This window comes from Micromonospora acroterricola, assembly GCF_003172955.1.
GTDB classification, from domain to species: domain Bacteria; phylum Actinomycetota; class Actinomycetes; order Mycobacteriales; family Micromonosporaceae; genus Micromonospora; species Micromonospora acroterricola.
Genome location: NZ_QGKR01000280.1, coordinates 1 through 40,795, shown reverse-complemented (window position 1 = coordinate 40,795; position 40,795 = coordinate 1). Strand labels below are relative to the sequence as shown.

General features: G+C 73.1%; 37 protein-coding genes, 1 pseudogene and 2 riboswitches. Of the genes and pseudogenes, 16 read left to right on the top strand and 22 right to left on the bottom strand.

Translation table 11 applies throughout. The annotated features are described in order from the left end of the window. Both pstA and pstB read left to right on the top strand, forming a co-directional pair. A partial coding sequence (pstA, locus tag DKT68_RS24680; RefSeq protein WP_236647057.1) for a phosphate ABC transporter permease PstA occupies positions 1 to 1,059 on the top strand: 1,059 nt, incomplete at its 5' end. 17 nt (positions 1,060 to 1,076) lie between these two features. Continuing rightward, positions 1,077 to 1,853 (top strand): phosphate ABC transporter ATP-binding protein PstB, encoded by a 777-nt coding sequence (gene pstB, locus DKT68_RS24675; RefSeq protein ID WP_109819768.1) that lies wholly within the window; start codon positions 1,077 to 1,079, stop codon positions 1,851 to 1,853. A 68-nt stretch (positions 1,854 to 1,921) separates the two neighbouring features. Here the strand turns inward: pstB and DKT68_RS24670 are convergent, their stop codons facing one another. Beyond that, positions 1,922 to 2,755: an NUDIX hydrolase gene (locus DKT68_RS24670; protein ID WP_109819767.1), complete on the bottom strand. Its 834-nt coding sequence runs from the start codon at positions 2,753 to 2,755 to the stop codon at positions 1,922 to 1,924. A gap of 262 nt (positions 2,756 to 3,017) precedes the next feature. On the opposite strand from DKT68_RS24670, the gene DKT68_RS24665 reads away from it, so the two are divergent. Beyond that, a complete protein-coding gene (locus DKT68_RS24665) occupies positions 3,018 to 3,986 on the top strand; it encodes a Gfo/Idh/MocA family protein (protein ID WP_109819766.1) in 969 nt (322 codons plus the stop codon). A gap of 62 nt (positions 3,987 to 4,048) precedes the next feature. Here DKT68_RS24665 and DKT68_RS24660 read toward each other — a convergent pair whose 3' ends face one another. The 3 genes from DKT68_RS24660 to DKT68_RS24650 all read right to left on the bottom strand — a co-directional run bounded on the left by DKT68_RS24660 (position 4,049) and on the right by DKT68_RS24650 (position 6,765). After that, positions 4,049 to 5,056 (bottom strand): inorganic phosphate transporter, encoded by a 1,008-nt coding sequence (locus DKT68_RS24660; RefSeq protein WP_109819765.1) that lies wholly within the window; start codon positions 5,054 to 5,056, stop codon positions 4,049 to 4,051. 10 nt (positions 5,057 to 5,066) lie between these two features. After that, a complete protein-coding gene (locus DKT68_RS24655) occupies positions 5,067 to 5,693 on the bottom strand; it encodes a DUF47 domain-containing protein (protein ID WP_030327784.1) in 627 nt (208 codons plus the stop codon). A 130-nt stretch (positions 5,694 to 5,823) separates the two neighbouring features. Next, a complete protein-coding gene (locus DKT68_RS24650) occupies positions 5,824 to 6,765 on the bottom strand; it encodes a PPK2 family polyphosphate kinase (RefSeq protein ID WP_109819764.1) in 942 nt (313 codons plus the stop codon). A 144-nt stretch (positions 6,766 to 6,909) separates the two neighbouring features. Here DKT68_RS24650 and sigJ point away from each other — a divergent pair, with 144 nt between their 5' ends. Next, positions 6,910 to 7,875 (top strand): RNA polymerase sigma factor SigJ, encoded by a 966-nt coding sequence (gene sigJ / locus DKT68_RS24645; RefSeq protein WP_109819772.1) that lies wholly within the window; start codon positions 6,910 to 6,912, stop codon positions 7,873 to 7,875. Between the two features lie 27 nt (positions 7,876 to 7,902). Here sigJ and DKT68_RS24640 read toward each other — a convergent pair whose 3' ends face one another. Next, positions 7,903 to 8,409, bottom strand: a complete 507-nt coding sequence (locus DKT68_RS24640; protein WP_109819763.1) for a DUF402 domain-containing protein — start codon at positions 8,407 to 8,409, stop codon at positions 7,903 to 7,905. A 100-nt stretch (positions 8,410 to 8,509) separates the two neighbouring features. Here DKT68_RS24640 and DKT68_RS24635 point away from each other — a divergent pair. Continuing rightward, positions 8,510 to 10,397: pseudogene (locus DKT68_RS24635) on the top strand (ATP-dependent DNA helicase). A 108-nt stretch (positions 10,398 to 10,505) separates the two neighbouring features. Here DKT68_RS24635 and DKT68_RS24630 read toward each other — a convergent pair. After that, positions 10,506 to 11,879, bottom strand: a complete 1,374-nt coding sequence (locus DKT68_RS24630; RefSeq protein WP_236647056.1) for an AI-2E family transporter — start codon at positions 11,877 to 11,879, stop codon at positions 10,506 to 10,508. Positions 11,880 to 11,985: 106 nt separating this feature from the next. Between DKT68_RS24630 and DKT68_RS24625 the strand changes: the two genes are divergently transcribed. Then, positions 11,986 to 12,324, top strand: a complete 339-nt coding sequence (locus tag DKT68_RS24625) for a GroES family chaperonin (RefSeq protein ID WP_109819762.1) — start codon at positions 11,986 to 11,988, stop codon at positions 12,322 to 12,324. Between the two features lie 93 nt (positions 12,325 to 12,417). Then, the gene (locus DKT68_RS31590) at positions 12,418 to 12,585 is read left to right on the top strand and encodes a hypothetical protein (protein WP_201749173.1); all 168 of its coding nucleotides are present in this window, start codon (positions 12,418 to 12,420) and stop codon (positions 12,583 to 12,585) included. Positions 12,586 to 12,603: 18 nt separating this feature from the next. Here the strand turns inward: DKT68_RS31590 and DKT68_RS24620 are convergent, their stop codons facing one another. Further along, the gene (locus DKT68_RS24620; protein ID WP_109819761.1) at positions 12,604 to 14,079 is read right to left on the bottom strand and encodes a PrsW family intramembrane metalloprotease; all 1,476 of its coding nucleotides are present in this window, start codon (positions 14,077 to 14,079) and stop codon (positions 12,604 to 12,606) included. Between the two features lie 23 nt (positions 14,080 to 14,102). Beyond that, positions 14,103 to 14,223, top strand: a riboswitch (SAM riboswitch). A gap of 70 nt (positions 14,224 to 14,293) precedes the next feature. Between DKT68_RS24620 and DKT68_RS24615 the strand changes: the two genes are divergently transcribed. Further along, complete coding sequence (locus DKT68_RS24615; protein WP_407940787.1) at positions 14,294 to 15,538, top strand: aminotransferase class V-fold PLP-dependent enzyme; 1,245 nt, start codon at positions 14,294 to 14,296, stop codon at positions 15,536 to 15,538. 27 nt (positions 15,539 to 15,565) lie between these two features. On the opposite strand, the gene DKT68_RS24610 is transcribed toward DKT68_RS24615, so the two are convergent. Next, positions 15,566 to 16,768 (bottom strand): FUSC family protein, encoded by a 1,203-nt coding sequence (locus DKT68_RS24610; protein ID WP_236647059.1) that lies wholly within the window; start codon positions 16,766 to 16,768, stop codon positions 15,566 to 15,568. Positions 16,769 to 16,904: 136 nt separating this feature from the next. Between DKT68_RS24610 and DKT68_RS24605 the strand changes: the two genes are divergently transcribed. After that, positions 16,905 to 17,555, top strand: a complete 651-nt coding sequence (locus DKT68_RS24605) for an HD domain-containing protein (RefSeq protein ID WP_236647055.1) — start codon at positions 16,905 to 16,907, stop codon at positions 17,553 to 17,555. Here DKT68_RS24605 and DKT68_RS24600 read toward each other — a convergent pair. After that, the gene (locus tag DKT68_RS24600; RefSeq protein WP_109819758.1) at positions 17,527 to 17,811 is read right to left on the bottom strand and encodes a DUF4031 domain-containing protein; all 285 of its coding nucleotides are present in this window, start codon (positions 17,809 to 17,811) and stop codon (positions 17,527 to 17,529) included. The genes DKT68_RS24605 and DKT68_RS24600 overlap by 29 nt on opposite strands. A 68-nt stretch (positions 17,812 to 17,879) precedes the next feature. Here DKT68_RS24600 and DKT68_RS24595 point away from each other — a divergent pair, with 68 nt between their 5' ends. Further along, on the top strand, positions 17,880 to 19,280 hold the full coding sequence (locus tag DKT68_RS24595; protein WP_109819757.1) for an FAD-binding oxidoreductase: 1,401 nt from the start codon (positions 17,880 to 17,882) through the stop codon (positions 19,278 to 19,280). 36 nt (positions 19,281 to 19,316) lie between these two features. Here the strand turns inward: DKT68_RS24595 and DKT68_RS24590 are convergent, their stop codons facing one another. Both DKT68_RS24590 and DKT68_RS24585 read right to left on the bottom strand, forming a co-directional pair. Then, the gene (locus DKT68_RS24590; RefSeq protein WP_109819756.1) at positions 19,317 to 19,853 is read right to left on the bottom strand and encodes a hypothetical protein; all 537 of its coding nucleotides are present in this window, start codon (positions 19,851 to 19,853) and stop codon (positions 19,317 to 19,319) included. An 88-nt stretch (positions 19,854 to 19,941) separates the two neighbouring features. Then, positions 19,942 to 21,759, bottom strand: a complete 1,818-nt coding sequence (locus DKT68_RS24585) for a glycerol-3-phosphate dehydrogenase/oxidase (protein WP_109819769.1) — start codon at positions 21,757 to 21,759, stop codon at positions 19,942 to 19,944. Between the two features lie 79 nt (positions 21,760 to 21,838). Between DKT68_RS24585 and DKT68_RS24580 the strand changes: the two genes are divergently transcribed. The 3 genes from DKT68_RS24580 to DKT68_RS24570 all read left to right on the top strand — a co-directional run bounded on the left by DKT68_RS24580 (position 21,839) and on the right by DKT68_RS24570 (position 25,692). Next, on the top strand, positions 21,839 to 24,358 hold the full coding sequence (locus DKT68_RS24580; protein ID WP_109819755.1) for a S8 family serine peptidase: 2,520 nt from the start codon (positions 21,839 to 21,841) through the stop codon (positions 24,356 to 24,358). 67 nt (positions 24,359 to 24,425) lie between these two features. Next, a complete protein-coding gene (locus DKT68_RS24575; RefSeq protein WP_109819754.1) occupies positions 24,426 to 25,361 on the top strand; it encodes a GNAT family N-acetyltransferase in 936 nt (311 codons plus the stop codon). Between the two features lie 85 nt (positions 25,362 to 25,446). Then, on the top strand, positions 25,447 to 25,692 hold the full coding sequence (locus DKT68_RS24570; protein ID WP_109819753.1) for a hypothetical protein: 246 nt from the start codon (positions 25,447 to 25,449) through the stop codon (positions 25,690 to 25,692). Positions 25,693 to 25,748: 56 nt separating this feature from the next. Here the strand turns inward: DKT68_RS24570 and groL are convergent, their stop codons facing one another. The 3 genes from groL to DKT68_RS24555 form a co-directional block, all read right to left on the bottom strand. Next, on the bottom strand, positions 25,749 to 27,371 hold the full coding sequence (groL, locus tag DKT68_RS24565) for a chaperonin GroEL (RefSeq protein WP_109819752.1): 1,623 nt from the start codon (positions 27,369 to 27,371) through the stop codon (positions 25,749 to 25,751). Positions 27,372 to 27,644: 273 nt separating this feature from the next. Continuing rightward, positions 27,645 to 28,745, bottom strand: coding sequence for a hypothetical protein (locus DKT68_RS24560; protein WP_109819751.1), 1,101 nt, complete (start codon positions 28,743 to 28,745; stop codon positions 27,645 to 27,647). Positions 28,746 to 28,839: 94 nt separating this feature from the next. Beyond that, on the bottom strand, positions 28,840 to 29,043 hold the full coding sequence (locus DKT68_RS24555) for a cold-shock protein (RefSeq protein ID WP_013288855.1): 204 nt from the start codon (positions 29,041 to 29,043) through the stop codon (positions 28,840 to 28,842). A gap of 333 nt (positions 29,044 to 29,376) precedes the next feature. Here DKT68_RS24555 and DKT68_RS24550 point away from each other — a divergent pair, with 333 nt between their 5' ends. Further along, positions 29,377 to 29,832: a GNAT family N-acetyltransferase gene (locus DKT68_RS24550; protein WP_236647058.1), complete on the top strand. Its 456-nt coding sequence runs from the start codon at positions 29,377 to 29,379 to the stop codon at positions 29,830 to 29,832. A 163-nt stretch (positions 29,833 to 29,995) separates the two neighbouring features. On the opposite strand, the gene paaN is transcribed toward DKT68_RS24550, so the two are convergent. The 4 genes from paaN to DKT68_RS24530 all read right to left on the bottom strand — a co-directional run bounded on the left by paaN (position 29,996) and on the right by DKT68_RS24530 (position 35,503). Then, on the bottom strand, positions 29,996 to 31,669 hold the full coding sequence (gene paaN, locus DKT68_RS24545; RefSeq protein WP_201749172.1) for a phenylacetic acid degradation protein PaaN: 1,674 nt from the start codon (positions 31,667 to 31,669) through the stop codon (positions 29,996 to 29,998). 72 nt (positions 31,670 to 31,741) lie between these two features. Next, positions 31,742 to 32,761 carry a GNAT family N-acetyltransferase gene (locus tag DKT68_RS24540; protein ID WP_109819748.1) on the bottom strand — a complete coding sequence of 340 codons (1,020 nt, stop codon included), beginning with the start codon at positions 32,759 to 32,761 and terminating at the stop codon, positions 31,742 to 31,744. A gap of 289 nt (positions 32,762 to 33,050) precedes the next feature. Next, positions 33,051 to 34,337 (bottom strand): threonine synthase, encoded by a 1,287-nt coding sequence (thrC, locus tag DKT68_RS24535; RefSeq protein ID WP_109819747.1) that lies wholly within the window; start codon positions 34,335 to 34,337, stop codon positions 33,051 to 33,053. Positions 34,338 to 34,348: 11 nt separating this feature from the next. Continuing rightward, positions 34,349 to 34,484: riboswitch (SAM riboswitch) on the bottom strand. Between the two features lie 20 nt (positions 34,485 to 34,504). Then, entirely contained in the window at positions 34,505 to 35,503 is a 999-nt protein-coding gene (locus tag DKT68_RS24530) for a DMT family transporter (protein ID WP_146218430.1), read from the bottom strand. 91 nt (positions 35,504 to 35,594) lie between these two features. Here DKT68_RS24530 and DKT68_RS24525 point away from each other — a divergent pair, with 91 nt between their 5' ends. Then, positions 35,595 to 35,900 (top strand): ArsR/SmtB family transcription factor, encoded by a 306-nt coding sequence (locus DKT68_RS24525; protein WP_109819745.1) that lies wholly within the window; start codon positions 35,595 to 35,597, stop codon positions 35,898 to 35,900. A gap of 195 nt (positions 35,901 to 36,095) precedes the next feature. On the opposite strand, the gene DKT68_RS24520 is transcribed toward DKT68_RS24525, so the two are convergent. Together DKT68_RS24520 and DKT68_RS30965 are read right to left on the bottom strand one after the other, a co-directional pair. Continuing rightward, positions 36,096 to 36,545: a DoxX family protein gene (locus tag DKT68_RS24520; RefSeq protein WP_109819744.1), complete on the bottom strand. Its 450-nt coding sequence runs from the start codon at positions 36,543 to 36,545 to the stop codon at positions 36,096 to 36,098. A 172-nt stretch (positions 36,546 to 36,717) separates the two neighbouring features. Continuing rightward, positions 36,718 to 36,984: a hypothetical protein gene (locus DKT68_RS30965; RefSeq protein WP_146218429.1), complete on the bottom strand. Its 267-nt coding sequence runs from the start codon at positions 36,982 to 36,984 to the stop codon at positions 36,718 to 36,720. 153 nt (positions 36,985 to 37,137) lie between these two features. Here DKT68_RS30965 and DKT68_RS24515 point away from each other — a divergent pair, with 153 nt between their 5' ends. Beyond that, the gene (locus DKT68_RS24515) at positions 37,138 to 37,818 is read left to right on the top strand and encodes a DUF4232 domain-containing protein (protein ID WP_330848949.1); all 681 of its coding nucleotides are present in this window, start codon (positions 37,138 to 37,140) and stop codon (positions 37,816 to 37,818) included. A 9-nt stretch (positions 37,819 to 37,827) separates the two neighbouring features. Here DKT68_RS24515 and DKT68_RS24510 read toward each other — a convergent pair whose 3' ends face one another. Next, complete coding sequence (locus DKT68_RS24510; RefSeq protein WP_109819742.1) at positions 37,828 to 38,694, bottom strand: ABC transporter permease; 867 nt, start codon at positions 38,692 to 38,694, stop codon at positions 37,828 to 37,830. Continuing rightward, the coding region (locus DKT68_RS24505; protein WP_109819741.1) for an ATP-binding cassette domain-containing protein at positions 38,694 to 40,795 on the bottom strand (2,102 nt) is incomplete at its 5' end. The genes DKT68_RS24510 and DKT68_RS24505, both read right to left, overlap by 1 nt.

Sequence of the window (40,795 nt, the reverse complement as noted above, 5' to 3'; positions counted from 1 at the left end):
GGCCCGCCGGCCGAGCCCGCCTCGCTGCGGGCCCGGCGACTGCCCGGGTACACCGCACCGGCCGTCGCCGTGGCGGCCCTGGCGCTCGCCGCCGCGATCGTCTACGGCACCGGCATCGGCGGCCCTGTCCTCGTGGTCCTCGTCGGCGCGGTGCTCTACCTGATCGGGCTCTTCGCCGCCGCCAACGCGGTCGAGGGGCGGCGGTCGGCCCGCAACCGCACCTGGAGCGCGCTGATCCACTCCGCGTTCGTCCTGGCCGTGCTGCCGCTCGCGTCGGTGGTCTGGACGCTGTTCAGCAAGGGCGCCGAACGGCTGGACGTCAACTTCTTCCAGACCTCGATGAACAACATCGGGGCCCGCGACCCCGAGGGCGGCGCGTACCACGCGATCGTCGGCACGCTGGAGCAGGTCGGCATCGCCACCCTGATCACCGTGCCGCTCGGCATCCTCTGCGCCATCTACATCGTGGAGTACGGCCGGGGCCGGTTCGCCTTCGCGATCCGGTTCTTCGTGGACGTGATGACCGGCATCCCGTCGATCGTCACCGGCCTGTTCGTGCTGGCGTTCTGGGTGCTGATCGTGTCGCCGTGGTTCAACGACGGCCGGCCGAGCTTCTCCGGCTTCGCCGCCGCGCTGGCCCTCGCGGTGCTGATGCTGCCCACCATCGTCCGGTCCACCGAGGAGATGCTGCGCCTCGTCCCGGCGCCGCTGCGCGAGGGCGCGTACGCGCTCGGCGTACCCAAGTGGAAGACCATCCTGCGGGTGGTGCTGCCCACCGCGCTGCCCGGCATCGTCACCGGCGTCATGCTCGCCATCGCCCGCGCGGCCGGCGAGACCGCTCCCGTGCTGCTGGTCGCCGGCGGTGGCGCCGCGATCAACACCAACCCCTTCGAGAACAACCAGTCGTCGCTGGCCCTCTTCGTCTACCAGCAGGCCGGTGACGCGTCGAGGTACGCGCCGGCACGGGCGTGGACCGCGGCACTCACCCTGGTCGCCCTCGTGCTGGTCCTGACGATCGCGGCGAAGCTGCTGGCCCGCCGTAACCGGCTCAGCCGATGAACCCCGGAGGTACCACCATGGCCAAGCGCATCGAAGCCTCGAACGTCACCGCCTACTACGGTGCCTTCAAGGCCATCGAGAACATCAACCTGACCGTCGAGCCGAAGACGGTCACCGCCCTGATCGGCCCGTCCGGCTGCGGCAAGTCCACCTTCCTGCGGTCGATCAACCGGATGCACGAGGTGCTGCCGGGGGCCCGGGTCGAGGGCAGCCTCACGATCGACGACCAGGACATCTACCACCGGGACGTCGACGTCACCGCCGTCCGGCGCACCATCGGCATGGTCTTCCAGCGGCCGAACCCGTTCCCCACCATGAGCATCTTCGAGAACGTGGTGGCCGGGCTGAAGCTCAACGGCGTCCGCCGCAAGTCGATCCTGGAGGAGGCGGCCGAGAAGGCGCTGCGCTCGGCGAACCTGTGGGACGAGGTCAAGGACCGGCTGGGCAAGCCGGGCGCGGGCCTCTCCGGCGGTCAGCAGCAGCGGCTCTGCATCGCCCGGACCATCGCGGTCGAGCCGCAGGTGGTGCTGATGGACGAGCCGTGCTCGGCGCTGGACCCGATCTCCACCCTGGCGATCGAGGACCTGATGTTCCAGCTCAAGGACAAGTTCACGATCGTCATCGTGACGCACAACATGCAGCAGGCCGCCCGCGTGTCGGACCGGACCGCCTTCTTCTCCATCGAGAAGACCGGCGACCCGGGCCGGCTGATCGAGTACGACAACACCCAGAAGATCTTCAGCAACCCGAGCGTGAAGAAGACCGAGGACTACATCACCGGCCGCTTCGGCTGAGCCGCTGGAACCTGGTCCGTGAGGGGCGTCGGTCGAGCTGACCGGCGCCCCTCGGCGTACCCCGGGGGTCAGCCGAGCACGAAGCGGGGCTCGCCGTCGGCCGGGAAGTCCAGGCGTGGGGTGACCGGGGTGGCGGCGTCCCGGTCGGCCGCCGCCCGCGCCACTCCGGCCAGGTCGCCGGCGGCCGCCACCTGGGCCAACGTGACGAGGGTCGGCGGCAGCATGGTCAGCTCGCCCGCCCCGGCCCGGGCCAGCGCGTCCGCCGGGCGGATCCACAGGGTGTGGTCGGCCTCGCCGGAGACGTCGCGGGTCCGCTGCCCCTCAGGCAGCAGGGCGACGAAGAAGTACGTGTCGAAGCGGCGCGGCTCGAACTCCGGGGTGATCCACCGGCTCCACGGCAGCAGCAGGTCCGAGCGCAGCGTCAGGCGCCGGTCGGCGAGCAGCGCGGCGAAGCCCAGCCGGCGCCCCTCCAGGTCCTGCCGGGCCGCCTCCCAGTCGTCGCCGCTGACGTCACCCACCACGGTCGCCGGGTCGGGGCCCGCGAGCAGCACGCCGGCCTCCTCGAAGACCTCCCGGGCGGCGGCGCAGACCACCGCCTGCGCGGCGCTCGGTGCCACCCCCAGGCGGCCCGCCCACTCCCCCGGCGCCGGGCCGGCCCAGTCCAGGTGTGCCTCCGAGTCGGAGCGGTCCACCCCGCCGCCGGGGAAGGCGTACATCCCGCCGAAGGTCATCGCGGCGACCCGGCGGATGACGTACACCTCGAAGTCGACGCCGGTCGGACGCAGCAGCAACACGGTGGCCGCGACCCGGGGCACCGCCGGGGTGCCGCCCTCGGCCCGGAACCGGCGCGCGTGCTCGACCAGGGCGGCCGGGGCGGCGAAGCCGTCACTGTCGATCGTCATGCCGCGAGCCTAGTTCCCCGACCGGCGGCCCCCGCCCGGCTGGTGCGCCGGTCAGTTCCGCCGGGACCGCCCTTTGCTCTGCTTCAACCCACGCAACAGAAACGGTCGCCGACTGTCGCGTCCGTGTAAGCAGAGCAAAGGGGATGGGCAGGGGTCGGCCGGCCGGAGCGGCGGGGCGACCGGGACCACACCGGGCTCCCGACGGATGAGCCGGCGGCAGCCGGGCGGTCGGTCGTTCACCCGGCTCGGCTAGCGTGCCGACATGACTCGTTGGGGCATCCTGGCCACCGGCCACATCGCCAGCCGTTTCGCCGAAGACCTCCGGCTGGTGCCGGACGCCGAACTGGTCGCGGTCGGCTCCCGCGCCGCGGACAGCGCGCAGCGCTTCGCCGACAGGCACGGCGCGCAGCGGGCGTACGGCTCGTGGGTGGAGCTGGCCGCCGACCCGGAGGTCGACGTGATCTACGTGGCGACCCCGCACACCGCCCACTACGAGGCGGCGATGACCTGCCTGACGGCCGGGCGCGCGGTGCTGCTGGAGAAGCCGTTCACCCTCGACCTGGCCAGCAGCACCGAGCTGGTGGACACCGCCCGCGCCGCCGGGGTCTTCCTGATGGAGGCCATGTGGATGCGGACCAACCCGGTGATTCTGCGGGCGGCCGAGCTGATCGCGGAGGGCGCGATCGGCACGGTGAGCGGCGTCCGGGCCGACTTCGGGGTGGCCGGGCCGTTCCCGCCGGAGCACCGGATGCGCGCCCTGGCGCTCGGCGGGGGCGCCCTGCTCGACCTGGGGATCTACCCGATCAGCCTGGCCCACCTGCTGCTCGGCGTGCCGCAGCACATCCGGTCCTGGGCGCAGATCAGCCCCGAGGGCGTGGACGAGAACACGGGCGTCCTGTTCGGCTACGACACCGGCGCGCTGGCCACCCTGAGCTGCGGCATGGTCGGGGCGAGCGGGCTGACGGCCTCGATCACCGGCAGCACCGGGCGGATCGACCTGCCGGAGCCGTTCTTCCGGCCGGGTTCACTGACCCTGCACCGTGCCGACGCCGAGCCGGAGACGATCTCGGGTGACGGGGTCGGGGGCGGCTACCAGTACGAGGCGATCGAGGTGCAGCGGTGCCTGGCCGCCGGGCTGACCGAGAGCCCGCTGGTCCCGCACGCCGCCACCCTCGAGGTGATGGGCCTGCTGGACGCGGTACGCGAGCAGATCGGCGTCCGCTACGTGTGAAGGAAAGGGCCCCTTGCCAACGCCAGCGTCGACAAGGGGCCCTCTCCCGCACGCCCGTTCGGTCAGCCGAAGAGCGGCCGGACCAGCAGGTAGGTGACGCAGGCGATCAGCGCGGCGGCCGGGAACGTGATGATCCAGGCGATCACGATGTTGCCGGCGACGTTCCAGCGGACCGCGGAGAGCCGCTTGGTCGCGCCCACGCCCATGATCGCCGAGGTGATCGTGTGGGTGGTGGAGATCGGCGCCTTGAGCACCAGGGCGTTGAAGTAGAGCACCGCGCTGGCCACCGTCTCGGCGGCGAAGCCCTCCGGCGGCCCCAGGTCGATGATCTTGCGACCGAGGGTTCGGATGATCCGCCAACCGCCGGCGTACGTGCCGAGGGCCAGCATGGTCGCCGAGGTCCAGAACACCCAGCCGGGGATGTGGGTCTTGCTCTCCTGGAAACCGCCGGTGTAGAGCGCCAGCACCACGATGCCCATGGTCTTCGCGGCGTCCTGCATGCCGTGGCCGACCGACATGGCGGCCGCCGAGGCGGTCTGCGCCCAGCGGAAGCCCCGGTTGAGCTTGCCCGGCTGCCCCTTCCGGAACAGCCAGAGGATGGCCAGCATCAGCAGGTAACCGAGGGTGAGGCCGACGATGGGCGACAGCACCATCGGCAACAGCACCTTCACGCCGATGTTGCCCCACTGCACGATGCCGCCAGCGGACAGCAGGGTCGCGCCGACCAGGCCGCCGAAGAGCGCGTGGGAGGACGACGAGGGCAGGCCGAAGTACCAGGTGATCAGGTTCCAGGCGATGGCGCCGAGCACCCCGGCGAAGACCACGCCGAGACTGCTCACGCCGGTGGGCAGGGTGACCAGGCCGTCGCCGACGGTCTTGGCCACTCCGGCGCCGAAGTGGGCGCCGATGAAGTTGCCGACCGCGGCGAGCCCGAGGGCGATCCGGGGTGTCAGCGCCCGGGTGGAGACGCTGGTCGCGATCGCGTTGGCGGCGTCGTGGAAGCCATTGGTGTAGTCGAACGCCAGGGCTACCCCGATCACCGCCAGCACGGCGATGAGTTCGGGTGTCACAGTCACAGGATCAGGACTCCTTGACCGCGATGGTCTCGACCGTGTTCGCCACGTGCTCGAAGGCGTCGCAGGCGGCCTCCAGCTCGTCGGCGACCTCCTTCATCTTCAGCACGGTCAACGCGTCGTACTCGCCGGAGAAGAGGCGGACGAGCAACTGCCGGTTGATCCGGTCGCCCTCGTTCTCCAGCCGGTTGCACTCGATCCAGTAGTCCTCGAGGTCCTTCATCGACTTCAGCCGCGGCATCGCGTCGGCGGTCAGCTTGGCCTGCTGGTCGAGCACGTTCACCATCTCGTGCAGCTCGCGGGGCAGCGCCGGCAGTTCGGTCAGCCCGTACAGGTAGAGCAGGTCGCCGACCGCCTCCAGGTGGTCCATCACGTCGTCGAGCAGCGAGCCGAGCCGGTAGATGTCCTCCCGGTCGAACGGCGTGATGAAGGTCGAGTTGATCTTCTTGTACAGCTCGTGGGTGATCTGGTCGCTGTCGTGCTCGACCTCGGTCAGCCGCTCGCTGACCGACTGCACGTCGACGCCGGGCAGGGCCAGCTCGTTCAGCAGCGCGGTGCCCCGGACCAGGTTCTGCGCGGCCCTGGTGAAGAGCTCGTAGAAGGCGCCCTCGGTGGGGCGGAAGGAAAACTTCACAGCACAGACCTCGTCGCGTCGGTGGAAGGGTGGCGGCGCTCCGTGGAGGTACCCGCCCGGTGAATGCTAGGAAACGGCGGAACAGCGAATTCGGCGGCCCACCCCTGGTCGGGCCTCATTCACCGGTCGTTCACCTGCCGTTCATCTCGGGCGTCCCATCTGCCCCCGCGTCCCCAGCGCAAAGCCGCTCCCGCTCGTGCGCCACGTCGAAATCCGCAGCCGGATACCCCAGATCAAGCGTGTCGAACGTCTCTCGCAGGAGGTGGGCCACCGCCCAGTCCCGGTACCACTTGCGGTCCGCCGGCACCACGAACCAGGGCGCGGCGTCCGTGCCGCACCGGCTCAGCGCCTCGGCGTACGCGGCCTGGTAGTCGTCCCACCGCGCCCGGGAGTCGACGTCCGACGGGTTGTACTTCCAGTGCTTGCGGGGATCGGTGAGCCGCTCCAGCAGCCGCTCGCCCTGCTCGGCGTACGAGATGTGCAGCATCACCTTGACCAGGGTCACGCCGTCCTCGACCAGCTCGCGCTCGAACGAGTTGATCTCGTCATAGCGGGCCCGCCAGGTGGCTTCCGGCACCAGCGAGCCCACCCGGGCGATCAGCACGTCCTCGTAGTGCGAACGGTTGAACATCCCCACGTACCCGGGCGGCGGCAGTTCCCGGCGGACCCGCCACAGGAAGTCGTGCCGCAGCTCCTCGGGCGTGGGCGGGCCGAACGAGCGGATGTGCAGGCCCAGCGGGTTCATCGCGCCGGCCACCCGCTTGATCGTGCCGTCCTTGCCGCCACAGTCCATCGCCTGGAGCACCAGCAGGACCCGGCGCGCGGGCCGGTCGGCGCCGGCCTTGGCCATCGCGAAGAGCATCTCCTGCTGCCGGCCCAGCTCGCCGCCGACCAGCTCCACCTGCTCGCGGGCCCAGGCCTTGCGGTGCTCCCCGGTCACCTCCGCGTCGGGCAGACCGGGCGTGGACCGCGGGCCGATCGCGCCGAGATCCACCGGTGCGGTGACCCGCAGCAACTCCCGCACGGAACCGCCGACCGGCGCCACGATCTGCGCTTGCTCGGGTTCGCTCATCCTCGGATCATCACCCACCCGCGGACCTTCCGCCCGCCGAGCGCCCTCCGCAACGGCCCGGCTGTCACGTTCGGGGCGGCCGGCGCGTCCAGTTGGCAGGAGGATGTACGCCGGGACGGTGCCGGCCGGGAAGGGTGGTGGGTCGTGCGGGACCTGGCGACGGAGTTCGAAGCGGAGCGGGGCCGACTCCTCGCGGTGGCCCACCGGATGCTGGGCAGCCGCAGCGAGGCCGAGGACGCGGTGCAGGAGACCTGGCTGCGCTACGCCGGCGCCCTCGCCGACCCGGCGGCCCGCGCCGAGATCCGCGAGCTGTCCGCCTGGCTGACCACCACCTGCGCCCGGATCTGCCTGGACGTGCTCCGCTCGGCCCGGGTCCGGCGGGAGGCGTACCACGGGCAGTGGCTGCCGGAGCCGGTGGTGAGCCAGGTGGGCGACAGCCTGCCCACCGACGGGTACGCCCCCGACCCGGCGGAACGGGCGGTCCGCACCGACCAGGTGGGCACGGCGCTGCTGGTGGTGCTGGAACGGCTCGCGCCGGAGCAGCGGGTCGCCCTCGTGCTCCACGACGTGTTCGCGGTGCCGTTCGCCCGGGTCGCCGACGTGCTCGGCACCACCGAGGTGGCCGCCCGGCAGCTCGCCTCCCGGGCGCGGCGGGCGGTCACCGCGCCGGACGTGCCCCGGCACACCGCCGACCCGGCCGAGCAGCGGCGGGTGCTCGAAGCGTTCGTCGCCGCCACCGAGTCCGGTGAGCTGGACCCGCTGCTCCGGGTGCTCGCGCCGGACGTGGTCTTCGTCGGCGACTCGGGCGGGCACTTCCCGGCGGCCCGCCGGCCGGTCGTCGGCGCGGACGCGGTGGGCCGCTTCGCGCTTGGCCTGTTCGGCCGGGCCGGCCGGTACACCCAACGGGTCCTGGCCCGGCCGGTGCTGGTCGACGGCGTGCTCGGCCTCCAGTGGGAGACGGTGTACAGCGACGGCCGGCCGATCCGCATGGTCACCGCGTTCGCCGTGCACCAGGGTCGGATCACCGGGCTGTTCAACCAGCTCAACCCGGAGAAGCTGACCGACCTGCCGCCGTTGGGGGACGACGACCGGTGGCCGCCGCGCTGGTGAGCCGCCGGTCGTGACGCCCGTGCGGGCTCAGACCACCAGGGCCAACCACTTGCGGTACGACGTGGCGAACGGTTCGCTGCCGTCGCCGAGCGCGCCGAACAGCCAGCGGGCCGCCGCCTCCGCCTCGACCACGGCGTCCTCGGGGTAGCCGTACCGGACGCGGTGCTCGGCGAACTCGTCCTCGTCGAGCAACTCCACGAGGCCGGTTGCCCGGCGCCGGACCACGTCCAGGTCCAGGTCGATCAGGTGGACGGTGTCGTCGGACTCCCAGTGGGCCGGAGTGGTGATGTCGCAGTAGACCTCGCTGGTCCGCGGCGGCGGGTTGAACATCCCCGTCCACCACGCGTGGTGCGGCACCAGCAGGACGAACGGGATCTTCTCCACCGATGGGCGACCGTGGTAGACCGACTCGGTGCCGGCCGGAACGCCGAGCCAGATGCCGAGGTCGTCCTCGGCGAGACGGCGGGCCGGGTAGTCGCGGTGGGCGCTGCCGTCGTACTTGCGGTAGATCACTCGGACCACGTCGCTCGGCATGATTCGCACCCTAACCGATACTGCCCACGCGTCGTAGCGCGGTCGTAACCGGACGGCGCGGGACGGACGGCGGACCCGCTGCCCCGCGCCACGCGGACGGATGGGCGCGGTCGGTGTCGGCAGCGACGGGTACCGTCGCACGGTGACTCCGCCCCGCACCGCCACCGGTTCCGCCACCCCGTCGGCCCGTGCCGGGAGCCGGCGCCGGGGCGCCCGGCCCAGCGGCGCCGATCTGCTCGCGGCGGCGGTCGGCGCGGTGCCCGGTGGCGCGGCGCGCCCCGGCCAGCAGCAGATGACCACGGCGATCGAGGAGTGCGTGACCAGCGGCGAGCACCTGCTCGTCCAGGCGGGCACCGGCACCGGCAAGTCGCTGGCCTACCTCGCGCCGGCGCTGACCGTGGACGGCCCGGTGGTGGTCTCCACCGCCACCCTGGCGTTGCAGTCCCAGCTCGTCGACCACGATCTGCCCCGGCTGGCCGACGCGGTCGAGCCGCTGCTCGGTCGTCGGCCCACCTTCGCGGTGCTCAAGGGCCGCCACCACTACCTCTGCCTGGCCCGGCTCGACAACTCGACCGCCGACGAGCCGGAGGACACGCTCTTCGACGCTCCGGCGGACCGCCCGGGCGGCGGGACGAAGTGGCTCGGCGAGGCGGGCCGGATGGGCAAGCAGGTCGAGCGGCTGCGCGGCTGGGCCGAGAAGACCGCCACCGGCGACCGGGACGAGCTGGACCCGGGCGTCGACGATCAGGCCTGGAGGCTGGTGTCGATGCCGGCCCGGGAGTGCGTCGGGGCGACCCGCTGCCCGTTCGGGGCGGAGTGCTTCGCCGAGGCGTCCCGGGCGCGGGCCCGCGAGGCCGACATCGTGGTCACCAACCACAGCCTGCTCGCGGTCGACATGCTGGCCGACCGGCACATCGTTCCGCCGCACAAGCTGCTCATCGTCGACGAGGCGCACGAGCTGGCCGACCGGGTCTCCTCCGCGGCGCAGGCGGAGCTGGTGCCGGAGTTGATCGACCGATCCGCTCGGCGGGCCCGCCCGCTGCTGCGACCCGAGGCCGCCGAGGCGCTCACCGCGGCCGGCGACGCCCTCGCGGTCGGCCTGGCCGAGGCGCCCGCCGGGCGTCTCACCGCCGGGCTGCCGGCGCCGCTGCGGGAGGCGTGCACCCTGCTCGACGCGGCCACCCGGGCCGCGCTGGACGCGATCGGCGACGTCAAGTCCGACGATCCCGACCCCGTCCGCAAGCAGCAGGCCAAGGCGGCGCTGGACGAGCTGTCCACCACCGCGCAGCGGCTGCTGGAGGAGGGCGACCGAAGGCCCCGGCTGGCGGTCACTGGACGTGGGGTCGCCGTTCGACTACGCCCGGCAGGGCATCCTGTACGTCGCGGCGCACCTGCCCCGGCCCAGCGTCTCCGGGCTGCCCGACGCGGCCGGGGAGGAGCTGCTCGGGCTGGTCGAGGCGCTCGGTGGTCGTACTCTCGGGCTCTTCTCCTCCCGGCGGGCCGCGCAGCAGGCGGCGGAGCTGCTGCGCGCGCGGACCGACCTGCCGGTGCTGCTCCAGGGCGAGGAGGCGTTGCCGCTGCTGGTGCGCCGGTTCCGGGAGGAGCGTTCCAGCTGCCTGTTCGGGGTGATGTCGCTCTGGCAGGGGGTGGACGTGCCGGGCGACGCCTGTCAGCTCGTGGTCATCGACCGGCTGCCCTTCCCACGGCCGGACGAGCCGCTGGCGGCGGCCCGCGCCGCCGCCGTGGACGCGGGCGGCGGCTCCGGCTTCGCGGCGGTCAGCGTGCCGATCGCGGCGGTCCGGCTCGCGCAGGGGGTGGGCCGGCTGATCCGGGCGACCGGTGACCGGGGGGTGGTCGCGGTGCTCGACTCCCGGCTGGAGACCGCCCGCGGCTACGGGCCCTTCCTGCGCCGCTCGCTGCCGCCGTTCTGGTACACCACCCGCCCCGAGGTGGCCCGCGGCGCGCTGCAACGCCTCGCCGGCTCCTGACCGCCCCGTCGCGCCCTCTCCACGATCGCCCAGGATCATGGAAAGAGTGGCCTCCCCACTCTCGGAGGCCACTCTTTGCTGGAACGTGTGCGGGTGCGGCGCGCCGGGTCAGGGCGCCTGTGCGGCGACGACCACGGCGTCGGGCGGAGTGTCCGGGACCGTCCGGGCGGCCAGCCGGCGGACGGCGGTGTTCAGCACCGCGATCAACGGCACGGAGACCAGCGCGCCGGTGATCCCGGCGAGCACCACCCCGGCGGCGATGCCGATGATCACCGCGAGCGGGTGGAGGGCCACCGCCCGCCCCATGATCAACGGCTGGAGCACGTGCCCCTCCACCTGCTGCACGCCGATCACCGCACCCAGGATGATCAACGCGGTGACCGGGCCGCTGTCGACGAGCGCGACCAGCACCGCCACGCTGCCGGAGAGCGCCGCACCGACGATCGGGATGAACGCGCCGAGGAAGACCAGCGCGGCCAGCGGGAAGGCGAACGGGACGTCGAAGATGACCAGGAAGACGCCGATGCCGACGGCGTCGATGAAGGCGACCAGCACGGTCGCCCGGACGTAGGCGCCCAGCGTGTGCCAGGAGGCCCGGCCTGCGTCGTCGACCTTCCACCGGGCGGCCACCGGCAGCAGCCGGACCAGGAAACGCCAGATCCGGTTGCCATCGCGCAGGAAGAAGAACGTGGCGAAGAGCACCAGCAGCGTCCCGGTCAGCACCTCGGCGAGCGTTGCCGCGGTGCTCAGGGCGCCGCTGGTGAGGTTCGAGGTGTTGGAGTTGATCCAGCCCTGCGCCTCGTCGATGTAGCGGTCGAGCTGGGTGTCGGAGAGGTGCAGCGGACCCGTCTTCAGCCAGTTCTGAATCTGCCGGACGCCCTCCGACGACTTCTCGCTCAGCTCCGGCACCCCCCGGATGAACTCGTTGACCACCAGGGTGAGCGTGCCGATCACCGCCGCCAAGCCGCCGACCAGCACCACCGCCGTGGCCAGCGACCGGGGCAGCCGGGCCCGCAGCAGCCAGCCCACCGCGGGCGCCAGCAGCGCCGAGAGCAGCAGCGCGACGGCCAGCGGGATGATCACGATTTTGATGGTGCCGACGATGCGGAGCAGCGCCCACGCCACCACGCCGATCACGATCAGCCGCCAGCACCAGGCGGCGGCGATCCGCAGCCCGTGCGGGACGTCGGCGTCGTCGCGGCTGGAGGTCGAGGTGTGCAGGTCCACCGGGGCTTCCGCGCCGTAGACCGTGGCCGACGACGGCGCGGCCGGACCCGGGGCTGCCGGCGAGGCCACCCGGGCCGACTCCGGGGGGTCGCTCGACGCGTCCGGGTCGCCGGGTGCCGAGTCCCGTCCCGCGCGTACCGACTCGCGTCCCGACTGGTAGGCGCGGCGGAGCCGCCCTCGTACCCGCTCGAAGCGGCTCAAGCGCACCTCCTGGCAGAAGAACCGGTCCGCCCACAGCGACAGGTCTGACAGCACAAGTCCGTTCCCGACACCATAGGGCAGTTCCGCCACCGATTGCCCCGGCTGCCCCCTGCGTAACCACCGGGCGGCCGGCCGTATGCGGCACGGTAGCGTCTTCGGCGTGACCGCCGACCACGATCTCGACACCGGCCTGCCGATCCGCCTGCTGCACGACCGTGTGCTCGTGCGGATGGAGGGCAGCGAGGGCGAGCGCCGCTCCACCGCCGGGATCGTCATCCCGGCGACCGCCGCCGTCGGCAAGCGCCTCGCCTGGGCCACCGCCGTCGGCGTGGGACCCAACGTCCGCGCCATCGTCACCGGCGACCGGGTGCTCTTCGACCCGGACGACCGCTCCGAGGTCGAGCTGCACGGCCGCGGGTACGTGCTGCTCCGGGAGCGGGACGTGCACGCCGTGGCCGCCGAGCGGATCGAGAACGACTCCACCGGCCTCTACCTCTGACGCACCTCCCCCGGCCACCGAGCCCGGCCGCGCGCCGTTTGTCAGGCCGCTCGCCGGGAAGCCATCCGGCGACCGTGGCCCTGGGGAGGGACGATGCCGGTATTCGTGAAGAAGCTGTTGGCCTGGGGCAGCGTCGCGTTCCTGATCTACTTCATGGCGTTCCGGCCGGACGGGGCCGCGCAGATGTTCAAGGCGATCGGGGCCGCGCTCATCGCGATGGCCCAGGGCCTCGGTGACTTCCTCACGACCCTGATGACCTGAGCCGCCGGCCGCCAGCCGTCAGTGGTGACCCGGCGGCCAGGGCGCCGGCGGCCGGGGGCCGTACCAGCCGGGCGGGGCGTAGCCCGGAGGCGGCGGCGCGCCCAGCACCACCGGGATCGGCACCACCGGCTCCTCCGGCGCGCTCACCGGGCGCTGGGAACCGTCCGGGAAGCGCAGGTGGTAGCGGCTGCCGTCCCAGACGCCCGCCGGGGCCTGCGGGTCCCGGCCCACGAAGAACGACCGGTACGACGTGATCGCCTCCAGCAGCTCCCGCTCCTCGCGGGCCGTCCGCTCCCGGTCGGCGGGCTTGCGGTCCAGGCCGCGCAGCGACCCGTCGCGCAGCAGGGCCAGCCGGGTGGCGGCGAACTGGTACCCGCGCATCGCCCGCGCCCCGGCGTCCCCGGCGACCCGGCGTGCCCAGCTGCGGGCCGCGTGCCGGCGACCGAGGCTGCTCAGCGCGGCCACCTCGGGCGGGCTCAGCCAGCCGGCGCGCACGTAGTCCGGCAGCGTCCGCTCGGTGAGCCGCCCCTCCCAGGCGCGCAGCCACACCGCCAGACCCACCATGCCGAAAAAGATCGGCACCATCAGGCCCAGGAAGCCGTACAACATGATCACGGCCTCGCCGGTGGCCTGGGTGAGCGTCGGCAGCAGGTTCCACGTGCCGTGCAACATCATCGCCAGCAGCAGGCCCGCGACCGGGGCGAGCACCCGGACCCGCCGGTCGGCCGTCCGGGCCGCGACACCCAGCCCCACACCGGTCATCGAGGTGAAGAGCGGATGGGCGAACCCGAACAGCAGGATCCGCACGATGAAGATGGCGATGACCTGCTGGGTGCCGGTCGCCGGGCCGTACCGGTCGGCGCCGGTGGCGTAGCCGTACCCGCCCAGGTAGAGGATGTTCTCCACCATGGCGAAGCCGACCGCGGAGAGCCCGCAGTAGACCAGGCCGTCGGTGATCCCCGACCACTCCCGTCGGCGGAACACCAGCAGCAGGATCGGGCCGAGCGCCTTGGTCAGCTCCTCGATGAACGGCGCCACGAGCACACCGGTGAGCGCGGCCGGCAGGCCCCAGTCGGCGAACCGGGCGGCGGCGAACTCGTTCACGGTGAGCGAGGCGGCCGTGGAGACGAACGCGCCCCAGGCGAAACAGAAGATCAGATACTTCAGTGGCTCCGGCTCGTAACGGTCCAGCCAGAGGAAGCAGGCCACCAGCACCGGCACCGGGAGGACGGCGGCGACCACCCCGATCAGCAGCGCCCGTACGCCGAGCGACTGGCCGAGCGTGAAGACCATGAACACCGCGCACGCGGCGATGAACAGCACCACCCCGGCCAGCACCAGGAACCGCCGCCAGCCCAGTCGGCGCAGCGGCATCCGGGGCACCTCGCCGGCGGACGGGGCTGCGGGCGCGGGCGACGACGGCAGGGGTGCACCGGGCGGGGTGTCGGCCATGCGGTCAGCGTAGCCATCCGCCGCCGGCTGGTCCGGGCGCATCGGCAGCCGCTATGCTGCGGGCAGGTCACGAGCGCCAGCGTCAAGCCCCGGCTTGCTGGCCGGCAACCCTCGTCGAGTTCGCGGTGGGGTGCCCCGGGTGATGACCGGGCCCAGCCCGATCGGCGTGCTGGGCAAGCGCGGACCCCGTCCCGACATCGCACCCGGGGTCCCTGACCCCGGAGGTTCCGGCGTGTCCGTCACCCTCGTACCCTCGCTGCCCACCCGCTCCGGCGCCGCGCCGGCCCCGTCGCGGTCGCTCGACGTCCTCGGCGTACCGGGCGAGATCAACCTGGACTACGCCGCCAGCGCGCCGTGCGCGCGGGCCGCGGCCGACGCGGTGACCGAGCTGTTGCCGTGGTACGCCAGCGTGCACCGCGGCGCGGGAGCGCTGTCGCGGCACTGCACTCTGGCCTACGAGCGGGCCCGGCAGACGGTCGGCGACTTCTTCGGCGCCCGCGCCGAGGACCACGTCGTCTTCACCCGCAACACCACCGACGCGCTCAACCTGTTGGCGCGGGCGCTGCCCGCCGGCACGACGGTGGTGACCTTCGCCGGAGAGCACCACGCCAACCTGCTGCCCTGGCCGCGCGGCTCGGTACGGCTCCCGGTGCCCGCCGACCCGGCCGGGGCGGTACGCGACCTCGCCGCCGCCCTCACCGAGCTGCGCCGGGACAGCAACGCGGCGCTGCCGGTGCTGGTGGCGGTGACCGGGGCGAGCAACGTCACCGGCGAGCGTTGGCCCGTCGCCGAACTGGCCCGGGTGGCCCACCGGCACGGGGCCCGCATCGCCCTCGACGCGGCACAGCTCGCCCCGCACGCCCCGGTCGACCTCCTCGCGCTCGACGTGGACTACCTGGCCGTCTCCGGCCACAAGCTGTACGCGCCCTTCGGCGCGGGCGTCCTGATCGGCAGGGCGGACTGGCTGGACCCCGCACCGCCGTACCTGGCCGGCGGCGGCGCCACCAGTCACGTCGGGCCGGCCACGCACGACGTGACCTGGGCGACCGGCCCGGCACGGCACGAGGGCGGCACCCCGAACCTGGTCGGCGCCGTGGCACTGGCCGCGGTGTGTACGGCGCTGGCGGAGGCGGACCGGGCCGGGCTGGCGGCCGGCGAGCAGGCGTTGCTGGCCCGGCTGCGGACCGGCCTCGCCGCGCTTCCGCATGTGGTGGAGCTGCGCACCTTCGGCCCGGACGCGCCCCGGGTCGGCATCGTCTCGTTCGTGGTCGCCGGGCGGGACTCCGCGGAGGTGGCCGCCCACCTGGCCGCCGAGCACCGGATCGGCGTACGCGACGGGTTGTTCTGCGCCCACCCGCTGGCCCGGCGGCTGCTCACCGAGGCGGCGGGACGCACCGGCCGGCGCGACCTGCCGCCCACCGCGCTGCGCGCCAGCATCGGCCTGGGCAGCACCACCGCCGAGGTGGACCGGCTGCTCGCCGCGCTCGCCGCGTTGGGCTGACGCCCCGGCGGGCGGGTTGCGGCCGGGTCAGCCGACCGGCGGGGCGGTGGGGGGTCTGGGTCCGCCGCCCGGCTCGGCCGGTTCGCTCACCGGCCGCTCCTGGTCCCCGAAGGCGGTGCGGATCCACCGGTTCGCCTCCTCCTGCTCGATGCCGGACGCCACCAGCAGGTCACTTGCCGTGGTCCGGATCTGGGCGATCACCACGCTGCCGGAGAAGCCGACCCCGGCCCCGTACGCCCGACCGGCCTCGCTGACCGCCCGCAAGGACCGCTCGCGGGCCTGCTGCGGTTCCTCGCCCACGGCGAACTCGTGCTTGAGCAGCCGGACCGCCTCGGCGAGGTGGGCGATCCCGTCCGGCATCGGGTCCGGCACCGGTTCCTCGTCCTCGATCAGCGTGACGGACCGGCGGATCAACGTGCCGGTGTTGCGCATCGCCCGGTCGATCGGGTCGGCCGCCTCGGCGTAGTGGGTCAGCTCGTCACGTCGGTGCCAGCGGGCCGGCGAGAGGGTGGCGGTCTCCTTCGCGCCCTCGATCGCCTCGGCCAGCGTGGCCAGTTCCTCCTTGTTGTTACGCAGCCGTTCCAGTGCCCGCTGGACGGTGGCGCGGTCCCTGCTGCGCAACCCGTCGGCGGTGGCGTCGAGCTGGGCGCTGAGCAGGTCCAACGCCGGTCGGGCCGCGCGATTGATCACCCGGAGCGGGTTCAGTGGCAGCAGCACGGCCGTCACCAGCAACGCGATGCCACCGCCGAGGAACGCGTCGACGAAGCGCGGGATCTCCAGGTTCTGGGTGGACGGGCTCAGGGTGACGATCAGCACCGCCGTGGCCGCCGCCTGGATGACGATGGCGACGCTGGCGCCGGCGAAGATGGTGAGCAGGATCGCCACCGTGACCACCAGGCCGAGCTGCCACGCCCCGGTGCCGAGCAGGTAGATCAGGAAGTCGCCGATGGCCACCCCGATCCCCACCCCGACGATCAGCTCCACGGTCCGGCGGAACCGCTGGCCGACCGACGCGGCCAGGGTGCCGACCGCGGAGATCGGCGCGAACACCGGCTGCGGGTTGCCGAGCAGCCGGTGCGAGATGAAGTACGCCAGCCCGGCGGCCAGCCCGGCCTGCAGGGCCAGTCCACCGGCCATCCGTACCCGGTGCAGCCGGTCGTGCAGGGTGGCCCGGCCCCGGTGCCGCAGCTCCTCGGTCACCTCGGCGATCCGCGCGCCGTCGACGTCCACCAGCCCTTCGCGCAGCGCGGTACGCCGCACCATCGGAGGTCGCTTGTCCCGGGCCACGGCCATGGGCGCGTCTACCCGTGGCACGCCCGCTGAATCCTCCCGCCCGGTGCGGCGCGGGATGCGGCAGACTCGGGCGGTGACTGATCTGCTGGACCGGTGGCGAGCGGTGGCCCGGGGCGCCGGGGCGGGGCGGGGCTCGACGCAGGTCGGTGAGCAGCTGCTGGCCCGCCGGCGGGAGCCGCACCGGCACTACCACACGGTGGCCCACCTGACCGCGGTGCTCGACGTGGTGGACCGGCACGCCGGGCTGGCCGACCGGGCCGACCTGGTTCGGTTGGCGGCCTGGTGCCACGACGCGGTCTACGACCCCCGGGCCGCCGGCGACGCCAACGAACGGGACAGCGCCGAGCTGGCCCGGAGCGTGCTCACCGGGCTCGGCGTGCCGGCCCCCGCGGCGGCCGAGGTGCGCCGGCTGGTGCTGCTGACCGCCGGGCACCTGGTGGCCCCGGGCGACCGGGACGGCGCCCTGCTCTGCGACGCGGACCTCGCCGTGCTGGCCGCGCCGCCGGCCGCCTACGACCGTTACGCGGCGGCCATCCGTCGCGAGTACGCGCACGTCCCGGAGCCGGCCTTCCGGGCCGGGCGGGCCGGGGTGCTCACCGGGCTGCTGGCGCTGCCCGCGCTGTACCGGCTGCCGCCGCTGGCGAGCCGGTGGGAGCAGCCGGCCCGGGCCAACCTGCGCCGCGAGCTGGAGACACTCACCGGGCCGCCGGTGAGCGGGGCCTGACCAGGTGCTTCGGGCGGCGCAGACCGGCGTCGCGGAGCAACCGGACGAGCTCCCGGCTCGGCACCACCCGGGCCCCGAGCCACACCGCCGCCGCGAAACGCTCGGCCGGGATGTCGTAGTGGTCCCGGTCGAAGCCGCGCCGGGGCACACCCAGCGCCTCCGCGAAGGCGTGCAGCTCGGCGTACGAGATGTCGCTGATCAGGTGCGACCAGAGGCGACCGCGCCACGGCCAGGCAGGCCGGTCCAGGTAGAGCATGGCGCCTAAGCTAGCCCGCGCAGTCGATCATGTTGATGATCGCCGGTCGGCGACCTAGCCTCAGCTGCATGGCCCCCACCACGCTCCTCGATGACCTGCGCGCCGCGCTCGGCGAGAACGCCGTGCTCACCGACCCGGACCTCCTGCGCATGCACGAGCGGGACGAGGCCGACCTCTGCCCCGCCGGGTCCCCGCTGGTGGTGACCCGTCCCCGCAGCACCGAGCAGGTGGTCGCGGTGGTCCGGGCGGCGGCGCGGCACGGCGTACCCGTGGTGCCGCAGGGCGCGCGGACCGGGCTGGCCGGCGCGGCGAACGCGGTGGACGGCGCGGTGGTGCTGAGCACCGTCGCGATGGACGAGATCCGGGAGATCGACCCCGTGAGCCGGATCGCGGTGGTCCAGCCCGGGGTGGTCAACGCGACGCTGGCGGGGGCGGTTGCCAGGCAGGGGCTGTGGTATCCGCCGGACCCGGGCTCGTGGGAGTCGTCGACCATCGGCGGCAACGTGGCCACCAACGCCGGCGGCATGTGCTGCGTCAAGTACGGGGTGACGACCGAGTACGTGCTCGGCCTGGAGGTGGTGCTCGCCTCCGGTGAGGTGCTGCGCACCGGCCGGCGTACCGCCAAGGGGGTGGCGGGCTACGACCTGACGCGCCTGTTCGTCGGCTCGGAGGGCACCCTCGGGGTGATCACCGAGGTGACCGTGGCGCTGCGGCCCGCCCCGGCCGAGTCGCTGACCCTGGTGGCGGTCTTCCCGTCCACCGCCGCCGCCGGGGCGGCAGTGGCCGAGATCGCCGCCCGGGGGCTCACCCCCAGCCTGCTGGAGCTGCTGGACCAGACCCACCTGCGGGCGATCGAGGCGTACCAGCCGATGGGACTGCGGACGGACGCGCAGGCCCTCCTGCTGGCCGCGGCGGACACCGGCAGCCGGGCCGCCGACGACCTGGCCGGCCTGGCCGAGGTGTGCGAGGCGGCCGGCGCCGACGAGGTCTACGCGGCCACCGACGCGGTGGAGGCGGCGGCGCTGCTGCAGGCGCGGCGGCTGGCCCACCCGGCGATGGAGAAGTTCGCGGCCGACGCGTACCCGGGCGGCAACGGTGGTCTGGTGATCGACGACGTGGCGGTGCCGCGCGGGTCGCTCGCCGCGCTGCTGGACGGCGTGGCACGGATCGCGGCCGAGTGCGACGTGCCGATCGGGGTGGTCGGGCACGCCGGGGACGGCAACCTGCACCCGAACATCGTGGTCGACCGGGCCGACCCGGCGAGCCTGGCACGGGGCCGGCGGGCGTTCGACGAGATCATGCGGCTCGGCCTGGATCTGGGCGGCACCTGCACCGGCGAGCACGGGGTGGGGCTGCTGAAGCGGGACTGGCTGGCGCGGGAGATCGGCCCGGTCGGGGTGCGGGTGCACCAGGCGATCAAGTCGGCGCTGGACCCGGCCGGGCTGCTCAACCCCGGCAAGGTGCTCTGACCCGGCCGCGGGGCGAACGAACGGCCGGGTGCGGGGTCAGCCCTTGACCTCGGCCGGGGTCGCCTGGGTGAGCAGCAGCAGGATCTCCCCGGCCACCGGCGGGCGCTCCTCGCCGGGGCAGTCCTGGGAGGTGACCAGCCCGGACGAGGTGAGCAGGCTGGAGGTCAGCGCGTCGATGCAGGTGACCCGGTACTGCCGGGCCTGGTCGGTCTCCCCCGCCAGCCTGGGGTCGGCGAGCAGCACCTGGAGCCGTTCGGTCTGCTCCGGGGCGAGCGTGCCCCGGGAGGTGACCCCGTCGCCGGCGCAGTCGAGGCACTGCCACGCGCCGTCCCGCTCGACGCTCAGCGTGCGCAGCGGCCCCTCGGCACCGAGGCGCTGAAGGAGGCTGACCTGCCCGGCGGCGACGGTCGTCGGGATCTCCGGCACCGGCCCGCCGGCGGCCGCACCGACCGGCGGTTGCGCCGCTGGCGAGGCCGCGGTGTCGCCATCGAGCAGTGAGCACCCGGTCAGGGTGCCGGCGAGCGCCACGGCGAGTAGAGGGATGAGCAGACGGGAGCGCGCGCGGGAAAGCACGCGCGGAAACGTACCCCACCGTAGGTAGCAGCCGAAACCACCAACCGGGCCGGTATCGATGGTTACCCATCGGTAATGTCACATTTGGTCATCTAGCGGACGGGCGCAACTCCGCCTGATCGTCGTCGCCACCCCGGTCGGCCGCGTACCCCCGGACATCCGGGGCGCCCAGCCGGGCCGCGTCCGCCGCGGCGTCGTCCGGCATCCGCTGAGACTGCCGCTCCGCCTCCACCCGGGCGCGGTAGTGCTCGACCTCGCGGGCCCGGGTGGCCGCGTCCCAGCCCAGCACCGCACCCATCAGCTCGGCGGCGTGCTCCGCCGACTCGAGCCCCCGGTGGCTGGTCTCGAAGGAGATCCGGGTCCGCCGGGTCAGCACGTCCTCCAGGTGCAGCGCACCCTCGGCCCGCGCCGCGTACGCGACCTCGGCGGCCAGGTACTCGGGAGCGCCGGCCAGCGGGGAGGCGAGCAGCGGGTCGGCGTCGATCAGCCCCAGCAGGTCCAGAGTGAGGGTGCCGTACCGCTCCAGCAGGTGCTCCACCACGCCCACCGGCACGCCGTGCCGGCGGGCCAGGTCGGCCCGGTCCCTCCACATGGCCGGGTACCCGTCCGCGCCGAGCAGCGGCAGGTCGGCGGTGCGCGACGGGCGGGCGCCACCCAGCCGGCGGGCGGCCCGGTCGACCACGTCGGAGGCCATCACCCGGTACGTCGTGTACTTGCCACCGGCGACCAGCAGCAGCCCGAGCATCGGCTCGAAGACCGCGTGCTCCCGGGAGAGCTTCGAGGTGGAGTCGGCCTCACCGGCCAGCAGTGGCCGCAGCCCGGCGTAGACGCCCTCGATGTCGGCGGTCGTCAGAGGCCGGTCCAGAACGGTGTTGACCTGCTGCAACAGGTAGTCGATGTCGCGGGCCGAGGCCGCCGGGTGGGACCGGTCCAGCCGCCAGTCGGTGTCCGTGGTCCCGATGATCCAGTGCCCGCCCCACGGGATGACGAAGAGCACCGAACTCGCCGTACGCAGGATGAGCCCGGTCTCGCCGGTGATCGCCGAGCGGGGCACCACCAGGTGCACGCCCTTGGAGGCACGCACCCGGACGCCGGGCCGCAGACCCACGTCGTTGAGCATCCGGGACATGTCGTCGCTCCACACGCCCGTGGCGGCGATGACGGTGCGGGCCTGCACCTCGAACTCCGCGTCCGGGGAGCCGGCCGGCGCCTCCAGGTCGCGGACCCGGACGCCGGTCACCTCGCGCGCCTGTCGGATCAGCCCGACCGCGCGGGCGCTGCTCACCACCGTGGCGCCGAGGCTGGCCGCGGTGCGCGCCAGCGTGACCACCAGACGGGCGTCGTCGACCTGGCCGTCGTAGTAGCGGATCGCACCGGCCAGCGCGTCGGCCCGCAGGCTGGGGAAGATCCGCCGGGCCCCCTCCCGGGTCAGGTGCCGGTGCAGCGGCATGCCCCGGCCACCGCCGAAGAGCCCCGCGAAGGCGTCGTACGCGGCCACGCCGGCGCCGTAGTACGAGCGGCGGAAGACCCGGGCGGGCAGGCCCCGCAGGCCCCCACCCGCCGGCAGCGGCACCAGGAACGGCACGGGACGGACCAGGTGCGGCGCGAGCCGGGTCGCCAGCAGGCCGCGCTCGGTGAGCGCCTCGTGGACCAGGTGGAACTCCAACTGCTCCAGGTAGCGCAGGCCACCGTGGATGAGCTTGCTGGACCGGCTGGAGGTGCCGGCGGCGAGATCGCGGGCCTCGACCAGGGCCACCTTCAGACCGCGGGAGGCCGCGTCCAGGGCTGCGCCGGCACCGGTCACCCCACCCCCGATGACCAGCACGTCGAAGCACTCCGCGCGGAGTCGGCGCAGGTCAGCGGCACGGCGGACCGGCGAGAGCTGCCCGGCGACGGAACGGGAGATGTTGGGGTCGCGCACCTGTCCACCGTAGCCGCCGCGCCAGCGTGCCGGCATGCGCCGCCCGCCCCGTACTGTGCGAGTCATGCAGGTCGGCTCTCCGGCATCCGCTGGTCAACCTCCGCCCTACCAGCCTTCGCCACCGGGCCGGGTCAACCCCTGGCCGGTGGTCGCCGCCGTGCTGGCCGGCGGCTGGACGGTCGCGGTGACGGTGGCCACCCAGGCGGGCGGCTGGCTCACCGACCAGGTGCTGCTGGGTTTCGGGCGGGACCGGGTCGGCTGGCTCTGGCCGGTGCTGGGGCTGACGACCGTCGTGCTGGTGGGCACGCCCGCTCTGCTGCTGGCACTGCTGCCCCGGTCGGCCGCGGTCCGGGCCACCGGGCGCGCCTGGCTGGGCGCGACACTCGCACTCGGGGCGCTCACGCTGCTCCGGGTCGTGCCGCCGGTGCACCACGAGGCGTACCTCGCCGCTCTGGCCGCCATGGCGGCACTCGCCACGCTCGTCGTGCGCTGGTCAGCGCGCCGGTCCGCGTCCGGCGGGCCAGCCGGTCCGGCGTCCGGCGGGTTGGCCGGCGCGGTAGCCGGCGTGACGACGGGCCCGGTGCCGCTGCTCGCGGTCGCCGCCGGGCTGGCGCTGCTGCTGCCCTGGGCCTGGCTGGGCGCGCTCGGCGGGTTGCTGGAGACCGTGCTGGCCCTGCTGGCGGCGGCCGCCCTCGGGTTGCTGGCGGCGTCGCTGCTGGACGCCACCTTCTGGTCCCGGTTCGCGGTCGGCCGGCCGCCCCGGCCGGCCCGATTGGTGCTGGTCGGCGGCCTGGTCGCCGGGGTGACGCTGCTGCTGCTCGCCGCCGCAACCGGCCAGTCCGGTGCGCAGCTGCCCGCGCTGCTGACCCTGCCACCGGTGGCTTTCGCGCTCGCCGCCCTCTGGGCCGCGACCTGGCACGCAGCGGGGACGACGGACACGCCCGACCCGGCGACGGACACGCCGGGCCCCGCAGCGGCCGCCGTGCGCGCCGGCCGTGTCGCGACGGCCTGGCTGGTGGGTCTGGCCGCGCTGGGCCCGCTGGCCTTCACCGACCCGGAAGAGATCACCCTGCTGCTGGTCGGCACCCGCGACGTGCCGTTCTGGGTGGCGGCCGCCGCCGGCGCCGGGCTCGCCGTCGCGGTCCTGGTGGCCATCGTGTACGCGGTGCTGCTGGCCCGGTCGACGTCCCGTACCCCGAACCGGCGGGTCGCCGCGCTGACCGCGATGGTGCTGCTGGTGGCGGTGGGGGTGGTCGACCTCGGGCCCGGTCAGCCCGGCCTGTACGGCGAGCGGCTGCTGGTGGTGCTTCGCGAGCAGGCCGACCTGACCGGCCTGCCGGCGGGCACACCGGGCCGGGCCGGGCGGGACGCCCGGGCGGTGGAGGTCTACCGGCGGCTGGTGAGCACCGCCGACCGCAGCCAGGCAGACCTGCGCCGGGACCTGGGCCGGCTGCGGCTCGACCTGGTGCCGTACTACCTGGTGAACGCGGTCGAGGTGGACGGTGGTCCGGCGGTGCGGGCCTGGCTCGCCCGTCGGCCGGAGGTGGCCCGCGTGCTGGTCAGCCAGCGGTTGCGACCACTGCCGGCCCCGGCCGGGCAGAGCCGGGGCACCGCGCCCGCGCCCACCGGGCCCGAGTGGAACATCCGCCAACTCGGCGCCGACCGGGTCTGGTCGCAGCTCGGGGTGACCGGCGCGGGCATCGTGGTGGGCAGCTCGGATTCCGGGGTGGACGGCGCCCACCCGGCGCTACGGTCCGGGTTCCGCGGCGGAGACGACTCCTGGTACGACCCCTGGGACGGCACTCGGACCCCGACCGACCAGGGCGGGCACGGCACCCACACGGTGGGCAGCGCGGTCGGGCGCGGCGGCATCGGGGTGGCGCCCGACGCGCAGTGGGTGGGTTGCGTCAACCTGGACCGCAACCTCGGCAGCCCGGCGCTCTACCTGGAGTGCCTCCAGTTCATACTGGCGCCCTTCCCGGCCGGCGGTGACCCGTTCACCGACGGCAAACCGGAGCGCGCCCCGCAGGTGCTGACCAACTCGTGGGGCTGCCCGGCGATCGAGGGCTGCGACCGGAACGTGTTGCGGCCGGCCACCGCCGCGCTGGACGCCGCCGGGATCTTCGTGGTCGCCGCCGCCGGCAACACCGGCCCGTGGTGCGGGTCGATCGACGACCCGCCCGCGCCGTACGCGGACGTGCTGACCGTGGGCGCGGTGGACGCGCAGCGCCGCGTCGCCGAGTTCTCCTCGCGTGGGCCGGTGGCGGGCGGCCCGGGCAAGCCGGACGTGCTGGCGCCGGGCGTGGGCGTGGTGTCGGCCATGCCGGGCGGAGGGTACGCCGCGCTGGACGGCACCTCGATGGCGACGCCGCAGGTGGCCGGGGTGGTCGCGCTGATGTGGTCGGCGAACCCGGCGCTGGTCGGCGACCTGGCGAGGACTCGGCAGATCCTGCGGGACACCGCCACGCCGGCCGTGCCGACCTACCGCTCCAAGGACCCGACCGACGCCTGTGGCGGCCCGGCGAACGTCACCGGCGCGGGACAGGTGGACGCGTACGCCGCCGTCCGCGCCGCCCGGCCCTGACGAGGGGCACTCGGTCGACAGGATGGCGGGAACCGGAACCGGTAGCCGGTGATCTAGGGTCGCGACCATGGACGCCGAGATCACCGTCACGGAGCTGACCCCCGACCTCACCCCCGCCGTCGTACGCCTCTGCGAGCGGGCACTCGACCTGCCCGAGGACGCCAGCGAGGCGGTGCCGATCGTGGACGCGCTGTGGTCCCGAGCCGCCGCCGACCGGCTGGTCGTCGGGTTGGGCGCGTACCGCGGGACGGACCTGGTCGGTGTGCTGCTCTGTTCGGTGTCGTCGGCCGACCCCGGCCTCGGGCACGTGGACCTCGTCGCGGTGCTTCCGGACCAGCGTCGCCGTGGCGTCGGCCGGGCGCTGCTGGAGCGGGCCGAACAGGTGCTCGCCGGGCGCGGGGTGACCGAGGTGCTGCTCGCCGGGAACCCGCCGTACTACGCCTGGCCGGGCATCGACGTGCGCTACACCCCGGCGGTCTGCGCCGCCCTGGCGCTCGGCTACCAGCAGGACCGGACCGCCTGGAACATGACGGCGGACCTGTCGTACGACGGGTCGCCGGCGCTGCGGTCCACCGAGGCGACGGAGCGGCGGCTGGCCGAGCAGGGGATCACCGTCCGCCGGGCGGAACCGGCGGACCTTCCGGCGCTGGCCGCGTTCGCCCGGTCCACGTTCGGCGGCACGTGGGACGGCGAGCTGGCCGGGTCGGTGGGTCGTGACGGCGCCGGTTGCCACCTGGCGGAGCGGGCCGGCGAGCTGCTGGGCTTCGCCGCCTACGGGTCGTCCCGGCCGAGCTGGTTCGGGCCGATGGGCACCGCGCCGGCCGCCGAGGGTTCGGGCATCGGTGGGGCCCTGCTGCGTCGCTGCCTGCGCGACCAGCGGTCGGCGGGGCTGGACCGGGCGGAGATCGGCTGGGTGGGGCCGGTGCCGTTCTACTCCGGCAGCGCGGGCGCGCGGATCGAGCGGGTCTTCTTCCTGTACCGCCGAGCGGTCAACGCCAAATAGGGAAGAACAGGATATAGACCCAGATAATGCCATTCGCCCTCGTCGGGCATCGACGCCCCCTACCGTTTCGGTAGAGGAGGCAGCCATGACCACGGATGACGACCAGACCGAGGACGGCCCACCCGTCGCCTGGAAACCGGTCGGCGAACTCCCCGGCCAACTGCCGTTCGACCGGCTCGACTACGGCGACGCCGAGCAGTTGGCGGAGATGACCACGAACGGCGAGCCCGTGGTCGAGGAGCCGCAGGAGATGGTGGACGCGCCGATCCAACTGCCCCCGCCGTACGACCGGGCGCAGAAGCGGCGCAACCAGCGCCCACTGCCCACCTGACGACGAACGGGGCGGACCGCGTCAGCGGCCCGCCCCGTTCCGTGTCGGAACTGGACTCAGAAGTCCATGTCCCCGCCACCCGGGCCGGCCGGGGCAGCCGGGGTCTTCTCCGGCTTGTCCGCGACGACGGCCTCGGTGGTGAGGAAGAGCGCCGCGATGGAAGCGGCGTTCTGCAGCGCCGACCGGGTCACCTTGGCCGGGTCGATGATGCCCGCGGCCAGCAGGTCGACGTACTCGCCGTTGGCGGCGTTGAGGCCGTGACCCGCTTCGAGGTTACGGACCTTCTCCACCACGACGCCGCCCTCGAGGCCGGCGTTGACGGCGATCTGCCGCAGCGGGGCGTCCAGCGCGACCTTGACGATGTTGGCACCGGTCGCCTCGTCGCCGACCAGGTCCAGCTTGTCGAAGGCGGTCTTGCCGGCCTGCACCAGCGCGACGCCACCACCCGGGACGATGCCCTCCTCGACGGCAGCCTTCGCGTTGCGAACGGCGTCCTCGATGCGGTGCTTGCGCTCCTTGAGCTCGACCTCGGTGGCCGCGCCGACCTTGATCACCGCAACGCCGCCGGCCAGCTTGGCCAGCCGCTCCTGCAGCTTCTCCCGGTCGTAGTCGGAGTCGCTCTTGTCGATCTCGGCCCGGATCTGGTTGACCCGGCCCTGGATCTGCTCGGCGTCGCCGGCACCGTCGACGATGGTGGTCTCGTCCTTGGTCACGACGACCTTGCGGGCGCGGCCCAGCATGTCGACGCCGACGGCGTCCAGCTTGAGGCCGACCTCCTCGCTGATGACCTGGCCACCGGTGAGGATGGCGATGTCGGCGAGCATGGCCTTGCGGCGGTCACCGAAGCCCGGCGCCTTGACGGCGACCGACTTGAAGGTGCCCCGGACCTTGTTGACGACCAGGGTCGCCAGAGCCTCGCCCTCGATGTCCTCGGCGATGATCAGCAGCGACTTGCCCGACTGCATGACCTTCTCGAGGATCGGGAGCAGGTCCTTGACCGACGAGATCTTGCTGTTGACGATCAGGAGGTAGGGGTCGTCGAAGACGGCCTCCATGCGCTCCGGGTCGGTCATGAAGTAGGCCGAGATGTAGCCCTTGTCGAAGCGCATACCCTCGGTGAGCTCAAGCTCCAGCCCGAAGGTGTTGCTCTCCTCGACGGTGATGACGCCTTCCTTGCCGACCTTGTCCATCGCCTCGGCGATGATCTCGCCGACGGTGCTGTCACCAGCGGAGATGGAGGCGGTGGAGGCGATCTGCTCCTTGGTCTCGACGTCCTTGGCGAGCTTGGACAGCTCCTCCGAGACGCTCGCGACCGCAGCCTCGATGCCCCGCTTCAGGGCCATCGGGTTGGCGCCAGCCGCCACGTTGCGCAGGCCCTCGCGAACCAGGGCCTGGGCCAGGACGGTCGCCGTCGTCGTGCCGTCACCGGCAACGTCGTCGGTCTTCTTGGCGACCTCCTTGACCAGCTCAGCGCCGATCTTCTCGTACGGGTCCTCGAGCTCGATCTCCTTGGCGATGCTCACACCATCGTTGGTGATGGTGGGGGCACCCCACTTCTTCTCGAGCACGACGTTGCGGCCCTTGGGGCCGAGCGTCACCTTCACGGCGTCGGCGAGCTGGTTCATGCCCCGCTCGAGGCCGCGGCGCGCCTCTTCGTCGAACGCGATCATCTTGGCCATACGGCGTTGTCCTCCTGGACACTCACGGGCCACCCGAGATGTGTGCCCCGGATGGGCCGCCTGGTGTACGCACCTTGGGACGTCGCCACCTGGCGACGACGACGTCCTTCGGCCGGGCCGGATAGCCCGCGACGACCGGCCATGTGCCACCCCGGCGTCTCCACGCCGGCGCGACCTTGGCCCCACCGTCCCGACCATTGGCACTCACGGTATGCGAGTGCCAATGACTTGTTTAGCACTCTCCCCTGCCGAGTGCAAGCACGACCGCCACGATCAGCCGAGTTCCGCGGCCAGTCCCGCGCTGTTCACCGGCCCCTCATGGGCCCGCTGCTCGGCGTACGTCACCAGCAGCCCCACCAACTGCGCGAGGTGGGCGGGGAGGACCAGGACCGCGCTGAGGGCGATCACCAGCACCACGCCGACCGCGGAACCGGGGGTGGCGAGCGGATCGACACCGAACGGGGCGCTGCCGACACCCTCCAGGACGCCGGGCACCAGAGTGCCGACGATCACCACGGCCGCAACCAGCGCAACGCGTCCCAGCAACAGCCCCAGCCGGTCGTGGAACATCCGGAACGACCGGCCGATCGGGTTCTGCCGCTCGAAGAGATAGACCGGCCCGGCCATGCTGAGCGCGAAGGCGAGGTAGATGCCGGGGAGCAGGCAGAAGCAGATCCCCAGGCCGATGATCACGCCCATCAGCAGCGTCCAGCCCCAGAGGCCGAGCGCGCGGCGCAGGCCGTAGCGCAGCGCCTCACCCAGGCCGACCGGCTCACCGGCCGCCTGGCGGGTGATCACCCAGGTGCCGGCGGCCCAGCCCACGGCCTGCACGAACCCGACCAGCAGGCTGCCGCCGATGAGCACCAGGAACATGGTGGCCAGGTCGGTGAAGAAGGTGTCGGGCAACGAGGTCGTGCCGTCGACCGCCGTCGTCTCCCACTTCGCGCTCGGATCCAGCCCGAGGGCGAACACCGACAGCACCGCCGCCGGAAGCACCTGGGTGAGCAGCAGGATGGGCAGCAGCAGCCGCCAGCCGCGCCGGACCGCGCCGAGACACCGGTCGAACCACCCGTTCAGCCCGCCGCCGGGTGGGGTGACCAACCGGTCGGCCGGATCCATCCCGGGCGGGTACCACCCGGTTGGCGGCCCCGGATACCAGGGCTGCCCGCCGTACGGCCCGGCGCCGATCGGATAGCCGCCGGTGGGCGGGAAGACCCAACCCTGCGGCGGCGCGCCCGGCGGCGGCCCCCAGTCCGGCGAGGCATCCGGCGGCTGGCCCGAGGGGGACGGCGCGGTCGGGTCACCAGCGGGCGGCGGACCGGACGGGTCGGGCTCGCCCGGGGTTGGGGCGGCCGGGGGCGGCTGGTCGGACATGAACCCTCCTCAGCGACGGCTGGAACGGTTCAGCATCTTCCAGGGTCCGGCCGCGCGGCGCAGCCCCGGTCGGCGGGTGCTACTGCCGGCCCGGTCAGGCGATGACGCGCACCCGCTCAGCCTGCGGGCCCTTCTGGCCCTGGGCGATCTCGAACTCCACCCGCTGACCGTCGTCCAGCGCCTTGTAGCCGTCCATCTCGATCGCGGAGAAGTGGACGAACACGTCCTGACCGCCGTCGACGGCGATGAAGCCGTAGCCCTTCTCGGCGTTGAACCACTTCACGGTGCCCTGTGCCACGGTGCACTTCCTCACTTTGCGCGTGTTGCCTGCCCCGGCACGGCACGGCCGGCGCCCTCGGACCAGCGCTCCGGCGATCGATGACGGCCGCTGGAACGAGTGACCGAAATCGCACGCTACACGAGGAGTGACGGCCGCGCACGACCACAAATCAGACATATTCCGGGCCCGTGACGGGTGTGGCGGCATCGCCGACCATCGCTGTGATAGGTATGCGGCATGACGAGCGCGCCCGAACGGGTGGACGGCAGCGACGGCGCGCCCGACCGCCGCACCGGGACCGGGACCCCGCGCGTCCCGATCCGGCGGGTACGCCCGGCGGACGCGGCCCGGATGCGCGCTCTACGGCTGGAGATGCTCGCCGACGCCCCGCTGGCCTTTCTGGAGACGATCGCCGACGCGGCCGCCCGACCCCACGCCGAGTACGCCGCCCGGGTGGCGTACACCTCGCGCGGCACGGAGACCGCCCAGTTCGTGGCGGATCCGGGCGGGCGGTTCGTCGGCCACGCCGGCGGCACGGTAGCGCCGCGCGAGGCGGGGCTGACCGTGATCTACGCGGTCTATGTCACGCCGGCCTGGCGTGGCAGCGGGCTGCTCGGCGAGCTGATCGACGAGGTGGCCGCCTGGTCGCGGGCCTGTGGCCGACCGGAGCTGCTGCTGGAGGTGGTGGTCGGCAACGACCGCGCCTACCGGGCCTACCAGCGGCTGGGCTTCACCGACACGGGCGTACGCGTCCCACACCCCACCATCCCCGCCCTGACCGAACTCCAGATGCGCAGAAAAGCCTGAACCCATCCCAGGGCAGAACCCCGGTGATGTTCTCCAAGAGCCGGCTGCATCGGGCCCAGCGTGCCCCGAGAGGGTTTCCGGGGGGAGCCCGCCCGCGGAAGGATCAAGCCTGACCGCCTGGAGCGGGTGGGCTCCCCCGGAAACCCCAACAGCAACCACCGAATCAGACAGGCCGCCGCGACTGCACGATCCGGAACCGGTTCGCCACGTACGCCCCGTCGGTCAACGCCGAGTTGGCCGCCGGGTTGGCGCCGCTGCCGTGGAAGTCGGAGAAGGCCGCCGACTGGTTCACGAAGACACCGCCGGTCAGGTTGCAGGACAGGTGCACCCCCACCTCGACGGCGACCGCCTCCGTCTCGTCCAGCACCGCCTCGTCCGTGGAGTACACCCCCGCGGTGAGCGCGCCCTTCTCGCCGACCGTCCGGCGCAGCAGGTCGAGGCTGTGCGCCGTGGACTCGGTGGCGATGGCGAACGAGATGGGCCCGAACCACTCCCGGCCGTACGTCTCCGCGTCGTCCGCGGTCAGCTTCACGATGGTCGGGGTACGCACCACCGCGTCGGCGTACGCCGGGTGCGCCACGGCCCGCGACTCCAGCACCGGCTCGCCGACCTTGGTCACCTCGGCGAGCCGCTCCAGCACCCCGTCGTTGACGATGGCGCCGGTCAGCTCCACGCCCCGGGCCGGGTCGGCGGTCAGCTTGCCGACCGCCGCGGCGATCCCGCCGGCAACCTCGTCGAAGCTCTTGTGCCCCTGGTCGGTCTCGATGCCGCCGGCCGGGATGAGGATGTTCTGCGAGGTGGTGCACATCTGACCGCTGTACAGGGTCAGCGTGAAGCCGAGGTTGCGGCACATGCCGGCGAAGTCGTCGGTGGAGTCGATCACGACCGTGTTCAGCCCGGCCTTCTCGGTGTAGACCGACGCCTGCCGCGCGTGCGTCTCCAGCCAGTCGCCGTACTCGGTGGAGCCGGTGAAGTCGACGATCTTCACGGACCGGTGCAGGGCCAGGTCGCTGGCGAGCTTCTCGCCCGGCGCCTCGGCGGCCAGCATGATCAGGTTGGGGTCGAAGCCGGCCTCGGCCAGCACCTCCCGGGCGTACTTCACGGTGATGGCCAGCGGCAGCACCGCGCGGGGATGCGGCTTGACGATCACCGGGTTGCCGGTGACCAGCGAGGCGAACAGACCGGGGTACGAGTTCCAGGTCGGGAAGGTGTTGCAGCCGATCACCAGCGCCACGCCGCGGGGCACCACGTGGAACGTCTTGGTCATCCGCAGCGGGTCGCCCTTGCCGGCCGACTTCTCCCAGCCTGCCGTGCCCGGGTGCCGGGTCATCTCGGCGTACGCGTACGCCAGCGCCTCCAGCGCCCGGTCCAGCGCGTGCGCGCCGCCGGCCTGGAAGGCCATCACGAACGCCTGCCCGCTGGTGAACTGCACCGCGTTGGCCAGCTCGAAGATGTGCTTGTGCAGCCGGTCGAGGATCTCGAGGCAGACGCCCACCCGGGCCTGCGGGCCCGCGTCACGCCACGCCGGGAGCGCGGCGGAGGCGGCGGTGACCAGCTCGCCGGGGCCGGCGTGCGGGTAGCGCACCGCCAGCTCCACCCCGAACGGGCTCGCCTCGGTGGCGACCCGGTCACCGGTGCCCGGCTGGTCGAGCGGGAAGTCGCCACCCAGGTACGCCTCGAAGGCGGCCTTGCCGTCGGCGGCGGCGGTCTCGCCGTAGACGCGGGGGCTGGGGGACTCGGGATAGGCGGACCAGTAGCCCCGCTCCGTGATCGCGGTCAGCGCACGGTTGAGGGTGTCGGCGTGCCTGTCGTACAGGGGATGCGGGGTCTCCGTCATGCCCGCCATCATGCCGCAGCCGGGTTCGGGAGCAGAAGCGCCAATCCCGGACAGCGCGGCTGGCCGACCGGGTCAGAGGGTGAGCTGCCAGTTGTTCCAGGAGTCCACCGGGCGGAAGCCGAGCCGCTCGTTGATCGCCACCATGTAGCTGTTGCTGGCCGCGTTGAAGGTGTCGATGACGCGTACCGCCGGCTCGTGGGTGAGCAGATGGTGCAGGTTCTCGATCTTGGCGAGCAGGCCGAGCCGGTGCCCCCGGTGGGCCGGGTCGACGATGGTGATCTGCTGGAAGGCGTGCCAGTCGGCGGAGGCGCCCACGTCCAGCAGGGTCCAGGCGACCAGCCGGCCGGACTCCTCGTGCCGCACTCCGAGGTGGTAGCGCCGGCGCCCCTTGGCATCCAGTGCCCGCTCGGTGCCCCGGACCCGCTCGGCGTCCACCTGCTCCGGCTCCCACTGCACGTCTCCCATGGGTGCGTCCATCAGCAACCGGCCGTCCAGGTAGGCGACGTCAGCGACGTACTCCTGCGGGGTGGCGCCCTGCCAGCAGACCGACCGGTAGCCCTCGGCCAGGGAGTGGGCCTCGGCCAGCGCCGCCCTCAGCGCGGCCCGGTCGATGTCGGCGACCTCCAGCCGGCGACGCACCTCGGCCAGCGCCGAGTGGGCTCCGGTCGCGGCGGCGAACGCGTCACCCGCCACAGGCCGGGCGGGCCCGCCGGGCAGCGCCGAGACGGTCATCCCGACGACCCGCTTGCGTCCGTGCTCGCGTAGCAGGCGCACCCCGTGCTCGTGCAGGGCCCGGCCGACGCCCCGCCGCCGCAGCTGGGGATGCACCACCAGGTCGACGGTGGCGTTGTCGGTGTTGTCGAGCTGCGGCAGGTCCAGTGTGAGGTAGCCGGCCGCGACGCCGTCCAGGCGGGCCAACGCCCACAGCGTGGCGGTGCCGGGCATCGGGGTGTGGAACAACGCGTCGAAGCGCCGCCGGCAGAAGGGCGGGAAATCCGGCAGGTCGGCGTCGTTGGCCGCCGCGCCGATCCGGTACGCCTCGTCGACCGCGGCCCGGTCGGCGCCGTCGAACGACGCGATGGTGATGCTCATGCCGCCGAGCGTGCACCCGCAAAAGCGATCGGGCCAGCGAATTACTTCGCTGGCCCGATCGGACGTGGTCGGGAGGGACACTCGCACAACGCCTCCGGCGTTGGGTCGCAAGAACTTCAAAAGTCTCCGGCGAAATGCCCTCCCGCACGGAGCATCTTGCGCCGTCCGGTTCCTGCCGTCAAGTCCAGACAGGCGGGTTTTCCACACTCACAGCGAAAAGCCAGTTACCCGGCGGATCGGCCCGGTCCCCCATCCGGGCGATTGACGGCGCACGCCGGCGACCGGCGGGTCAGCCGAGGAGGCCGGCGTCGCGGGCGGCGCGGAGGGACGGCTTGATGTGGTGGGTCGGCCCGACCTGGCCGGCCACCGCGTCGATGGTCTTCAGTCCCTCGCCGGTGTTGAAGACGACCGTCTCGGCGGTCGGGTCGAGCCGGCCGGACTCGACCAGCTTGCGCAGCACCGCCACGGTCACCCCGCCCGCGGTCTCGGCGAAGACGCCCGTGGTGCGGGCCAGATCGCGGATGCCGGCGCGGATCTCGTCGTCATCGGCGTACTCCATCCAGCCGTCGGTGCGACGCACCGCCTCCAGGGCGTAGAGGCCGGCGGCCGGGTCGCCGATGTTGAGGGACTTGGCGATGCCGGTGGGCTTGACCGGGGTGATCGTGTCGGTGTCGGCGTGCAGGGCGGTGGCGATCGGGTTGCAGCCGGCGGACTGGGCGCCGAAGACCTTCCAGCCGCCGGCGGGCGCCTCGACCAGGCCGATCTCGACCAGCTCGGAGAACGCCTTGTCGATCTTGGTGAGCAGCTCACCGCTGGCCATCGGGATGACCACCTGGGCCGGGATCCGCCAGCCGAGCTGCTCGGCGACCTCATAGCCGAGGGTCTTGGAGCCCTCGGCGTAGTACGGCCGGACGTTGACGTTGACGAACGCCGTGTCCTCGAACTCGTCGGTCTCCACCAGCTCGCCGCAGAGCCGGTTGACGTCGTCGTACGAGCCGTCGATGGCGACCAGTTCGCCGCCGTAGACCGCGGTGGTGATGACCTTGCCCTGCTCCAGGTCGCTGGGGATGAAGACCACCGAGGGCACCCCGGCGCGGGCGGCGTGCGCGGCCACCGAGTTGGCCAGGTTGCCGGTGGAGGCGCAGGCGAACCGGGTGAAGCCGAGCGCCTTCGCGGCGGTCAGCGCCACCGAGACGACCCGGTCCTTGAACGAGTGGGTGGGGTTGGCGCTGTCGTCCTTCACCCACAGCGGTGCGGTGATGCCCAGCTCGGCGGCGAGGTGCGGGGCCGCCACCAGCGGGGTGAGCCCCGGGTCGAGGGTGACGCGGGTGGCCGGGTCCTGACCGGCGGGCAGCAGCGCGGCGTACCGCCAGATGTTGTCCGGGCCGGCCTCGATCTGCTCCCGCGTGACCGTGGCCAGAACGGAGGTGTCGTAGTCGACCTCGAGGGGGCCGAAACACTCGTAGCAGGCGTGCTGCGCGGCTAGCGGGTAGCGGGCCGAGCAGGCGCGGCAGACCAGGGCGCGGGCGGGGCTGGCGGAGGTGTCGATGCCGGAGGCGGCGAGCGTCGACGTCATGTCGAGGAGTCCTCTCATCTTTCCCCGCATCGCACGGTGCGGCGGGGACGGAATTGGCACCTGCCCCGCGGGTCGCTCAGCGGTGAGCGCGCGGGGTGGTTGCCGGGGCGTCGTCGGGCCGTATCCCTCAGCCCCTCTGGATGAGGTATGCAGTTGTGCCGTCGAGTCTAGGCAACGCCGGGCGTCGCCTCCACCGCAGATCCCACGCTGTGAGCCACCGGGTCCACCACCGCGACCGGGTCGGTCACCGCGGTGGGCCGGGGCAGCGACGGTGCCCGCGTCCGGGACCGGGTGACGAGGTTCGCGGCGACCAGGGCGGCGATGGTGATGGCGGCGCCGGCCAGCTCGACCGGCTCGGGCCGGTAGCCGCGGGCGATCTGCACCGCGAACGTGGTCACCGGGACCAGGTTCATGAACAGGGCGGCGTTGGCGGCGCCGAGCCGCTGCACGCCGGTGTTCCACGCCAGCACCGCGACCACGGCGCCGATCACCACGGCGTACGCCAACTGCGGCGCGACCGCCACGAGGTCGTCCACGCCCGGCGCGTGCTGCCATCCGACGCCGTCGGCGAGCACGCTCGCGGCCAGCAGGGCGGCCGTGCCGGTGAGCGCGGTCAGCGTCGTGAAGCGCAGCGGCGACCAGGCGCCGAACCGGCTGGCGCCGTGGGTGTAGATGGCCCAGCCGAGCACCCCGCCGATCATCATCAGGCCGCCGAGACCGAACTGGCCGAGCCCGGCCAGGCTCCCGCGGGTGATCACCAGGCCGACTCCGAGGAGCGCCACCAGGGAGAGGGCCAGCAGGAGGGGCTTCGGGCGTACGCCGTCCCGGGCCCAGCGGACCAGCTGCGTGATGACCGGTGTGGTCGCCACGAAGAGGGCGACCTGCTGCGGCGCGGCGTGTTCGAGCGCCAGGTTGGTGAGCAGGTTGAAGCCGGCGAAGCCGACCACCCCGAGCATCACCACCTCGACCGCCCGGCCGCCGAGCCGCAGCGCGCCGGCGCCTTCGCGGAGCAGCAGGATGGCGACCAGGATGACGGCGGCGAGCAGGTAGCGGGCGGTGGTCAGGTTGAGCGGGTCGACCCGGGTCAGCGCACTGGCCAGGACCGGGAACATCACTCCCCAGCCGAGCACGGCGAGCAGCGGGTAGGCGGCGGCGCGGGATCGCATCGTCAGCTCCAATGTTCGAGTATCGTCGAACCAACGACACCGACCCTAGGAGCTTGTTCGACAGTTGTCGAACAAGGGTTACACTGGTCACATGGAGCCGCACGAACCCGACCTGAGCGCCGTACCGGTCACCGCCGTACTGGCCGCGCTCGCCGACGACGTGCGACTACAGATCGTGCGGGCGCTGGCGGAGGGCGGCGAGCGCGCCTGCGGCACCTTCGACTTCGGCGTCTCCAAGGCGACGCGCAGCCACCACCTGAAGGTGCTGCGCGAGGCGGGCCTGACCCGCACCCGGGCCGCCGGCACCAGCCGCCTGGTCCGACTCCGCCACGACGAGCTGAACAAGCTCTACCCCGGCCTGCTGGACGCGGTCCTCGCCCCTCGCCCTCCGGCCTGAGACGCCGCACCGCCCTCGTTGGCCGGCTGCGGTCCTCGCCCCGGGCGGGTGGGACCCGTCACCGGCGCACGCTGTGGAGCTGAATCGTTTACGGCATCACCATCGTTTGCGACATGACGGAAGGGGGGTCCCCGACCGGGCGCGTCGCCGGAACCGCCTCGTCGAGGCTCTGGCGACGCGCGACAAGGGGTGCGATCAGACGGATACCGGGCTGGGCTCGGACACCGGCGTCGATGGAGCGCCGGGGCGACGCCGGGCGACCAGCGTGTCGAGCGCCCACGGGCCCGAGCCGAGTGCCGCGATCAGCAGGAAGGACCAGCAGAAGACCGCCGCCAGCTCACCTCCGTTGTGCAGCGGCAGCACACCGTCCGGCTGGTGCACCACGAAATAGGCGTACGCCATCGAGCCGGACGCGAGAAGCGCGGCGGGCCGGGCGAAGAGCCCGGCCAGCACCAGTGCGCCGCAGACCAACTGGATCAGCGCGGCCCACCAACCCGGCCAGGTGCCGAGCGGTACCGCCTTGCCGGTCATGGGGTTGCCGCCGAACAACCCGAAGACCGAGGACAGGCCATGCAACGTGAACAGCAGGCCGATCACGATGCGGAACAGGGACAGGGTCGGCCCGCCGAGCCGAGAGACGTTCATGGAAACCTCCGTGGATAGGGATCGATTACCATCCATGGTGAGGCATAGACTCATTGAAGCTCATAAATTCTCTGCTAGTGGGATAATCCCGGCAGAAACATGCTCAGAGTGTGTCCACGACGGCGAGCAGACCTAGCTGCGGACACGCGAGCACCGACGCCCTCAGCTTCGCCTAGCAAAAAATTCGACGTAAGCCCATGCCGACCACCACCGCCATGGGAGCGCTCCCGAATTGACGGTACAGCCTGTCGAGCGGCCCGTACAGCCTGTAGAGCTGCCCCAGATGCGGGGCGGCCGGCCGGCCTGCGAAAGAGATGATGCGGTCCGCTACGCCACCTCGCTCGCCAAGATGGCGTTGTTCTTGATCGACCGAAGGATCGAGACCATGCGCCGCCGACGACGGCGGCGTCAGCGACACCGCTAAGACTTTCTTCACCACGATTGCGTGATTCGGCGAGCGATGTCACAAACGATTCAGCTCCAAAGGCGCACCAGGAGAGGTGCCCAACCAGTTCGCGTGGCGGTGCAGTGAGAGCCGGCGAGGGCCGGTGCCGGGCGGCGGTGTGCTGCCTAGGTGGGCGAGGATCAACGAATGATCTCCCGCGACTCGGCAGCACGGCGACGCATCAGCGCGACGGTCGCGATGGCTCTCGTGCTCGGCGGCTGCACTCCTGGCGACCATCGCGGCCAGTCCGGGGACGGCCCGAGCCGACCACCGACCGCACCCAGCCCTTCAGTGAGCGTCAACCCGGTGCCCGCGTGCCCCGCGACCGGCGTTCGGATCCGGTCGACCGGCGGGGACGCCGCAATGGGCCTGCGCGCCCTCGGCCTGGAGCTGGTCAACTGCGGCGAGCACCCATACCAGCTCAACGGGTACCCGGTGCTGCACGTGTTCGACGAAGCGCGCGAGCCGATCATGCTGCGGGTGGTCAACGGCGCCAAGGAGATCACCTCGGGCTTCGACCAACCACCCCGGAAGGTCACCCTCGCCGCCGGGGAGCGGGCCACCGCCGTGGTGCTCTGGCGCAACCTGGTCACCGATTCGACCGTGGTGGCAACCAACGGGGAGTACCTGCGGGTCGCACCCGCCGCCGGGCAGCCGGCCGAGGACGTCGACCCGGACGGCCCGATCGACGTGGGCAACACCGGCCGGATCGGTGTCAGCGCCTGGAAGAAGGCGGAGCCGTCCGCGCCGGTGCCTACGCGACCGGCCCCGCGGCCGGTGCCGAGCGCGCTGCCGTCGTCGGTGAGCCCACCCGACAGCCGGCTGTGAGCCGACCCGCTACGACGTGATGTCCTTGCGGGTGAAGCGCCAGAAGGCCAGCCCCCAGAACAGCGTCGCGTAGCTGATCGCCGAGATGCAGCCGCGTACCACGTCGTCGGTCTGCACCGGGGTGGAGAGCAGCCCCAGCCAGGCGGTGCTGAAGTGGGTGGGCAGGAAGTCGCGCAGAGCGCCGAGGGCGGTGATCTGGTCCAGGATGCTGGACAGGATCCAGAGCAGCACCGCGCCACCGACCGCGCCCAGCGCGGCGTCCGTGGTCACCGACAGCAGGAACGCCAGGCCCGCCACCACCAGCAGGACGACCGCCAGGTAGCCGAGCACGGCCAGCAGCCGGAGCAGCCCCTCGCCCGGCTCCAGCTCTGCGGCTACCGTGCTGCGCAGCGGCGACCAGCCGTAGCGCAGGGTGCCGGCGACCAGCGCCGTGCCGGCCAGCAACAGCAGGGCCAGTCCCGAGTACGCGAGCGCGACCACCAGCTTCACGGTGAGCAGCCGGGCCCGGGGCACCGGGATCGCCAGCAGGTAGCGCAGGCTGCCCCAGCTCGCCTCGCTCGCCACCGTGTCGCCGCAGAACAGCGCGACGACCACCACCAGCAGGAACGACGCCGACACGAAGATCGAGAACAGGGTGAAGTTGAGCCCGCCGGAGGTGGCCAGGTCGACCAGGCTGGCGAACTCGTTGTTGCCGTTGTCGTCGTCGCCGCCGGAGTTGAACTGGAAGGCGACCAGGATGATCAGCGGCAGCAGCACCATGAACCCGAGCGCCAACTGGGTGCGCCTCCGGGACGCCTGCCGGCGGAACTCCGCCCCGAACGGCATCGTCGCCGAGGGCCGGTAGCCACGGGCCTCACCCGCGTCAGTAACAACCATCACCGGTCACCGCTTCCCCGTGAGTTCTCGCCCACCAGGGCGAGGAACGCGTCCTCCAGGCGCCGCCGGGGCACCACCCGGTCCACCCCGATGCCCGCGCGCACCAGCTCGGCCACCACGTCGCTGCGGGCTGTGCCGTTGGTGTCGACCACCAGCTGACCGTCGCTCTCCGGCAGCACCGTGACGCCGTGCAGCCGGTCCAGCACCACCCGCGCCGCCACCGGGTCGGTGACGTCGAAGAGGACGCTCGGCGACTCGCCCACGATCTCCTCCACGGGCCCGGACGCCACGATCCGGCCCTTGTTCACCACGACGGCGTGCGTGCAGGTCTGCTCCACCTCGGCCAGCAGGTGGCTGGAGACCAGCACCGCCCGGCCGTCCCTGGCGTACCGCTGGAGCACCCGGCGCATCTCGGCGATCTGCGGCGGGTCGAGCCCGTCGGTCGGCTCGTCCAGCACCAGCAGCTCCGGCAGGCCGAGCATGGCCTGGGCGATGGCCAGCCGCTGCCGCATCCCGTGGCTGTAGTTCTTGATCTTCCGGTGCACCGAGTCGCCCAGACCGGCGATCTCCAGCGCCTCGTCGAAGTGCGCGTCCGCGGCCGGCCGCCCGGTGGCCCGCCAGTACGCCCTCAGGTTCTCCAGGCCGGACAGGTGCGGCAGGAAACCGGGCCCCTCCACCAGCGCGCCGATCCGGGAGAGCACCGGCGACCCGGGCACCAGCCGGCGGCCGAAAACGTAGATCTCGCCGGCGGTCGGCTGGGTCAGCCCCATCAGCACCCGCAGCGTGGTGGTCTTGCCGGCGCCGTTCGGCCCGAGCAGGCCCACCACCTGACCCGGGTGCACCTCGAAGTCCACGTTCGACACCGCCACGAAGCCGTCCGCGTACTCCTTGCGCAGCCGGCGCACGGCCAGCGGCGTGCCCGCGTACTCCGGGTGCACGGAGCGGTCCTGGCGGCGGTGCCGGCGGCGGACGACGGCCACCACCACGACGAGGCCGATCGCGATGGCGGCGAGCAGGCCGGCGAGCACCCAGCGCCAGATCGTCGCGGTGGTGGGAATGGGGTCGCCGCTGACGGTGGGCAGGCTGACCGCGCCGTCCGCCGCCACCGTGTAGACGGTGGGCTGGGTCGGCGTCGTGTACGCCTGGTCGGAGCTGGCCACCACCAGCCGCAGCCGGTGCCCGGCCTCGACCCGGCGGACGATCCCGGGCAGCGTCACGGTGACCGGGCGGGCGTCCTGCACCCGCTGCGGCAGGCCGGTGAGCCGGATCGGGGCGACCAGCCCGTTCGGCAGGGTGGCCGCGCCTTCCGGGTCGACGTCGTAGAGCTTGACGAAGAGCACCGCCTCGCCGGTCGGTGAGGCGGCCCGCAGGGTGACGGTGGGGGCGCCGGCCACGTCCACCGCGTCGGTCAGCGGCGCCGACTCGAACCGGGCGTGCTGGCCGGGCACGTCGCCGGCCACCCCGTCCAGCAGCGAGGCGAGCCCGCCCGCGAACGGGACCGAGGAGATGGCGGCCGGGTTGCCGTTCGGCGGGTTCGCGATCGGCTGCGCCGGTCCGGCGACCACGACCTCCCGACGGGTGGTGCCGGTCAGGCCCGGGTAGTCGGCGCGGCGGAAGCCGGTGGCGACCAGACCCCGGTCGAGCGCGTCGAAGCCGGCGATCCGCGACCAGGTGAAGTCGTCGCCGGGCGCGTCGCCCTCGCCCTTGACGTAGTGGTCGAGCCACTGGACGGTCAGGAACTTCACCCGGTCCGAGTCCGAACGGGGGCCAGCGCCGCCGTCGTGCCCACCGGTGAACCAGGCGACCCGCACCGGGGTGCCGGCGGCGGCGATGCCCTTGGCGTTGGCGTCCGCCTCACCGAGCGGGAAGAGGGTGTCGGCCTCGCCCTGCACCAGCAGGGTGGGCGCCGTGATCCTGTCCAGCACGCCCGCCGGGCTGGACCGCCGCAGCAGGTCCACCGCGGCCTGGTCGGCCCGTCCGGTGGTGGCGATCCGCAGGTACGCGGCGCAGACGTCGGCGGCGAACCGGCCGCAGGACGGGTCGGCGGCGCCGGCCGGGGCACCGCCGGGACCCGTGCCCGGGCCGGCGCCCGGCCCGGGGC

Excerpts from the sequence above, each read along its gene's own strand:
- pstB (WP_109819768.1), top strand. The coding sequence starts at position 1,077 with ATGGCCAAGCGCATCGAAGCCTCGAACGTCACCGCCTACTACGGTGCC.
- DKT68_RS24670 (WP_109819767.1), bottom strand. The coding sequence starts at position 2,755 with ATGACGATCGACAGTGACGGCTTCGCCGCCCCGGCCGCCCTGGTCGAG.
- DKT68_RS24665 (WP_109819766.1), top strand. The coding sequence starts at position 3,018 with ATGACTCGTTGGGGCATCCTGGCCACCGGCCACATCGCCAGCCGTTTC.
- DKT68_RS24650 (WP_109819764.1), bottom strand. The coding sequence starts at position 6,765 with ATGAGCGAACCCGAGCAAGCGCAGATCGTGGCGCCGGTCGGCGGTTCC.
- DKT68_RS24640 (WP_109819763.1), bottom strand. The coding sequence starts at position 8,409 with ATGCCGAGCGACGTGGTCCGAGTGATCTACCGCAAGTACGACGGCAGC.
- DKT68_RS31590 (WP_201749173.1), top strand. The coding sequence starts at position 12,418 with ATGCCGGTATTCGTGAAGAAGCTGTTGGCCTGGGGCAGCGTCGCGTTC.
- DKT68_RS24620 (WP_109819761.1), bottom strand. The coding sequence starts at position 14,079 with ATGCGCCCGGACCAGCCGGCGGCGGATGGCTACGCTGACCGCATGGCC.
- DKT68_RS24600 (WP_109819758.1), bottom strand. The coding sequence starts at position 17,811 with ATGCTCTACCTGGACCGGCCTGCCTGGCCGTGGCGCGGTCGCCTCTGG.
- DKT68_RS24595 (WP_109819757.1), top strand. The coding sequence starts at position 17,880 with ATGGCCCCCACCACGCTCCTCGATGACCTGCGCGCCGCGCTCGGCGAG.
- DKT68_RS24580 (WP_109819755.1), top strand. The coding sequence starts at position 21,839 with ATGCAGGTCGGCTCTCCGGCATCCGCTGGTCAACCTCCGCCCTACCAG.
- DKT68_RS24575 (WP_109819754.1), top strand. The coding sequence starts at position 24,426 with ATGGACGCCGAGATCACCGTCACGGAGCTGACCCCCGACCTCACCCCC.
- DKT68_RS24570 (WP_109819753.1), top strand. The coding sequence starts at position 25,447 with ATGACCACGGATGACGACCAGACCGAGGACGGCCCACCCGTCGCCTGG.
- groL (WP_109819752.1), bottom strand. The coding sequence starts at position 27,371 with ATGGCCAAGATGATCGCGTTCGACGAAGAGGCGCGCCGCGGCCTCGAG.
- DKT68_RS24560 (WP_109819751.1), bottom strand. The coding sequence starts at position 28,745 with ATGTCCGACCAGCCGCCCCCGGCCGCCCCAACCCCGGGCGAGCCCGAC.
- DKT68_RS24550 (WP_236647058.1), top strand. The coding sequence starts at position 29,377 with ATGCGCGCTCTACGGCTGGAGATGCTCGCCGACGCCCCGCTGGCCTTT.
- paaN (WP_201749172.1), bottom strand. The coding sequence starts at position 31,669 with ATGACGGAGACCCCGCATCCCCTGTACGACAGGCACGCCGACACCCTC.
- DKT68_RS24540 (WP_109819748.1), bottom strand. The coding sequence starts at position 32,761 with ATGAGCATCACCATCGCGTCGTTCGACGGCGCCGACCGGGCCGCGGTC.
- thrC (WP_109819747.1), bottom strand. The coding sequence starts at position 34,337 with ATGACGTCGACGCTCGCCGCCTCCGGCATCGACACCTCCGCCAGCCCC.
- DKT68_RS24530 (WP_146218430.1), bottom strand. The coding sequence starts at position 35,503 with ATGCGATCCCGCGCCGCCGCCTACCCGCTGCTCGCCGTGCTCGGCTGG.
- DKT68_RS24525 (WP_109819745.1), top strand. The coding sequence starts at position 35,595 with ATGGAGCCGCACGAACCCGACCTGAGCGCCGTACCGGTCACCGCCGTA.
- DKT68_RS24520 (WP_109819744.1), bottom strand. The coding sequence starts at position 36,545 with ATGAACGTCTCTCGGCTCGGCGGGCCGACCCTGTCCCTGTTCCGCATC.
- DKT68_RS24515 (WP_330848949.1), top strand. The coding sequence starts at position 37,138 with ATGATCTCCCGCGACTCGGCAGCACGGCGACGCATCAGCGCGACGGTC.
- DKT68_RS24510 (WP_109819742.1), bottom strand. The coding sequence starts at position 38,694 with ATGGTTGTTACTGACGCGGGTGAGGCCCGTGGCTACCGGCCCTCGGCG.